The sequence below is a fragment of the Streptomyces sp. NPDC031365 genome (assembly GCF_055569765.1).
The window spans coordinates 102242-158014 of the sequence record NZ_JBVIIM010000016.1 but is presented as its reverse complement, the minus strand read 5'-3'; the positions used below and the strand labels follow the sequence as shown (position 1 = coordinate 158014).

General features: G+C 70.3%; 54 protein-coding genes, 2 pseudogenes and 1 riboswitch (2 of these 57 only partly in view). Of the genes and pseudogenes, 34 read left to right on the top strand and 22 right to left on the bottom strand.

Going from position 1 to position 55773, the window contains the following annotated elements; genetic code table 11:
• Positions 1 to 1093 carry the start of a sensor histidine kinase gene (locus ACZ5C2_RS23550; RefSeq protein WP_468794233.1) on the bottom strand. 2399 nt of this gene lie to the left of the window's left edge, so the window shows 1093 of its 3492 coding nt (coding positions 1-1093); the start codon lies at positions 1091 to 1093; its stop codon lies off the left edge, out of view.
• 395 nt (positions 1094 to 1488) lie between these two features.
• Between ACZ5C2_RS23550 and ACZ5C2_RS23545 the strand changes: the two genes are divergently transcribed.
• Complete coding sequence (locus ACZ5C2_RS23545) at positions 1489 to 2283, top strand: hypothetical protein (protein ID WP_468794230.1); 795 nt, start codon at positions 1489 to 1491, stop codon at positions 2281 to 2283.
• 16 nt (positions 2284 to 2299) lie between these two features.
• Here ACZ5C2_RS23545 and ACZ5C2_RS23540 read toward each other — a convergent pair whose 3' ends face one another.
• Positions 2300 to 2794 (bottom strand): MarR family winged helix-turn-helix transcriptional regulator, encoded by a 495-nt coding sequence (locus ACZ5C2_RS23540; RefSeq protein WP_468794227.1) that lies wholly within the window; start codon positions 2792 to 2794, stop codon positions 2300 to 2302.
• 263 nt (positions 2795 to 3057) lie between these two features.
• On the opposite strand from ACZ5C2_RS23540, the gene ACZ5C2_RS23535 reads away from it, so the two are divergent.
• Positions 3058 to 3891, top strand: coding sequence for a lysozyme (locus tag ACZ5C2_RS23535; RefSeq protein ID WP_468794224.1), 834 nt, complete (start codon positions 3058 to 3060; stop codon positions 3889 to 3891).
• Between the two features lie 105 nt (positions 3892 to 3996).
• Here the strand turns inward: ACZ5C2_RS23535 and lon are convergent, their stop codons facing one another.
• Positions 3997 to 6411, bottom strand: coding sequence for an endopeptidase La (gene lon / locus ACZ5C2_RS23530; protein WP_468794221.1), 2415 nt, complete (start codon positions 6409 to 6411; stop codon positions 3997 to 3999).
• 152 nt (positions 6412 to 6563) lie between these two features.
• Between lon and ACZ5C2_RS23525 the strand changes: the two genes are divergently transcribed.
• The 7 genes from ACZ5C2_RS23525 (at position 6564) to ACZ5C2_RS23495 (ending at position 16161) form a co-directional block, all read left to right on the top strand.
• Positions 6564 to 7253 (top strand): spermidine synthase family protein, encoded by a 690-nt coding sequence (locus tag ACZ5C2_RS23525; protein WP_468794218.1) that lies wholly within the window; start codon positions 6564 to 6566, stop codon positions 7251 to 7253.
• Positions 7254 to 7378: 125 nt separating this feature from the next.
• Positions 7379 to 8119: a response regulator transcription factor gene (locus ACZ5C2_RS23520; protein ID WP_468794215.1), complete on the top strand. Its 741-nt coding sequence runs from the start codon at positions 7379 to 7381 to the stop codon at positions 8117 to 8119.
• Positions 8116 to 9228, top strand: a complete 1113-nt coding sequence (locus ACZ5C2_RS23515; protein ID WP_468794212.1) for a sensor histidine kinase — start codon at positions 8116 to 8118, stop codon at positions 9226 to 9228. The genes ACZ5C2_RS23520 and ACZ5C2_RS23515 overlap by 4 nt, the downstream gene beginning before the upstream one ends.
• Before the next feature lie 291 nt (positions 9229 to 9519).
• Positions 9520 to 13302: a multifunctional oxoglutarate decarboxylase/oxoglutarate dehydrogenase thiamine pyrophosphate-binding subunit/dihydrolipoyllysine-residue succinyltransferase subunit gene (locus tag ACZ5C2_RS23510; RefSeq protein ID WP_468794209.1), complete on the top strand. Its 3783-nt coding sequence runs from the start codon at positions 9520 to 9522 to the stop codon at positions 13300 to 13302.
• Positions 13303 to 13382: 80 nt separating this feature from the next.
• On the top strand, positions 13383 to 13565 hold the full coding sequence (locus ACZ5C2_RS23505) for a DUF6104 family protein (protein ID WP_005312030.1): 183 nt from the start codon (positions 13383 to 13385) through the stop codon (positions 13563 to 13565).
• A gap of 684 nt (positions 13566 to 14249) precedes the next feature.
• Positions 14250 to 15122, top strand: a complete 873-nt coding sequence (locus tag ACZ5C2_RS23500) for a DUF4097 family beta strand repeat-containing protein (protein ID WP_468794206.1) — start codon at positions 14250 to 14252, stop codon at positions 15120 to 15122.
• A 1-nt stretch (position 15123) separates the two neighbouring features.
• Entirely contained in the window at positions 15124 to 16161 is a 1038-nt protein-coding gene (locus tag ACZ5C2_RS23495; protein WP_468794203.1) for a PadR family transcriptional regulator, read from the top strand.
• A gap of 7 nt (positions 16162 to 16168) precedes the next feature.
• Here the strand turns inward: ACZ5C2_RS23495 and ACZ5C2_RS23490 are convergent, their stop codons facing one another.
• From ACZ5C2_RS23490 to ACZ5C2_RS23475, 4 genes are all read right to left on the bottom strand, one after another.
• Positions 16169 to 16735: a Clp protease N-terminal domain-containing protein gene (locus ACZ5C2_RS23490; protein WP_468794200.1), complete on the bottom strand. Its 567-nt coding sequence runs from the start codon at positions 16733 to 16735 to the stop codon at positions 16169 to 16171.
• Entirely contained in the window at positions 16735 to 16944 is a 210-nt protein-coding gene (locus ACZ5C2_RS23485) for a helix-turn-helix domain-containing protein (RefSeq protein ID WP_381220889.1), read from the bottom strand. Before ACZ5C2_RS23485 ends, ACZ5C2_RS23490 begins: the two co-directional genes overlap by 1 nt.
• 101 nt (positions 16945 to 17045) lie before the next feature.
• Positions 17046 to 18011 carry a zinc-binding dehydrogenase gene (locus ACZ5C2_RS23480; protein WP_468794197.1) on the bottom strand — a complete coding sequence of 322 codons (966 nt, stop codon included), beginning with the start codon at positions 18009 to 18011 and terminating at the stop codon, positions 17046 to 17048.
• Between the two features lie 197 nt (positions 18012 to 18208).
• Positions 18209 to 19447: an NAD(P)-dependent malic enzyme gene (locus ACZ5C2_RS23475; RefSeq protein ID WP_468794194.1), complete on the bottom strand. Its 1239-nt coding sequence runs from the start codon at positions 19445 to 19447 to the stop codon at positions 18209 to 18211.
• Positions 19448 to 20028: 581 nt separating this feature from the next.
• On the opposite strand from ACZ5C2_RS23475, the gene ACZ5C2_RS23470 reads away from it, so the two are divergent.
• From ACZ5C2_RS23470 to ACZ5C2_RS23460, 3 genes are read left to right on the top strand one after another with little or no spacing between them, the layout of a single operon-like run.
• Positions 20029 to 20988 (top strand): ABC transporter substrate-binding protein, encoded by a 960-nt coding sequence (locus ACZ5C2_RS23470; RefSeq protein ID WP_468794191.1) that lies wholly within the window; start codon positions 20029 to 20031, stop codon positions 20986 to 20988.
• Between the two features lie 28 nt (positions 20989 to 21016).
• Entirely contained in the window at positions 21017 to 21946 is a 930-nt protein-coding gene (locus tag ACZ5C2_RS23465; RefSeq protein ID WP_468794188.1) for an amino acid ABC transporter permease, read from the top strand.
• Entirely contained in the window at positions 21943 to 22743 is an 801-nt protein-coding gene (locus tag ACZ5C2_RS23460; protein WP_468794185.1) for an amino acid ABC transporter ATP-binding protein, read from the top strand. The genes ACZ5C2_RS23465 and ACZ5C2_RS23460 overlap by 4 nt, the downstream gene beginning before the upstream one ends.
• Before the next feature lie 104 nt (positions 22744 to 22847).
• On the opposite strand, the gene ACZ5C2_RS23455 is transcribed toward ACZ5C2_RS23460, so the two are convergent.
• Positions 22848 to 23618, bottom strand: a complete 771-nt coding sequence (locus ACZ5C2_RS23455; RefSeq protein ID WP_468794182.1) for a class I SAM-dependent methyltransferase — start codon at positions 23616 to 23618, stop codon at positions 22848 to 22850.
• Between the two features lie 99 nt (positions 23619 to 23717).
• Between ACZ5C2_RS23455 and ACZ5C2_RS23450 the strand changes: the two genes are divergently transcribed.
• Positions 23718 to 24368, top strand: coding sequence for a CGNR zinc finger domain-containing protein (locus ACZ5C2_RS23450; RefSeq protein WP_468794179.1), 651 nt, complete (start codon positions 23718 to 23720; stop codon positions 24366 to 24368).
• Here the strand turns inward: ACZ5C2_RS23450 and sodX are convergent.
• The gene (sodX, locus tag ACZ5C2_RS23445) at positions 24251 to 24685 is read right to left on the bottom strand and encodes a nickel-type superoxide dismutase maturation protease (RefSeq protein WP_468794176.1); all 435 of its coding nucleotides are present in this window, start codon (positions 24683 to 24685) and stop codon (positions 24251 to 24253) included. The genes ACZ5C2_RS23450 and sodX overlap by 118 nt on opposite strands.
• 146 nt (positions 24686 to 24831) lie before the next feature.
• On the opposite strand from sodX, the gene sodN reads away from it, so the two are divergent.
• From sodN to ACZ5C2_RS23420, 5 genes are all read left to right on the top strand, one after another.
• Complete coding sequence (gene sodN, locus ACZ5C2_RS23440; protein WP_030928916.1) at positions 24832 to 25227, top strand: superoxide dismutase, Ni; 396 nt, start codon at positions 24832 to 24834, stop codon at positions 25225 to 25227.
• A gap of 131 nt (positions 25228 to 25358) precedes the next feature.
• Positions 25359 to 26450 carry a protein kinase family protein gene (locus ACZ5C2_RS23435; RefSeq protein WP_468794173.1) on the top strand — a complete coding sequence of 364 codons (1092 nt, stop codon included), beginning with the start codon at positions 25359 to 25361 and terminating at the stop codon, positions 26448 to 26450.
• A gap of 63 nt (positions 26451 to 26513) precedes the next feature.
• A complete protein-coding gene (locus ACZ5C2_RS23430) occupies positions 26514 to 26936 on the top strand; it encodes a helix-turn-helix domain-containing protein (protein WP_468794170.1) in 423 nt (140 codons plus the stop codon).
• A gap of 9 nt (positions 26937 to 26945) precedes the next feature.
• Positions 26946 to 27371: a VOC family protein gene (locus ACZ5C2_RS23425; RefSeq protein ID WP_468794167.1), complete on the top strand. Its 426-nt coding sequence runs from the start codon at positions 26946 to 26948 to the stop codon at positions 27369 to 27371.
• A complete protein-coding gene (locus ACZ5C2_RS23420; RefSeq protein ID WP_468794164.1) occupies positions 27368 to 28102 on the top strand; it encodes a VOC family protein in 735 nt (244 codons plus the stop codon). The genes ACZ5C2_RS23425 and ACZ5C2_RS23420 overlap by 4 nt, the downstream gene beginning before the upstream one ends.
• 116 nt (positions 28103 to 28218) lie before the next feature.
• On the opposite strand, the pseudogene ACZ5C2_RS23415 reads toward ACZ5C2_RS23420, so the two are convergent.
• Positions 28219 to 28535: pseudogene (locus ACZ5C2_RS23415) on the bottom strand (hypothetical protein); the annotation flags it as partial.
• On the opposite strand from ACZ5C2_RS23415, the gene ACZ5C2_RS23410 reads away from it, so the two are divergent.
• The gene (locus tag ACZ5C2_RS23410; protein WP_468794321.1) at positions 28516 to 28842 is read left to right on the top strand and encodes a hypothetical protein; all 327 of its coding nucleotides are present in this window, start codon (positions 28516 to 28518) and stop codon (positions 28840 to 28842) included. The pseudogene ACZ5C2_RS23415 and the gene ACZ5C2_RS23410 overlap by 20 nt on opposite strands.
• Before the next feature lie 42 nt (positions 28843 to 28884).
• On the opposite strand, the pseudogene ACZ5C2_RS23405 reads toward ACZ5C2_RS23410, so the two are convergent.
• Positions 28885 to 29358 (bottom strand): annotated as a pseudogene (locus ACZ5C2_RS23405) (diadenosine tetraphosphate hydrolase); the annotation flags it as partial.
• 425 nt (positions 29359 to 29783) lie between these two features.
• On the opposite strand from ACZ5C2_RS23405, the gene ACZ5C2_RS23400 reads away from it, so the two are divergent.
• Positions 29784 to 30170 (top strand): DUF2867 domain-containing protein, encoded by a 387-nt coding sequence (locus ACZ5C2_RS23400; protein ID WP_468794161.1) that lies wholly within the window; start codon positions 29784 to 29786, stop codon positions 30168 to 30170.
• On the opposite strand, the gene ACZ5C2_RS23395 is transcribed toward ACZ5C2_RS23400, so the two are convergent.
• The 7 genes from ACZ5C2_RS23395 to ACZ5C2_RS23365 form a co-directional block, all read right to left on the bottom strand.
• Complete coding sequence (locus ACZ5C2_RS23395) at positions 30152 to 30736, bottom strand: dihydrofolate reductase family protein (protein ID WP_468794158.1); 585 nt, start codon at positions 30734 to 30736, stop codon at positions 30152 to 30154. The two genes, ACZ5C2_RS23400 and ACZ5C2_RS23395, sit on opposite strands and share 19 nt — an antisense overlap.
• Positions 30737 to 30898: 162 nt before the next feature.
• Entirely contained in the window at positions 30899 to 31339 is a 441-nt protein-coding gene (locus tag ACZ5C2_RS23390) for a hypothetical protein (protein ID WP_468794155.1), read from the bottom strand.
• A 3-nt stretch (positions 31340 to 31342) separates the two neighbouring features.
• Positions 31343 to 33046, bottom strand: a complete 1704-nt coding sequence (gene ctaD, locus ACZ5C2_RS23385; RefSeq protein ID WP_468794152.1) for an aa3-type cytochrome oxidase subunit I — start codon at positions 33044 to 33046, stop codon at positions 31343 to 31345.
• Between the two features lie 130 nt (positions 33047 to 33176).
• Positions 33177 to 33716, bottom strand: coding sequence for a hypothetical protein (locus ACZ5C2_RS23380; protein ID WP_468794149.1), 540 nt, complete (start codon positions 33714 to 33716; stop codon positions 33177 to 33179).
• 176 nt (positions 33717 to 33892) lie between these two features.
• On the bottom strand, positions 33893 to 34543 hold the full coding sequence (locus tag ACZ5C2_RS23375; protein WP_468794146.1) for a GNAT family N-acetyltransferase: 651 nt from the start codon (positions 34541 to 34543) through the stop codon (positions 33893 to 33895).
• Between the two features lie 192 nt (positions 34544 to 34735).
• The gene (locus tag ACZ5C2_RS23370; protein WP_468794143.1) at positions 34736 to 35797 is read right to left on the bottom strand and encodes a family 2 encapsulin nanocompartment cargo protein polyprenyl transferase; all 1062 of its coding nucleotides are present in this window, start codon (positions 35795 to 35797) and stop codon (positions 34736 to 34738) included.
• 181 nt (positions 35798 to 35978) lie between these two features.
• Positions 35979 to 37385: a family 2B encapsulin nanocompartment shell protein gene (locus ACZ5C2_RS23365; protein WP_468794140.1), complete on the bottom strand. Its 1407-nt coding sequence runs from the start codon at positions 37383 to 37385 to the stop codon at positions 35979 to 35981.
• Positions 37386 to 37677: 292 nt separating this feature from the next.
• On the opposite strand from ACZ5C2_RS23365, the gene ACZ5C2_RS23360 reads away from it, so the two are divergent.
• Both ACZ5C2_RS23360 and ACZ5C2_RS23355 read left to right on the top strand, forming a co-directional pair.
• On the top strand, positions 37678 to 38268 hold the full coding sequence (locus tag ACZ5C2_RS23360) for an N-acetylmuramoyl-L-alanine amidase (protein WP_468794137.1): 591 nt from the start codon (positions 37678 to 37680) through the stop codon (positions 38266 to 38268).
• Positions 38269 to 38297: 29 nt separating this feature from the next.
• Positions 38298 to 39224 (top strand): 1-aminocyclopropane-1-carboxylate deaminase/D-cysteine desulfhydrase, encoded by a 927-nt coding sequence (locus tag ACZ5C2_RS23355; protein WP_468794135.1) that lies wholly within the window; start codon positions 38298 to 38300, stop codon positions 39222 to 39224.
• A gap of 48 nt (positions 39225 to 39272) precedes the next feature.
• Here ACZ5C2_RS23355 and ACZ5C2_RS23350 read toward each other — a convergent pair whose 3' ends face one another.
• On the bottom strand, positions 39273 to 40865 hold the full coding sequence (locus ACZ5C2_RS23350) for a Na+/H+ antiporter (protein ID WP_468794132.1): 1593 nt from the start codon (positions 40863 to 40865) through the stop codon (positions 39273 to 39275).
• A gap of 59 nt (positions 40866 to 40924) precedes the next feature.
• Here ACZ5C2_RS23350 and ACZ5C2_RS23345 point away from each other — a divergent pair, with 59 nt between their 5' ends.
• From ACZ5C2_RS23345 to ACZ5C2_RS23335, 3 genes are all read left to right on the top strand, one after another.
• Positions 40925 to 41185 carry a UBP-type zinc finger domain-containing protein gene (locus ACZ5C2_RS23345; RefSeq protein ID WP_468794129.1) on the top strand — a complete coding sequence of 87 codons (261 nt, stop codon included), beginning with the start codon at positions 40925 to 40927 and terminating at the stop codon, positions 41183 to 41185.
• A gap of 256 nt (positions 41186 to 41441) precedes the next feature.
• Complete coding sequence (locus ACZ5C2_RS23340; protein ID WP_004925829.1) at positions 41442 to 41855, top strand: ATP-binding protein; 414 nt, start codon at positions 41442 to 41444, stop codon at positions 41853 to 41855.
• 17 nt (positions 41856 to 41872) lie between these two features.
• Positions 41873 to 43021 carry an RNA polymerase sigma factor SigF gene (locus ACZ5C2_RS23335; RefSeq protein ID WP_468794127.1) on the top strand — a complete coding sequence of 383 codons (1149 nt, stop codon included), beginning with the start codon at positions 41873 to 41875 and terminating at the stop codon, positions 43019 to 43021.
• A 21-nt stretch (positions 43022 to 43042) separates the two neighbouring features.
• On the opposite strand, the gene ACZ5C2_RS23330 is transcribed toward ACZ5C2_RS23335, so the two are convergent.
• Entirely contained in the window at positions 43043 to 43486 is a 444-nt protein-coding gene (locus ACZ5C2_RS23330) for a hypothetical protein (protein WP_468794124.1), read from the bottom strand.
• 161 nt (positions 43487 to 43647) lie between these two features.
• On the opposite strand from ACZ5C2_RS23330, the gene ACZ5C2_RS23325 reads away from it, so the two are divergent.
• Complete coding sequence (locus tag ACZ5C2_RS23325) at positions 43648 to 44616, top strand: diacylglycerol/lipid kinase family protein (protein ID WP_468794121.1); 969 nt, start codon at positions 43648 to 43650, stop codon at positions 44614 to 44616.
• Positions 44617 to 44933: 317 nt separating this feature from the next.
• Complete coding sequence (locus ACZ5C2_RS23320; protein WP_030219886.1) at positions 44934 to 45191, top strand: WhiB family transcriptional regulator; 258 nt, start codon at positions 44934 to 44936, stop codon at positions 45189 to 45191.
• 229 nt (positions 45192 to 45420) lie between these two features.
• Here the strand turns inward: ACZ5C2_RS23320 and ACZ5C2_RS23315 are convergent, their stop codons facing one another.
• Positions 45421 to 46896, bottom strand: a complete 1476-nt coding sequence (locus tag ACZ5C2_RS23315; RefSeq protein ID WP_468794118.1) for a histidine kinase N-terminal domain-containing protein — start codon at positions 46894 to 46896, stop codon at positions 45421 to 45423.
• Between the two features lie 513 nt (positions 46897 to 47409).
• Between ACZ5C2_RS23315 and nagB the strand changes: the two genes are divergently transcribed.
• The 7 genes from nagB (at position 47410) to ACZ5C2_RS23280 (ending at position 55532) form a co-directional block, all read left to right on the top strand.
• Positions 47410 to 48195: a glucosamine-6-phosphate deaminase gene (gene nagB / locus ACZ5C2_RS23310; RefSeq protein ID WP_468794315.1), complete on the top strand. Its 786-nt coding sequence runs from the start codon at positions 47410 to 47412 to the stop codon at positions 48193 to 48195.
• A 156-nt stretch (positions 48196 to 48351) separates the two neighbouring features.
• Entirely contained in the window at positions 48352 to 49116 is a 765-nt protein-coding gene (locus ACZ5C2_RS23305; protein WP_468794115.1) for a GntR family transcriptional regulator, read from the top strand.
• Between the two features lie 305 nt (positions 49117 to 49421).
• Positions 49422 to 49643 (top strand): DUF3311 domain-containing protein, encoded by a 222-nt coding sequence (locus tag ACZ5C2_RS23300; protein ID WP_468794313.1) that lies wholly within the window; start codon positions 49422 to 49424, stop codon positions 49641 to 49643.
• A complete protein-coding gene (gene mctP / locus ACZ5C2_RS23295) occupies positions 49640 to 51268 on the top strand; it encodes a monocarboxylate uptake permease MctP (RefSeq protein WP_468794112.1) in 1629 nt (542 codons plus the stop codon). Before ACZ5C2_RS23300 ends, mctP begins: the two co-directional genes overlap by 4 nt.
• Positions 51269 to 51345: 77 nt before the next feature.
• Entirely contained in the window at positions 51346 to 51852 is a 507-nt protein-coding gene (locus ACZ5C2_RS23290) for a GNAT family N-acetyltransferase (RefSeq protein WP_468794109.1), read from the top strand.
• 52 nt (positions 51853 to 51904) lie between these two features.
• Positions 51905 to 52039, top strand: a riboswitch (cobalamin riboswitch).
• A gap of 125 nt (positions 52040 to 52164) precedes the next feature.
• Positions 52165 to 54525 (top strand): ribonucleoside-diphosphate reductase subunit alpha, encoded by a 2361-nt coding sequence (locus ACZ5C2_RS23285; RefSeq protein ID WP_468794106.1) that lies wholly within the window; start codon positions 52165 to 52167, stop codon positions 54523 to 54525.
• Positions 54525 to 55532 carry a ribonucleotide-diphosphate reductase subunit beta gene (locus ACZ5C2_RS23280; RefSeq protein WP_468794103.1) on the top strand — a complete coding sequence of 336 codons (1008 nt, stop codon included), beginning with the start codon at positions 54525 to 54527 and terminating at the stop codon, positions 55530 to 55532. The genes ACZ5C2_RS23285 and ACZ5C2_RS23280 overlap by 1 nt, the downstream gene beginning before the upstream one ends.
• A 24-nt stretch (positions 55533 to 55556) precedes the next feature.
• Here the strand turns inward: ACZ5C2_RS23280 and ACZ5C2_RS23275 are convergent, their stop codons facing one another.
• Positions 55557 to 55773, bottom strand: partial view of a hypothetical protein gene (locus tag ACZ5C2_RS23275; protein WP_468794101.1) — the 3' portion only. Its footprint extends 35 nt past the window's final position; only the last 217 of its 252 coding nucleotides appear in the window; the start codon falls outside the window, past its right edge; the stop codon is at positions 55557 to 55559.

The following is a 55773-nucleotide window of genomic DNA, read 5'->3' as shown; positions in this document are numbered from 1 at the left end:
GCAGCATCAGGGCGCCGAGGACGGCGATCCGGATCTCCAGCTCGGTGACGTCGTCGTCGCGCAGCTGGGCGAGGTCCTTGGTGCGCTTGTCGTAGAGCGCGGACTCCACTCCGCGCATCGTCTCGATCCGCGCGGTGAGCGCGGCTGCGAGCTTCTTGGTGCTGGTGTCGAGTTCGGAGTCGGCGAGGGCCGGCTCGTCGGTGAGACGCGCGAGGTACTTCTCGGCGGTGTCGACCTCGGGACCGTTGACCGTGGAGTCGTAGGAGGCGCGGGCGGTCGCCGGCGCGCCGTCGCGGAAGTCGGCGAGGGCGGCGTCGGAGCGCAGCCGGGCCTGGAGCGCGGCGGCGCTCAGCGCGGCACGCCGCTCGGTGTCGGCGTCCGAGGAGGTGGTGGACGTGGTCGGCAGGCCGGTGATCGGGTCGATCACGGTCTGCGTGGTGCGTGGCACGTTCAGCGCGGCGAGCAGCAGACCGCGGGTGGCGGCGGCCTGCTGGACGGCGGCGTCCAGCTCGGCGAGCGCATGGGTTCCGGAACCGGCCCGGGGCGGCGTCCGCTCCGCGAGCTGTTCGGCGAGCCGGTGCAGCTGGGTGATCGCGGTGGAGTACGCCTGATGCGCTTCGAGAGCACTGCTCTTCCCGGAGAGCGCCGCTCTCCGCACGGCGGCGACGGCGTCGAGCTCGTCGCGCAGCACCTGAGAGGTGTCGGTGTCGGCGCGCAGTTCCTCGACCTGCCGGTCGACCCGGGCGCTGTGTTCCTCGGAGGGCGCCTCGGACTTGGGGCGGCCGGCCGCGATGTAGGGGACGACCTCGTCGCGCTCGTCGGCGAGCGAGTGGGCGAGGGCGAGGGAGTCCTGGGTCTGCTCGGCGAGCGTCACCAGGTCCTGCGAGTCGCTGAGCTGCCCGGAGGCGGCGATCACGGAGGGTGCCCCGGCACCGGCTATCGCGGCGGCCACCACGGCCACGGCGACGATGAGCCGGTTGCGTACACGGGTGGGGCGTCCCCTGCCGACGGTGGGCGGCTGCTCCGCGTCCCCCGTGGGGGCCGTCTGCTTGCCTTTGCGACGAGGCCGCGTCTTCTGCACCGGTGCTCGCATTCCTGACTCGTGTACCCGTGGGCCCGGGTGACGCTCCGTCAACGGGTGTGGGCGTTCACCCCGAGCTCCTGACCGCGCTCGGGCAGCGAGGCGCCCCCATCGCTCCCCGACCCTCCCAGTGCCCGTGGACAGTGGATGCGCATCACCTGACCCGCCACTCGAAGGAGTGAACCCCGGAGGTGAGTTGAGGAGCAAGTTCCGCCGGACCGCACAGCCGCCGTGCGCGGCACGCCGGTTGGACGTCTGCGGCGGGCGGTGGCAGGATTCGCCGCCACGCCTTCCCGGAGCGCTTCAATACGGCCCAAACCAGGCGGCTGACCTGCGCGACTGCGGGGATCCGGCAACCATTGCCCGCCTTCTGCGACCCTTGTGGAGAGCTCGTGCAGACTGACCGGATGCGTACTGAGCTGGTGTCGGAGCCGGGTGGTCCGGGCCGCCCCAATGAGGACTTCGCGAGCGTCGCGCTCCCGGCCTCCGGGCAGGGCGGCTCGCTCGTGGTGCTGGACGGGGTCACGCCGCCGGGCGACGGGGGCGGCTGTCTGCATTCCGTGCCCTGGTTCACCGCCCGGCTGGGCGGCGCGCTGACCGAACTGACCGTTTCCCTCCCGGATGTCCCGCTCACCGAGCTGCTGTCCCGCGCCCTCGCGCGTACCGCCGGGACCCACGCGGCAACCTGTGACCTTTCTCACCCACGGACGCCTCAGGCAACGGTCGTGGTGGCCCGCTGGTCGCCGGTCTCGGTGGACTACCTGGTGCTGTCCGACTCGGCCCTGCTCGCCGAGTCCCCCGACGGCAGGGTCACCGCGTTCCTGGACGACCGGCTGGACCGGCTGCCCCGCTCGGCCCTGGCCTCCCATGCCCAGGTGGACGCCACGCTGCGCAACAAGGAGGGCGGCTTCTTCACGGCGGCGGCGGATCCCTCGGTGGCCTTCCGCGCGGTCACCGGTTCGCTGCCTCGCGGCGATGTGCGCGCCCTGGCCGCACTGACGGACGGCGCGGCACGCTGGGTGGAGCGGTTCCACGAGGGTGACTGGGCGGACTGCCTCACCCTGATCCGCAAGGAGGGCCCGCGGTCCCTGGTGGACCGTGTACGGACTCTGGAGCGGGCGGACGCGGGCCGGGTGCCACCGCGCCGGGGCAAGACGCACGACGACGCGACGGTGGTCTACGCGGAGCTGTCACCCCGGTAGTGGCACCCCGCGGCACTCACTTCTCCATCCCGCGGTTCAGCTGGTTCAGCAGCCGGGCGAGTTCCGTGACCTCCGCCGGGTCCCAGTCGGCGAGCCGGCCGGCGTACCGCGCGCGGCGGGCCTCGCGGACCCTGCTCACCCGCCGCTTCCCCTCCTCGGTGAGGGCGACCAGCCAGGCGCGGCCGTCGGCGGGGTCCGGTTCGCGGCCGACGAGCCCGAGCTCCTCCAGTGCGCGCAACTGGCGGGACATCGTCGCCTTGCCGACGCCGATGTAGCCGGCGAGCTCGGTGGCCCGCTGCCGGCCGCACTCATCCAGACGGACCAGCAGCCCGTACGCGGACGGCTCCAGGTCGGGATGGACCGCGCGGGCCATCTCCCCCTGACTGGACCGGGCGCGCCGCAGCAGTACCGTCAACTCGCGTTCCAGCGCGAGGAATCCGGGCTGCTCCACACGGGGCCAGGGCCCCGGCGAGGCGGCGCGACCTCCGCCGCCGTTTCCGTCTTCGTGCACGTCTGCCCCTGCCTCGGTTTCCCGTTCTGAAAATGTCCCGCCAAGTGGCGACGTCGCCGCAGCTCCACCAGTATTTCGCAGGCGTAGACCAACGGCGGCCGAGGGCACCTCCCGCGTCTTTCAGGCAGTGGGGGGAGGCCGTTCCACTCGCCGGCGTGGTCCGCGTGCGCCATGCCCCTACCAGGCGATTACGTGACATGCCCACTACGTGCGTGGTGGGTCACATTCCGGGTTCGCCCCCACCGACCTTTCGGAGATGCGTCATGCCTGTGCACAGATCCGGTCCCCTCCGCCCCCTCCGCATACCCGCGCTCGCGACCGCCGGGGCGGTCCTGCTCGCGGTCCTGGTCCTTCCCCGCGCGGCCGTCGCGGAGGAATCCGCTCCCACCGTTCCGCCGCGCGGCTCCGCCCACATGGGCATGGGCGTCGTCGCCCACGACGGCCGGGGCGGCGTCCCCACCACGCGCTCCACCCAGACGGAGGGTGTGGACGTCTCCAGCCACCAGGGCACCGTCGCCTGGCCGACCCTGTGGAACAGCGGGGTCCGGTGGGCCTACGCCAAGGCCACGGAGGGCACGTACTACACCAACCCGTACCACGCCCAGCAGTACAACGGCTCCTACGACGTCGGCATGATCCGCGGCGCCTACCACTTCGCCACCCCCGACACGGCGAGCGGTGCCGCCCAGGCCGACTACTTCGTGAACCGCGGCGGCGCCTGGTCCGCCGACGGACGGACCCTGCCGGGTGTGCTGGACATCGAGTGGAACCCGTACGGCGACGCCTGCTACGCCAAGTCGCAGACCGCGATGGTGAACTGGATCCGGGACTTCCTGGAGCGGTACCGGGCCCGCACCGGCCGTCACGCGGTCATCTACACGGCCACCAGTTGGTGGAAGCAGTGCACGGGCGACTACGCCGGCTTCGCCTCCACCACACCGCTGTGGATCGCCCGGTACGCCTCCACCGTGGGTGAACTGCCCGCGGGCTGGGGCACCTACACGATGTGGCAGTACACCTCGACCGGGCCGACCGTCGGCGACCACGACCGCTTCAACGGCACCCCGGACCGGGTGCGCGCCTTCGCGGCCGGCTGATCCGTCCCGACCGCGGTGAACGCCCGCACGCGGGGTGGAGGCCCGGTCAGGTGAAAGCCCGGGTCCCCCTCACGGGACCCGGGTTCACCCGTCCGGCCACCCCCGTCACGCGGCGACCGGGACCTCCGGCACCGCGCCGTTCGCGGCCGGCGACAGCGCCAGCTCCAGCACCTGGCGGACATCGGTGACGGCGTGGACGTCGAGCTTGTCCAGCACCTCCGCGGGGACGTCGTCCAGGTCGGGCTCGTTGCGCTTGGGGATGATCACCGTGGTGACACCCGCGCGATGCGCGGCGAGCAGCTTCTGCTTCACCCCGCCGATCGGCAGCACCCGTCCGGTCAGCGAGACCTCCCCGGTCATCGCCACGTCCGTCCGGACCAGCCGGCCGGAGAGCAGCGAGGCCAGCGCGGTCGTCATGGTGACGCCCGCGCTCGGGCCGTCCTTGGGCACCGCGCCCGCCGGGAAGTGGATGTGCGCGCCCCGGTCCTTCAGGTCGCCCACCGGGAGCTCCAGTTCGGCGCCGTGACTGCGCAGGAAGCTGAGTGCGATCTGCGCGGACTCCTTCATCACGTCACCCAGCTGTCCGGTCAGGGTGAGGCCCGACGCACCGGTCTCCGGATCGGCCAGGGACGCCTCCACATAGAGGACGTCCCCGCCGGCCCCGGTCACCGCGAGCCCGGTGGCGACACCGGGGACGGCGGTACGGCGCTCGGCCGGGTCCTGGGCGGACTCGGGCACGTGGTGCGGCCGGCCGATCAGGTCCCGCAGGTCCGTCTCCGTCACCGTGAAGGGCAGCTCGCGCTCGCCCAGTTCGTGCCGGGCCGCGATCTTGCGCAGCAGCCGCGCGATGGACCGCTCCAGGGTGCGCACGCCCGCCTCGCGCGTGTACTCGCCGGCCAGCTTGCGCAGCGCGCCCTCGTCGATCGTCACCTCGTCCTCTTCCAGACCCGCGCGTTCCAGCTGGCGCGGGAGCAGGTGGTCGCGGGCGATGACGACCTTCTCGTCCTCGGTGTAGCCGTCGAGGCGGACCAGCTCCATGCGGTCGAGCAGGGCCTCCGGGATGGCTTCGAGGACGTTGGCCGTCGCGAGGAACACGACGTCGGACAGGTCGAGCTCGACCTCCAGGTAGTGGTCCCGGAAGGTGTGGTTCTGCGCCGGGTCGAGGACTTCGAGGAGGGCGGCGGCCGGGTCGCCGCGGAAGTCGGAGCCCACCTTGTCGATCTCGTCCAGCAGGACGACCGGGTTCATCGAACCCGCCTCCTTGATCGCCCGCACGATCCGGCCGGGCAGTGCGCCGACGTAGGTCCGGCGGTGGCCGCGGATCTCGGCCTCGTCGCGGACGCCGCCGAGGGCGACGCGGACGAACGCGCGGCCCATCGCGTGGGCGACGGACTCACCGAGGCTGGTCTTGCCGACACCCGGCGGACCGACCAGGGCGAGCACCGCTCCTCCGCGCCGCCCGCCGACGATTCCCAGACCCCGGTCACCGCGCCGCTTGCGCACGGCCAGGTACTCGGTGATCCGTTCCTTCACGTCCTCCAGGCCCGCGTGCTCGGCGTCCAGGACGGACTGGGCACCCCGGATGTCGTAGGCGTCCTCGGTGCGCTCGTTCCACGGCATCTCCAGAACCGTGTCGAGCCAGGTGCGGATCCAGGAGCCCTCGGGCGACTGGTCGGAGGAGCGCTCCAGCTTGTCGACCTCCTTGAGCGCGGCCTCGCGGACCTTCTCCGGCAGGCCGGCCGCCTCGACGCGGGCGCGGTAGTCGTCGGACTCCTCGCCCTCCTGTTCGCCGTTCAGCTCGCGCAGCTCCTTGCGGACGGCCTCCAGCTGGCGGCGGAGCAGGAACTCGCGCTGCTGCTTGTCGACGCCCTCCTGGACGTCCTTGGCGATGGTCTCGGCCACGTCCTGCTCGGCGAGGTGGTCGCGCAGCTGCTGGGTGGCGAGCCTCAGCCGGGCCACCGGGTCGGCGGTCTCCAGCAGGACGACCTTCTGCTCGGTGGTCAGGAACGGCGAGTAGCCGGAGTTGTCGGCGAGCGCGGAGACGTCGTCGATGGCCTGGACGCGGTCCACGACCTGCCAGGCGCCGCGCTTGCGCAGCCAGGCGGTGGCGAGCGCCTTGTACTCCTTGACAAGTGCGTCGACCTGCCCCGGCAGCGGCTCGGGAACGGTCTCGTCGATCCGCGTGCCCTCCACCCACAGCGCCGCGCCCGGCCCGGTGGTCCCGGCGCCGATGCGCACGCGGCCACGTCCGCGGATCAGGGCGCCCGGGTCACCGTCGGCCAGCCTGCCGACCTGCTCGACCGTGCCCAGCACGCCGGTACCGGCGTAGGTCCCGTCGACGCGTGGCACCAGGAGCACCCTGGGCTTTCCCGGCGTCGTCCGGGCGGCGGCCTGGGCGGCCTCCACCGCCGCGCGCACCTCGGAATCGCTCAGGTCCAGCGGAACCACCATCCCGGGCAGCACGACCTCGTCGTCGAGCGGCAGCACAGGCAGGGCGAGCGGTGTGGACTCAGTAGCCATGATCTCCCCTTCGGCAGTCAAGTTGAGCTATGCCGACTCAATGCACGGGGATCGCCGTATGTTCCCAGCGGTGCGTTCGCTCTGAGCGATCACCGTTCCCGGGGTGCGGACGGCCGTGACCGCCGCGAAAGGGGAGCTGCCAGGATGAACGCATGTCCACCCCGTACGACATTCCCGAACCTCCCGAAATCCTGGACCGCCGCGAGGGCCCGTACGGCGAGGTCGCGCTGCGCAGGCACGGTGACCTGCTGCAGATCATCGCCAACGGCTGCTTCCTGATGGACACCTCCGACGGCCGTTCGGAGCGGCGGCTCGTCGACGCCGCGCTGGACGCCCTCGACGCGCGCGCCGCGGACCCGCGCGTCCTCATCGGCGGTCTCGGGGTGGGCTTCTCGCTCGCACACGCCACCGGGCAGTCCCGCTGGGGCCGGATCACCGTGGTGGAGCGGGAACCGGCCATCATCGAATGGCACCGCGTCGGGCCCCTGTCCGGCCTCTCCGCACGAGCCCTGGCCGACCTTCGCGCGGACATCGTCGAGGCGGATCTCGTCGAGTACGTCCATGAGACATCCGACACGTTCGACGCGCTGTGTCTCGATATCGACAACGGGCCCGAGTGGACGGTCACCGAGGACAACGACGGTCTCTATTCACCGGCCGGACTCGCGGCCTGCGCGAGGGTGTTGCATCCGCGGGGGGTGCTCGCCGTCTGGTCGGCCAAACCGTCCGCGGAATTCGAGGGAACCTTGCGGAATGCCGGGTTCCGACAGGTGCGTACCGAAGAGATCCCCGTTGCCCGGGGCGTTCCGGACGTCGTGCACATCGGCATCCGCCCTGGATAGCAAAGCCGCGGTGGATCCCCGTACGCTGCTGCTCTGACACGGATCATTCAAGCGTCAATCGCAGTGATGCGCAGACGACGGATCACCCCACGGATTCCGGAAAAAGCACACCTCAGGGGCGGGCGATGGAGCAGACACAGACCTCCCACAACAGCACGGCGACGACCACACCCGGCGCACAGCGCCGGATCCTGGTGGTCGAGGACGACGCGACGATCGTGGACGCCATCGCGACCCGCCTGCGTGCCGAGGGATTCCTGGTGCAAACGGCGGGCGACGGACCGTCCGCGGTGGACACGGCAGAGGCATGGCAGCCCGACCTGCTCATCCTGGACATCATGCTGCCGGGCTTCGACGGACTGGAGGTCTGCCGGCGCGTGCAGGCCCAGCGGCCGGTGCCGGTCATGATGCTCACCGCGCGGGACGACGAGACCGACATGCTGGTCGGGCTGGGCGTCGGCGCCGACGACTACATGACCAAGCCGTTCTCCATGCGGGAACTCGCGGCGCGCGTGCATGTGCTGCTGCGCCGCATGGAGCGCGCGGCCCTCGCCGCCACGACACCGCGCAGCGGCATCCTGCGCCTCGGCGAACTGGAGATCGACCACGCGCAGCGCCGGGTGCGTGTGCGCAGCGAGGACGTCCATCTGACGCCCACCGAGTTCGACCTCCTGGTGTGCCTGGCGAACACGCCCCGCGCGGTGCTCTCGCGTGAGCAACTGCTGGCCGAGGTCTGGGACTGGGCGGACGCCTCCGGCACCCGCACCGTCGACAGCCACATCAAGGCGCTGCGCCGGAAGATCGGCGCCGAGCGGATCCGCACCGTGCACGGCGTGGGCTACGCCCTGGAGACGCCCAACCCATGAGCGATGGGCCGGCCGGACGCAGAGGCCCCGGGGACTCGCAGCCCTGGGGCGGTGTACGCCCGTTCTCGATCAAGACGAAGCTGGGTGCGCTGGTCGTCGTCTCCGTCCTGATCACCACGGGGCTGTCGGTGATCGCCGTGCACACCAAGACGGAGCTGCGCTTCATCACGGTCTTCTCGATGATCGCCACCCTCCTCATCACGCAGTTCGTGGCCCACTCGCTCACCGCGCCGCTGGACGACATGAACGCCGTGGCCCGGTCGATCTCTCACGGCGACTACACCCGCCGGGTGCGGGAGAACCGCCGGGACGAGCTGGGCGACCTGGCCCAGACGATCAACGTCATGGCGGACGAGCTGGAGGCCCAGGACCGCCAGCGCAAAGAGCTGGTGGCCAACGTCTCGCACGAGCTGCGCACCCCCATCGCGGGCCTCCGCGCGGTGCTGGAGAACATCGTCGACGGCGTCACGCGGGCGGATCCCGAGACGATGCGCACGGCCCTGAAGCAGACCGAGCGGCTCGGACGCCTCGTGGAGACGCTCCTGGACCTGTCCCGCCTGGACAACGGGGTCGTCCCGCTGAGGAAGCGCCGCTTCGAGGTGTGGCCGTATCTGTCCGGCGTACTCAAGGAGGCCAACATGGTCGCCTCCGCCCGCGCGGGCATGGCCTCCGGATCCGGCGGCCACACCCGTACGGACGTCCATCTGCACCTCGACGTGTCGCCGCCGGAACTGACCGCGCACGCGGACCCGGAACGCATCCACCAGGTCGTCTCCAACCTGATCGACAACGCGGTCAAGCACAGTCCGCCGCACGGCCGCGTGACGGTCCGGGCGCGCCGCGGCGACGGGGCGGGTTCCCTGGAGCTGGAGGTGCTGGACGAGGGACCGGGTATTCCGCGGACCGAGTGGCGCCGGGTCTTCGAGCGGTTCAACCGCGGCAACGTCAACCGGCCGCACGGCCCGGGCAGCGACGGCGGAACCGGGCTCGGTCTGGCGATCGCCCGCTGGGCCGTCGATCTGCACGGCGGCCGGATCGGAGTGGCCGAATCCGAGCGGGGCTGCCGGATTCTCATCACTCTTCCGGGGCCGTCTTCCGTACCAAGGTGACGTAAAGTTCGAAGCGGAGCCGCAAGATCCATCCACGTTCGCGCTGACGGACAGGTGTGATCGCGCACAGACCCGCGTGAGCTGCGCGTCGGGTCCCCGCCGAGCGATCCCTGAAGCCGCCGGAAGAACCGGAACCATGCTTGTTTCCCGCCATTTCCCGCGCCGAAACACGTGCGGGGATGTGACTTACACGACGATGAACGGGCCCGGCCTGACCTTCTCGCTCTTGGGGGCGTAGCCTTGATTCCCGCTGTCCATCATCTTGCGAAGCGGAAGAGGGCGGTTGACGCCGTGTCGCCACAGTCCCCCAGTAACTCGAGCATCTCGACCGACACCGACCAAGCGGGCAAGAACCCCGCTGCGGCCTTCGGTGCCAACGAATGGCTCGTCGACGAGATCTACCAGCAGTACCTCCAGGACCCGAACTCGGTGGACCGAGCCTGGTGGGACTTCTTCGCCGACTACAAGCCGGGCGCGCCTGCGACCTCGGCTCCGGCGGGTAACGCGGCCGCAGGGGCCGCGGGAACCACCACCACCCCGGCCCAGCCCGCCGCGCCCGCTCCTGCGGCCGCCCGGCCCGCTGCCGCCGCACCGGCACCCGCCGCCAAGGCGCCGGCGCAGGCCGCCGCTCCGGCGAAGGCCGCCGCCCCCGCCGCGAAGTCGGCACCGGCCAAGCCCAAGGCGGAGCCCGCGGGCGAGGCGAAGACCGGGGCCGAGCAGGTGACCCTGCGCGGTCCGTCCGCCGCCGTGGCGAAGAACATGGACGCCTCGCTGGAGCTGCCCACGGCCACGTCCGTGCGCGCGCTCCCGGTGAAGCTGCTGTTCGACAACCGCATCGTCATCAACAACCACCTCAAGCGGGCCCGGGGCGGGAAGATCTCCTTCACGCACCTCATCGGCTACGCGATGGTCCAGGCCATCAAGGCCATGCCGGCGATGAACAACTCGTTCGCGCGGGTGGACGGCAAGCCGACCCTGGTGAAGCCGGAGCACGTCAACCTCGGCCTGGCCATCGACCTGGTGAAGCCCAACGGCGACCGCCAGCTGGTCGTCGCGGCCATCAAGAAGGCCGAGACGCTGAACTTCTTCGAGTTCTGGCAGGCCTACGAGGACATCGTCCGTCGCGCCCGCGACAACAAGCTGACGATGGACGACTTCACCGGTGTCACGGTCTCCCTGACCAACCCCGGCGGCCTCGGCACGGTGCACTCCGTGCCGCGCCTGATGCCCGGCCAGTCGGTGATCCTGGGCGTCGGCTCGATGGACTACCCGGCGGAGTTCCAGGGCACCAGCCAGGACACCCTGAACAAGCTCGGCATCTCCAAGGTCATGACGCTCACGTCGACCTACGACCACCGGGTGATCCAGGGCGCCGCCTCCGGCGAGTTCCTGCGCCAGGTCGCCAACCTCCTGCTCGGCGAGAACGGCTTCTACGACGAGATCTTCGAGGCGCTGCGCATCCCCTACGAGCCGGTCCGCTGGCTCAAGGACATCGACGCCTCCCACGACGACGACGTCACCAAGGCCGCCCGGGTCTTCGAGCTGATCCACTCCTACCGGGTCCGCGGCCACGTCATGGCCGACACCGACCCGCTGGAGTACCGCCAGCGCAAGCACCCCGACCTGGACATCGTCGAGCACGGCCTCACCCTGTGGGACCTGGAGCGCGAGTTCGCCGTCGGCGGCTTCTCCGGGAAGTCCCTGATGAAGCTGCGCGACATCCTCGGCGTGCTGCGCGACTCGTACTGCCGCACCACGGGCGTCGAGTTCATGCACATCCAGGACCCCAAGCAGCGCAAGTGGATCCAGGACCGCATCGAGCGCTCGCACACCAAGCCGGAACGCGAGGAGCAGCTGCGCATCCTGCGCCGGCTGAACGCGGCGGAGGCGTTCGAGACGTTCCTGCAGACGAAGTACGTCGGCCAGAAGCGCTTCTCCCTGGAGGGCGGCGAGTCCGTCATCCCGCTGCTCGACGCGGTGCTGGACTCGGCCGCCGAGTCCCGCCTGGACGAGGTCGTCATCGGCATGGCCCACCGCGGCCGGCTGAACGTGCTGGCCAACATCGTCGGCAAGTCGTACGCGCAGATCTTCCGCGAGTTCGAGGGCAACCTCGACCCGAAGTCGATGCACGGCTCCGGCGACGTGAAGTACCACCTGGGCGCCGAAGGCACCTTCACCGGTCTGGACGGCGAGCAGATCAAGGTCTCCCTGGTGGCCAACCCCTCGCACCTGGAGGCGGTGGACCCGGTCCTGGAGGGCGTCGCCCGCGCCAAGCAGGACATCATCGGCAAGGGCGGCACGGACTTCACGGTCCTGCCGGTGGCGATCCACGGCGACGCGGCCTTCGCGGGCCAGGGCGTGGTGGCCGAGACCCTGAACATGTCGCAGCTGCGCGGCTACCGCACCGGTGGCACGGTCCACGTCGTCATCAACAACCAGGTCGGCTTCACGGCCGCGCCCGAGTCGTCGCGCTCCTCGATGTACGCCACCGACGTGGCCCGCATGATCGAGGCCCCGATCTTCCACGTGAACGGCGACGACCCGGAGGCCGTCGTGCGCGTCGCGCGCCTGGCCTTCGAGTTCCGCCAGGCGTTCAACAAGGACGTGGTGATCGACCTCATCTGCTACCGCCGCCGCGGTCACAACGAGTCGGACAACCCGGCCTTCACCCAGCCGCTGATGTACGACCTGATCGACAAGAAGCGCTCGGTCCGCAAGCTGTACACCGAGTCCCTCATCGGCCGCGGGGACATCACCCTCGAAGAGGCCGAGCAGGCGCTGCAGGACTACCAGGGACAGCTGGAGAAGGTCTTCACGGAAGTCCGTGAGGCCACCTCGCAGCCGTCCACGGTCGAGCACGCGGACCCGCAGGCCGAGTTCCCGGTCGCCGTGAACACCGCGGTGACCACGGAGACCGTCAAGCGGATCGCCGAGTCCCAGGTGAACATCCCCGACCACATCACCGTCCACCCGCGACTGCTGCCGCAGATGCAGCGCCGGGCGGCGATGGTCGAGGACGGCACCATCGACTGGGGCATGGGCGAGACCCTCGCCCTCGGCTCGCTGCTCCTGGAGGGCGTCCCGGTGCGCCTGGCGGGCCAGGACTCCCAGCGCGGCACCTTCGGCCAGCGCCACGCGGTCATCATCGACCGCAGCACGGGCGAGGAGTACACGCCGCTGCAGTACCTCTCCGAGGACCAGTCGCGGCTGAACGTCTACAACTCCCTCCTGTCCGAGTACGCGGCGATGGGCTTCGAGTACGGCTACTCGCTGGCCCGCCCCGACGCGCTCGTGCTGTGGGAGGCGCAGTTCGGTGACTTCGTCAACGGCGCTCAGACGGTCGTGGACGAGTTCATCTCCTCGGCCGAGCAGAAGTGGGCCCAGACCTCCGGTGTGGTCCTGCTCCTCCCGCACGGCTACGAGGGCCAGGGCCCGGACCACTCCTCGGCCCGGCCGGAGCGGTTCCTGCAGCTCTGCGCGCAGAACAACATGACGGTCGCGATGCCGACGTCGCCGTCGAACTACTTCCACCTCCTGCGGTGGCAGGCGCACAACCCGCACCACAAGCCGCTGGTCGTCTTCACCCCGAAGTCGATGCTCCGCCTGAAGGCCGCGGCGGCGAAGGCGGAGGAGTTCACCTCGGGCCAGTTCCGCCCGGTCATCGGCGACGCCTCGGTCGACCCGGCCGCGGTCAAGAAGGTCGTCTTCACCGCCGGCAAGGTCTACTACGACCTCGATGCCGAGCGGCAGAAGCGCGGCGCGACGGACACGGCGGTCATCCGCATCGAGCGTCTGTACCCGCTGCCGGGCGCCGAGCTCCAGGCGGAGATCAAGAAGTACCCGAACGCCGAGAAGTACCTGTGGGCCCAGGAGGAGCCGGCGAACCAGGGTGCCTGGCCGTTCATCGCACTCAACCTGATCGACCACCTCGACCTGGCGGTCGGCGCCGACCTCCCGCACGACGAGCGTCTGCGCCGCATCTCGCGGCCGCACGGCTCGTCGCCGGCGGTCGGCTCCGCCAAGCGCCACCAGGCCGAGCAGGAGCAGTTGGTGCGCGAGGTCTTCGAGGCGTAACCGGCAGCCGTGCGCGCGGGCCGCATCCCTCTCACGGGGGGTGCGGCCCGCCCGTTTTTCCGGCACATATCCTTGTCCTCATGTACTTCACGGACCGTGGCATCGAGGAACTGGAGAAGCGGCGCGGCGAGGAGGAGGTCACCTTCGAGTGGCTGGCCGAGCAGCTGAGGACGTTCGTGGACCTCAACCCCGACTTCGAGGTCCCGGTGGAACGCCTGGCCACCTGGCTGGCCCGCCTGGACGACGAGGACGACGAGGAGTAGAACCCCGGCGGGGTGCCGCCCGCTCCCCCTCCCTTGAGAGACGACGGCACCCCGGTACGCCCCGGGTGACCGCAGGGCCCCGCCCACGGCCCACCACCGCAGGCCGCTCCCGGCCGCCTCTCCCACCGAGGCGGTAACGCCGGTCCGGCCCCCTCCCGCACACCGGCTCGGGACCCTCCCGCCTCCTCTTCCGAGCGCCGCACGGGTCCCTCCGCCTCTTCCCGCAGGCCGCTCCGGCGTCTTCCGAGGCGCCGCCTCCAGCCCACCCCGCCGGTCCCGCGGGCCGCTCCGCCTCCCCACCGAATCCGGCCGCTCCCCACCATCGCCGCCACCGCGGGCTGCCCCGCTTCCCGCCGCGCCCTGAGTGCGCCACTCCCGCCACTCCCGCCGCTCCCGCCACTCCCGCCACTCCCGCCGGCAGTCGTGCCGCTGGGGCGGCACGGGTGGGCGCGACGGCACCCCGCAAACGCCGGGCTGCGCACCCCACCCCCCGCTCAGCGACAACACGGGGCACCCGGCCCAGCACCGCCCTCCACCACCCCCACCGCTCACACCCACGACCGTTCACGAACGCTCACCAGAACGAGCGTCTTGACTTTCCGCAACCGCGATATATCGTGAATCACGTAAGACGCGATATGGCGCGTCCCTGTGCCATCGGGTCACTCCCAGGAGGTCGCCACCATGCCCGAGTCGTCCGTAGCGGAGCCCACACAGCTCACCTTCGACGCCCCCGTGACCGAACTCCACGTACGCATCGTCAACGGAACGGTGAACGTGGTGGGCACCGAAGAAGGTTCCGCCCGCCTGGAGGTCTCCGAGATCGACGGCCCACCCCTGGTGGTGACCCAGAAGGACGGCACCCTCACGGTGGCCTACGACGACCTGCCCTGGAAGGGCTTCCTCAAGTGGCTCGACCGCAAGGGCTGGCGCCGCAGCGCGGTGGTCTCCCTCGCCGTCCCCGCCGGGACCCGCGTCGAGGTGGGGGTGGTCGGCGCCACCGCCGTCGTCTCCGGCATCCGCGGCCCCGCCGTGGTGAAGGGCGTGGCGGGCGACACCACCCTCGTCGCCCTCTCCGGCCCGGTCCGCGCGGACACCGTGTCGGGGAACGTTGAGGCCCAGTCCGTCACCGGCGACCTCCGCTTCGCCTCCGTCTCCGGCGACCTCACCGTCGTCGAGGGCTCCGGCTCCTCCGTGCGGGCCGACACGGTCAGCGGCTCCATGATCGTGGACCTCGATCCCGACGGACCCACCGACGTGAAACTGACCAGCGTCTCGGGCGAGATCGCCGTCCGGCTGCCCGACCCGGCGGACGCCGAGGTCGAGGCCAACACCGCCAGCGGCGCGATCTCCAACGCCTTCGACGACCTCCGGGTGCAGGGCCAGTGGGGCGCCCACAAGCTCACCGGCCGTCTGGGCGCGGGCAGCGGCACACTGCGCGCCACCACCGTCTCCGGCTCCATCGCCCTGCTGCGCCGCCCGCCCGGGGAGGACGAGCCGGACCTGGGGGACGGCGCGGGGGACAATGCCGGTACGACCGACAAGAAGGTGCTCTGACATGCCCCCCGTCTTCGCCCACGGACGTCTCCGCCTGTATCTGCTGAAGCTGCTGGACGAGGCCCCGCGCCACGGCTACGAGGTGATCCGCCTCCTCGAAGAGCGCTTCCAGGGGCTGTACGCGCCTTCGGCAGGCACGGTCTACCCGCGCCTGGCCAAGCTGGAGGCCGAAGGCCTGGTCACCCACACCACCGAGGGCGGCCGCAAGGTGTACGCCATCACGGACGCCGGCCGCGCCGAACTGGCCGACCGCAGTGGCGAGCTGGCCGATCTGGAGCTGGAGATCCGGGAGTCGGTCGCCGAACTGGCCGCCGAGATCCGGGCCGACGTCAGCGGCGCCGCGGGCGATCTGCGCCGCGAGATGCGAGCCGCGGCCGGCAGGGCCCGCCAGTCCCGCACCAACGGCTCGTCCACCGACGAGGAGGGCTTCCTCGGCGACTTCTCGGTCTTCGGCGACAAGGACGCCTGGCGCGCCGCCAAGGAGGAGATGCGCCGCGCCAAGCAGGAGTGGAAGGAACAGGCCCGGCGCGCCAAGGACGAGAGCCGGCGCTCCCGCGAGGAGGCCCAGCGTGCCCGCCGCCAGGCCAAGGAGGCCCAGGACAAGGCGCAGGAGGAGGTGCAGCGCATCATGCGGCAGGTCCAGGAACAGGTGCAGGACCACTTCACCCGGGGCGACTGGCCGACGGGACTGCGCGAGGGCCTGGGGGAACTGGCCAAGGAGATGAGCGAGTTCGGCAAGGACTTCGCCTTCGGCCGCACCGGCACGGGATCCCCCGGCAAGGCCTCCGAACCGTCGTACTCCCGGACACCCGAGGACTTCCCCGCCGGCTACACCCCGGCATGGGCGCACGAGGACGCCGCGGACTCCACCGGCGACCCGGCCCGCGATCTGGACCGGCTCCTGGACCGTTTCCGGGACGACATCCGGGACGCGGCCCGCGACCACGGGGTCACCGCGGACCAGCTCCGGGACGCCCGCCGCGATCTGTCCACGGCGGCGGCCCGGATCGGGAAGACACTGCGCACCCCGAAGGCGTGAGCCGCCGTCAGCCCGCCTTGGCCTCGCCGCCGTTTCCGTACAGCACCCGGGTCACCGACGCGTAGGTCACCCCGTGGTCGGCGAGGACCTCGGCGGGGACGCCGGGGCGGGCGGTGAGAGCGAGGAGGATGTGCTGGTCGCCGATGTACCGGTCCCGCTGGGCGGTGGCCGCGCGCAGGGCGCCGGTCAGGATGTCCCTGGCCCCCTGCTCGAAGGGGCGGTGCCCCGACCATCGGCCACCGGCTTTCCGGTCGCCGGACAGTGCCCCGGCTCCGTGCACCTCCTCCACCCGGGCCACGATCTCCGGCACGTCGATTCCCAGCCCGGCGAGGGCGTCGGTCTCGGCCTGGGTCAGCCCGCCCCGCCGCCGCGCCCGTTCCAGCGCCGCCATGACGGACTCCCGCCGCCCGTCGAGCCCGAGGGCCGCCAGCGCGAAGGAGGCCCGGCTTCCCTCCCGGTCCAGCAGGGCCAGCAGGAGATGCTCGGCGCCGACGCTTCGCGCGCCCACCTGCTCCGCGTGCGCGACCGCCCCCTTCACCACGCCCCGGGCGTCCTTCGTGAACCGCTCGAACATCAATGCCTCCCGTACTTCTTGTGCACGGCCTGCCTGCTCACCCCGAGTTCGGTGGCGATCTCCTGCCATGACCAGCCCTGATGGCGCGCGTTGCGCACCTGCACGGTCTCCAGCTGCTCCAGCAGCCTGCGCAGCGCGGCGACGGCCCGCAGGCCGATCCGCGGGTCGCGGTCACCCGCCCGCTCGGCGAGGTCGGTTGCCTCAGTCATGATGTCAACGTACGTTGACACGACGCGGTCGTCAACCCCAGTTGACAAGCCGACGGCCGGCCCGGAAACCCGGACCGGCCGTCGGCACGAACCCCCGTCTCTCAGGGACCGGTGAGCACGATCTTCCCGAACTGCCCCCCCGACTCCATCCGCTCGAAGCCCTCCCTCGCCCGGTCCATCGGCAGCACCTCGTCGATGACAGGACGTACACCCGTGGCGGCACAGAAGGAGAGCAGGTCCTCCAGTTCGTCCTTGGTCCCCATCGTCGATCCGACGATCTTCAGCTCCAGGAAGAAGACCCGCGTCAGCTCGGCGTGCGAGGGCCGGTCCCCACTGGTGGCCCCGGAGATCACCAGCGTGCCACCGGGGCGCAGCGACTTCACCGAGTGCGACCAGGTGGCGGCCCCGACGGTCTCGATGACGGCGTCGACGCGCTGCGGCAGTCGCGCACCGGCCTCCACCGCCTCCACGGCCCCCAGCTCCAGCGCCCGCTTGCGCTTGGCCTCGTCCCGGCTGGTGGCGAAGACCCGCAGTCCGGCGGCCTTGCCGAGCACGATGGCGGCGGTGGCGACACCGCCGCCGGCCCCCTGCACCAGTACGGAGTCGCCGGGCCGGACCCCGGCGTTGGTGAACAGCATCCGGTACGCCGTCAGCCAGGCGGTCGGCAGACAGGCGGCCTCCTCGAAGGAGAGCTCCTTCGGCTTGGGCAGGATGTTCCAGGTGGGCACGGCGACCTGTTCGGCGAAGGTGCCCTGGTAGCGCTCGGTCAGGATGGACCGGGGCTCCGTGGGCCCCACTCCGTGACCGCTCTGTCCGATCACCGAGTGCAGGACGACCTCGTTGCCGTCCGCGTCGACACCGGCGGCGTCGCAACCGAGGATCATCGGCAGTTTGTCCTCCGCGAGGCCGACGCCGCGCAGGGACCAGAGGTCATGGTGGTTGAGGGAGGCGGCCTTGACCGTGACGGTGCTCCAGCCGGGCCGGGTCTCGGGAGCGGGACGCTCCCCCGACTCCAGACCGTTGAGCGGCTGGTCGCGGTCGATTCGGGCGGCGTAGACAGCGAACATGACCTTGACGATAGGTTCCCCGCCCCTCCGGGGGAACCAGGGCCCGCTGTGACACACGCCCTCTTGCCACACGCCCTCGGCGACACGGCGGCAGTGTGCCGCTCGCCCGGCCCCGGGCCTCCGGCACGGGAGCCGGCCCCCGGGAACGAGCGTTGGCCCCGTCCACACCCGGACGGGGCCAACGAAAGGCGTGCGCCTCAGCGGCGGGCGACACCCTCCGCCCGGGCGGCAGCGGCCACGGCCGCCGTCACCGCGGGGGCGACCCGCTCGTCGAACGGGGACGGGATGACGTAGTCCGCGGCAAGATCGTCACCGACCACCGAGGCCAGTGCCTCGGCCGCCGCCAGCTTCATCCCCTCGGTGATCCGCGAGGCCCGCACCTGCAGCGCGCCCGCGAAGATGCCGGGGAACGCCAGCACGTTGTTGATCTGGTTGGGGAAGTCCGACCGCCCGGTGGCCACGACCGCCGCGTACTTCCGCGCGACCTCCGGGTGCACCTCCGGCTCCGGGTTGGCCATGGCGAAAACGAACGCGCCCTCGGCCATCGACGCCACCGCCGGCTCCGGCACCGTGCCGCCGGAGACACCGATGAACACATCGGCCCCGGCCAGCGCCGACTCCAGCGATCCGGAGAGATTGGCCTTGTTCGTGAACGACGCCAGCTCCGCCTTGATCGGCGTGAGGTCCTCGCGGTCGCGTGACACGACGCCGTTGCGGTCGGCCACGGCGACATCACCGATCCCGGCCTCGACCAGCATCTTGGCGATCGCCACACCCGCGGCGCCCGCGCCCGAGATCACGGCCCGCAGCTCGCCCAGCGTGCGTCCGCTCAGCCGCGCCGCGTTCCGCAGCGCCGCCAGCGACACGACCGCCGTGCCGTGCTGGTCGTCGTGGAAGACCGGGATGTCCAGCCGCTCCTGCAGCCGCTTCTCGATCTCGAAGCACCGGGGGGCCGAGATGTCCTCCAGGTTCACCCCGCCGAAGGACGGGGCGAGCCGGACCACGGTCTCGACGATCTCGTCGACATCGGTGCAGTTCAGTGCGAGCGGGACCGCGTCCACGCCGCCGAACTGCTTGAACAGGATGGCCTTGCCCTCCATCACCGGGAGGGAGGCCTCGGGGCCGATGTCCCCGAGCCCGAGCACGGCCGTACCATCCGTCACGACGGCGACGACCTGCGATTTCCACGTGTAGTCGTGGACGAGGTCCGGCTGCTCGGCGATCGCGCTGCACACCTTCGCGACCCCGGGCGTGTAAGCCAGGGACAGATCGTCCTTGCCCCGGATCGGCACGGTGGCCTGCACAGCCATCTTGCCGCCGCGGTGCAGCGCGAACGCCGGGTCGAAGGAATCCAGGAGCTCTGCCCTGCTCTCCGGTTCCTTGAGACCGTTCCGGCTTTCGCTGTCGCTGCGAGGATTGACAATCTCCGCTGCCACTTGGTTTTACCCCTTAAGTATTTACGGTTTGAGGGTTGCCACTCCTGGTGAGGGGTGGGCGGGACCGCGCAAGGCCCGGAGGGTTGATGCGTACGGGCCGAACACGACGGGCGCGCCGCACACGCGCCCTTGAGCCCCGGATGAGGGGTGTAAAGAACCTTCTTACCGGACGGACGCCGCCGGAGACGAGTCCATAACGTGAAGGTCACATGCCGACACCCCGAATCATCGCCCGATATCAGGACAAGACCTGGACGAACCTGCAGCAAGCCCACAACTGCACCCAAGATCATGACGGTCGCTTCCATAACACCGGAGTAGCCGGAGATCCTCCCGCCGGAATGGCGAATTCCCACAGACCGTCCGGCCGCGATGTACCGGACTGGTGCGGTTCGAGCGTCACCCGTTATCCGATTTTGACATCGGGAGGTCCCTGAACGGCACGGTCCGAATGGCAAGATGCGGTAATCACACGAGGTCGCGACACTCGAAGGCGTGTGCTCTCGTCGACCCGTGGCGATGCCGTCAAGGCAGTCGCCGGCCCCGTCGGCAACTCCACCCATCCGCCGGAGGAACCCACCATGACCGCACGCACCACCCGTCGTACCACCGCCGCGCACTCCCGTCTTGCGGCGGTCGGCGCGATCGCGGTCGCAGGCGCACTGCTTCTCACCGGCTGCGGTGACCAGACGGACAAGGGCAGTGACAGCAGCACCGCCGACTCGTCCAACGCGCCGCTCGCCGACAAGCTCCCGGCCGACATCCGCAAGGCGGGCGTCATCAAGGTGGGCTCCGACATCGCGTACCCGCCGGTCGAGTTCATGAAGGACGGCAAGGCCGTCGGCATCGATCCCGACATCGCGGAAGCCCTCAGCAAGCAGCTCGGGGTGAAGTTCGACTTCCAGAACGGCAAGTTCGACCAGCTCATCGTCGGTCTGCAGTCCAAGCGCTTCAACGTGATCATGTCCGCGATGAACGACACCAAGGACCGCCAGAACGGCATCGACTCCGATACCGGCAAGAAGGCCGGTGACGGCATCGACTTCGTCGACTACTTCACCGCCGGTACGTCGATCCTGGTCCAGAAGGGCAACCCCGAGGGCATCAAGTCCCTGGACGACCTGTGCGGCCAGGTCGTGGCGCTGCAGCGCGGCACCACCTCCGAGGGCATCGCCAACGCGCAGAACGAGAAGTGCACCAAGGACGGCAAGCCCGCCATCAAGCTCGAGACCTACGACACCGACCCCGAAGCGCTGCTCCGGCTGAAGCAGGGCGCGTCCGTCGCCGACCTCAACGACTTCCCGGTCGCGGCGTACAACGCCAAGACGTCGGGCGGCGGCAAGGACTTCGAGGTTGTCGGCGACCAGATCGAGGCCGGCCCGTACGGCATCGGCGTCAGCAAGGAGAGCACCCAGCTGCGGGACGCCCTCCAGGCGGCCATGACCGCCATCATCGAGAACGGCGAGTACACGAAGATCCTCGAGAAGTGGAACGTCACGGACGGCGCGGTGACCGAGGCGAAGATCAACGGCGGTTCCTGAACCTCGGCGACACTGAAGGGCAGTCACTGTGACCGACACGGTTGACAAGGCTCCGGCGCCATCGGTGCCGCCGGAGCAGATCAAGGCGATCCCGGTACGCCACTACGGCCGCTGGGTGGCCGGTGCGGTGGTCCTCGCCATCCTGGTGCTGATCGGGATCGCCTTCTCCAACGCGAACATCAACTACGACATCATCCCCGACTACCTCACGGACGAGACAATCCTGTCCGGCGCCTGGCACACGCTGTACATCTCCGTGCTCGCCATGGTGCTCGGTCTCGTCCTGGGCGTGATCCTCGCGGTCATGCGGATGTCGTCCAACCCGGTCACCAGCACGGTCGCCTACTTCTACGTCTGGTTCTTCCGCGGCACGCCGGTTCTGGTCCAGCTGCTCATCTGGTACAACATCGCGCTGGTGTTCCCCACCCTCAACCTGGGGTTCTACAAGGACGAGATGAACCAGGTGATGACGCCGTTCCTGGCGGCACTGCTGGGGCTCGGCCTGAACGAGGCCGCGTACATGTCCGAGATCGTCCGCGCGGGCATCCAGTCAGTCGACGAGGGACAGACGGAGGCGTCCCACGCGCTGGGCATGACGCGGGCCAGGACACTGCGGCGGGTGGTCCTCCCGCAGGCGATGCGGGTGATCGTGCCGCCGACGGGCAACGAGTACATCAACATGCTCAAGACCTCGTCGCTCGCCTACGCGGTGCAGTTCAACGAACTCATCAAACGGTCGACCGACATCTCCAGCACCTCGCTGGCGGTGGTCGAGATGTACTTCGTGGCGTCGATCTGGTATCTGGCCCTCACCAGTGTCTTCAGCGTCGGCCAGTACTACCTGGAGCGCCGTTACGCCCGGGGCTCGACGCGCAGTCTGCCGCCGACGCCACTGCAGCGACTGAGGAAGAACCTCCGCCTCTTCAACTCCTTCAGCCGCCCGGGGGTGAGCCGATGAGCAAGCTCAGCAAGGACATCGTGAGCGGCCAGAGCGGTCAGCCGATGGTGAAGGCGGAGGGCGTCCACAAGTCCTTCGGCCTCTCGCACATCCTCAAGGGCATCAACCTGGAGGTGAACGCGCGGGAGGTGTTCTGCCTGATCGGCCCGTCCGGCTCAGGCAAGTCCACGTTCCTGCGGTGCATCAACCACCTGGAGAAGATCAGCGCCGGCCGGCTGTCCGTCGACGGTGAGCTGGTCGGATACCGGCAGAAGGGCGACAAGCTCTACGAGCTCAAAGAGGCAGAGGTCGCGGCCCAGCGGCGGGACATCGGCATGGTGTTCCAGCGCTTCAACCTCTTCCCGCACATGACGGCGCTGGAGAACGTCATGGAAGCTCCGGTGCAGGTCAAGCGCGAGAGCAAGGCCACCGCCCGGGAGCGTGCGGAGCGGCTGCTGGACCGGGTCGGTCTGGGTGACCGCAGGGGCCACTACCCCGCACAGCTCTCCGGCGGTCAGCAGCAGCGCGTCGCCATCGCCCGTGCGCTGGCCATGCAGCCGAAGCTGATGCTCTTCGACGAGCCGACGTCGGCCCTCGACCCGGAGCTCGTCGGCGAGGTCCTCGACGTCATGCGTGACCTCGCCGAGGACGGGATGACAATGATCGTCGTCACCCACGAGATGGGCTTCGCCCGCGAGGTGGGCGACAGCCTGGTCTTCATGGACGACGGCGTGGTGGTCGAATCCGGCACTCCTCGCGAGGTCCTGTCCAACCCGCAGCACGACCGCACCAAGTCGTTCCTGTCCAAGGTGCTCTGAACGCGGTCCCGCGCACGGCGGAGGGGGGGGGGGGGGGCGGGGCGGGCCCCCCCCCCCCCCCCCCCGCACCCCCCCCCCCCCCCCCCCCCCCCCTCGCCCCTGTGCTACCTCAGCGCCAGCAACAGCGTGTCCGACGGCGAGCACCACACCGGCCGCACCTCGCCGAACCCCTTCTCACGCAGCACGCGCGCGTGCCACTCCGCCGCCGGCGCGTCACCCTCCGCGTGTTCGCCGTAGATCTCGAAGCGGCGGGCCGTCGGCTCCGCGAGGACCGGGTCCCGCGCGGCGAGCCGCCACCACTCGGCCCAGTCCAGGGCGCCCCCTGACCTGGCCTGATCCATACGGGCGTGCCGCTGGGCCCGCTCCGCCGCGTTGATCCGCGGCGTGGTCTCGTCGGTCATGCGGTCCGCGTTCATGAAGACACCGCCGTCGCGGACCAGCCCCGAGATGTGCCCGTAGAGGTCGGCGAGGGGTTCCCGGTGCAGCCAGTGCAGGGCCGTCGCGGTCAGGACGGCGTCGTAGGAGTCGTACGGCAGTGCGTCCGCCCAGCCGGGATCCTTGAGGTCGGCGGTGACGAACGTGACCCGTTCGTCCCCCGCGAAGGTCCCCTCGGCGATGGCGAGCAGCGCCGGGTCCAGATCGACACCGGTGCTGGTGGCGTCGGGGAAGCGGGCGAGCAGCCGGGCGGTGATGGTGCCGGTGCCGCAGGCCAGGTCCAGCACGCGCGGGGCCGTGCCGACGAGTGCCTCGACCATGTCGAGCATGACCCGGAACCGCTCCTCGCGGTCGGGCATGTACCACTCCTGCTGCCGGTCCCAGCTCTCCTGCCAGGCATGCCAGTCGGCGGCGGCCGTAGCGGTGTGCGCGTCCGTCATCGAGCCCTCCCTCGCGTACGTCACGTAATACCCTTGGAGCGCGACCGTCCGTTACCCGACCGCACGCATGACCATAGAGCCCCAGCGTAAGGACTACAAGTGGAACTGGCCTATTACTCGGACTACGCCGTACGCCTCGTCAACACCGAGGAACCGGGCCGGAGTAGGGACACGCTGACCTCGGTCGAGGCCGTCCGCGACCTGTTCGGCGGGAACCAGTCGGCCGCCCGGCGCACGACGGACGCCGATGTGACGCGGTTCCGCTCGGTCCGGGCCAGGCTCCGCTCGGTGTTCGAGGCGGCCGACGGCGGCGACGAGACCCTCGCCGTCGACCTGCTGAACTCGCTGCTGCTGGAGTTCCCGGTCAGCCCGCAGATCTCCGGCCACGACTTCCGCGACGACGACGGCCGCCCGCTGTGGCACATGCACCTGGCCGACCATCCGTCCAACGCGACCGCGGGCTACGCCGCCATCGCCGCGATGGGCCTGGCCTTCCACCTCACCGAGTACGGCGTGGACCGGCTCGGCCTGTGCGAGGCGCCGCCCTGCCGCAACGCCTATCTGGACACCTCGACCAACCGCTCCCGCCGCTACTGCTCCGACCGCTGCGCCACCCGCGCCAACGTGGCCGCCTACCGCGCCCGCAAACGCCTGGAGGCCGACCGGGCGGAGAACACCGGCCGCGCCGACGACAGCGCCCAGCCCACCACGGCCAGCGCCGAACGCCGGTCCGACCTGCGCGGCCGGTAGCGGAACCGGACCCGGCCCAGGACCAGCTCGTCGGGGACGACACCGTAGTCGGTGCTGTCACCACCGGCGTAGGTGTTGTCCCCGAGCACCCACCAACCGCCGTCCCGCCGCTCGGCGGCCCGCTTCACGACGAGCAGGTCCTGCTGGAACGGATGCCGCAGCACGATCACATCACCGGGTTTGACCCGGGCGCCATAGTGCACGAGCAGCCGGTCCCCGTGGTGCAGCGTGGGCACCATGGACGGCCCGGTCACCTCGGCCACCCCGAAGGGCAGCGGCGCCCTCACCCGCTCGGTGTCCTGCGACAGCTCCGGCATCTCCCGGCACCTCCCCGGTTCGTCCTCCACCAGTCTCAGTCTCACCCCGGACTTTTGTCCTAAGCCCGCGGGGGCACCCGCGAAAAGCCGTCCGCCACGGAGTAATGTCCAGTGTGAGAAGACGATCACGAGGAAGGAAACGCTCCATGCTTTCCCGCCTGTTTGCCCCCAAGGTCAAGGTCAGCGCCCACTGCGACCTGCCCTGCGGCGTGTACGACCCTGCCCAGGCCCGCATCGAGGCGGAGTCGGTGAAGGCCGTCCAGGAGAAGATGGCCGGCAACGACGACCCGCACTTCCAGGCCCGCGCCACGGTCATCAAGGAGCAGCGCGCCGAGCTGGCCAAGCACCACGTCTCCGTGCTGTGGAGCGACTACTTCAAGCCCCCGCACTTCGAGAAGTACCCGGAGCTGCACCAGCTGGTCAACGACGCGCTGAAGGCCCTGTCGGCCGCCAAGGGCTCCACGGACCCGGCCACCGGCCAGAAGGCCCTGGACTACATCGCCCAGATCGACAAGATCTTCTGGGAGACCAAGAAGGCCTGATCTTTCATGCCTTGCGACCTGCGATTCCCTGCGAGTCGCAGCGTCTTTCACCCCGTACCCGGCCCGCAGACCGCCACGTATGGCGTCCCTGACGGGCCGGGTGTGGTCCGTTGCGCCGGGCGGAGGACGCGGTGAAGGGCCCTGCCCTGGCGCACGGTGCACGTCTGAGCGCTCATGGTGCCGTCTCGGCAGCCCTGTCCCGGTGCGGTGACCGCGCCCTGCGGGCGCTCGTGGACGACGCCGTGCCGGCCGGGTCCGGCATCGGCGGGACGTCGGCGCTGATGGAGGTCGCCGGAACCCGGGTCTTCGTGAAGCGGGTACCCCTCACCGACCTGGAGCTGCGACCGGAGCACGTCCGGTCCACGGCGAATCTGTTCGGGCTCCCCCTCTTCTGCCACTACGGCATCGGCGCCATCGGCGGGCCGGGCTTCGGCGCCTGGCGGGAGCTCGCCATGCACGTCATGACGACGAACTGGGTGCTGGCGGCGGAACACGAGGGGTTTCCCCTGATGTACCACTGGCGGGTACTGCCGCACGCGGCGCCCCTGCCCGAGGAACTGGCCGACGTGGAACGGGCCGTGGCCTACTGGGGCGGCGCATCGCAGGTGCGCCGCCGGATCCTGGCCCTCCAGCAGTCGTCGGCCAGCATCGCGCTGTTCCTGGAGTACATCCCGCAGACCCTGCACCAGTGGTTGGGCGGTCAGGTCGAAGCGGGGGGCGAGACCGCGGACCGGGCCTACGCCATGGTGGAGAGAGGGCTGGCGGCCGGCACCTCGTTCATGAACGGCCGCGGGCTGCTGCATTTCGACGCGCACTTCGAGAACATCCTGACCGACGGCAGGCGCCTGTACTTCGCCGACTACGGCCTCGCCCTCTCCTCCGGGTTCGAACTGTCGCGGGACGAAGCCGACTTCTTCGGCCGGCATCGGACGTACGACCGCTGTTACACCGCCACGTACCTGGTGAACTGGCTCGTCACCGCTCTGTACGGGTACCGGAGAGAGGACCGGGAGGGGCGCCGCGCGCTGGTGCGCGCCTTCGCGGAGGGCAGGCGCCCCTCGGGCGTTTCCCCGCAGGCCGCGGAGATCCTCGCCCGGCACGCGCCGGCCGCCGCGGTGATGTCGGACTTCAACCACGCGTTCCGCAGCCGGAGCAGACACACCCCGTACCCGCTGGAGGAGATCCGCCGGCTCGGTGGGAGGCACGGCTCACCCCTGTGCTGACGGTCCGTGCGGGACCTCGTGCACGGCTGCCCGGGGTCATGTGGGGCGTGGGATGCTGGGCGGATGGAGCTGGAGGATCTGGTGCGGCTGCGGCGGGCCCGGGACCGGATGGACCGGGAGTACGCCGAACCGCTCGACGTGACGGAGCTGGCGCGGACCGCGCTGATGTCGCCCGGCCACTTCCAGCGCAGTTTCCGCGCGGCGTACGGGCAGACTCCGTACGCCTATCTCATGACCCGCCGTGTCGAGCGCGCCAAGGCGCTGCTGCGGCGGGGCGATCTGTCGGTGACGGAGGTGTGTCTCGCGGTCGGCTGCACCTCGCTCGGTTCGTTCAGCTCGCGCTTCACGGAGCTGGTCGGGGAGACGCCGAGCGCGTACCGGGCCCGGTCGCACGACGAGAGCGCGGTGATTCCGCCGTGCGCGGCGCGGATGTACACGCGCCCGGTACGGGGCAGGGCACGGGCCAATCCCGGCGAAACCTTCTAGCGTGGGCGTATGGACACAGGAACGGACGCCAAACTCGCCCAGTGCTTCATCGCCGTCGACGATCATGACAAGGCGCTGGCCTTCTACCGCGACGTACTGGGCCTCGAGGTCCGCAACGACGTGGGTTTCGAGGGGATGCGGTGGGTGACGGTCGCCTCGCCGGAGCAGGACGTGGAGATCGTGCTGGAACCACCCGCCGCGAACCCGGACGCCTCCCCCGGTGACAAGCAGGCCATGGCGGAACTGCTGGCCAAGGGCATGCTGCGCGGGGTCAACTTCACCACCACCGACTGCGACGCCCTCTTCGAGCGTGTCCGGGCCGCCGGTGTGGACGTGATCCAGGAGCCGGTGGATCAGCCGTACGGGGTGCGTGACTGCGCGTTCCGGGACCCGGCGGGGAACATGCTGCGCTTCATGGAACGCCCCGGGCGATGAGCGTCCGCTGGACGTACGCCTTCATCGACCGGCCCGCCGCCCTCGCCGAGCGGGCCGGTGACTTCTGGACGGCCGTCACGGGGACCCGGCTGTCCGGACCCAGCGGGGACGCCGGGGAGTTCGCGGTCCTGACGGCGAAGGGCACTGACGCCTGCGTGGGGTTGCAGCGGATCGTCTCGGGCGAGGGCGGTGTGCACCTGGACTTCTCCGTGGACGACATTCCCGGGTTCGCTGCGGCGGCACTGCGGCTGGGTGCGGGGGTGGTCGCCGAGCACGAGGGGTGGTCCGTACTGCGGTCGCCCGCAGGGCAGTTGTTCTGCGCGGTGCCCTGGCACGGGGAGTCGTCCCGGCCGCCCGTCGTGCACGGCAGCCGGCTGGACCAGGTGTGCCTCGATGTCCCGCCGTCCGGTTATGACACCGAAGTGGCCTTCTGGAGCGGACTGTTGGCCGACTGGGACTCGACGCCCGGCTCTTTGCCGCAATTCCGTGTCGTCAGGCCGCCGGCCGGGCTCCCCGTGCGCATCCTGCTCCAGCGGCTCGAGGAGGAACGGCCCCTCTCCGCGCACCCTGATCTTGCCTGCGCCGACATCGAGGCGGCGAAGACGCGGCACGAAGGCCTCGGGGCCGTGTTCGTGGCCGCCTTCGGCCACTGGACGGTGATGCGGGACCCGACGGGCGGCGTCTACTGTCTGACCGGCCGTGATCCGGAGACGGGTGCCGTGCGGCCTTAGGGCCGTGGCCGCACAGGTTCACCGGGCTGCCGGTTGAGACGGGTGGCCCGGTGCGTTCTCACCGCGGTAAGGGCGCGACAGTCAGCCTGGCCTCGGCTGAAGCCGATCCGCTCCCATGACCGCGGTGTGCTGTCCGAGCGCCAAGTGGTGAGGCGAGGGTGCCCCGGCAGTTCGGCACGGCCGGTGGCCCACAACAGGGTGGGCCAGGGATCCGCACCGCCCGGAGCCTCTGGAAACAGACGGGCGAGCACTCGCGAGCAGAGAGCGGAGGGCGGGGTCCGCGCAAGCCCGAAGCCTTCCGCCACATCGTGCATGTGCACCAGCTTTCCTGCACCCCCAACGCCGCGAAGCCTTCGGGGTCCGACACCCCCGCGGCGTGGTGGGCGCGGACCCGGGGCGGCGTCGTACGCGCCATGGCGACCAGCAGCGCACCGCTCCGCTTCGAGCGGCCCACCTCGGTGCCGGCCTGGTCGCTGGATGTCGACTCCGCGCCGGCCGGTGTGCACCGCCGGGTGTGGGAGGCGGTGGCCTCGGACAGCCCGCCGAACACCCTCAGCCCGTTCCACGAGCCCGGTCGATGGAGCCCGCACATCATCCTCGGCCGGACCCGGCGGTCAGGTGCCTTCGCCGGCCGGCGCGTCCCCGGACTGCTGCCGCCGCCGCTGTCGGTCCGGCTCACCACCCCGCGCAGCTACGACACCGAGACCGGCACCCTGGAGGTGCTGGAGCCCCGCCCCTGAGAGGCGAGGAGGCCAACCGCCTGGCGCCCCCGCCAGAGGTGTCACCGAGCGCAGTTGGTCCAGTTCGCCGCTGATCGCATCCCGCAGCGCGTCATGCCGCGGACCGAGCCTGAACTGCTCGTCACTCCACCGTTCACGCGGATAGAGCCACACCGGCTTGCCCACCACATCGGCTGGCTCCCACTCGAACCGCGGCCAGACATGCGCATGCAAGAACGGGTCCCTGTTCCCCAGGATCTCCAGGTTGACCCGGCGGAAAGCCGGGTCCAGCCGCCGGCAGGCACGCTCGACCGCTTCACCGAGCTGGTCCATGTCGGACAGGAACGACAGCCGCTTCGCCCTCGGCAGGGCCGACAGCCGCTGCACATCCGGCTCGTCCACGAGCAGAACCGAGTAACCCGGCAGGAACTGAACGTCTCCGATCACCGCGAACCCCGACGTCAGCCGTCGCAGCACGGTCGGGTTCTCGCCCTTCAGCGCAGCCCCGATCCGGTCCGTCCGCCAGTCACCAGTCATGGCCAAAACGTACATCGGCGATCACGGACCGCTCTTCGATCCCCATCCTCCCCACACACTTCAAAGGCCGGGCAAGTGGGACGAGGAGACGCCTTCAACCGACGAAGGCGCTGCCCTGCCTCCAGCAGACGCTGATTCCCTCATCGACGCCACCGAAGACCAGGGTCCACCTGTGGATCTGGGGTGTCCGCCTTCGCCGCGCCCTGCCCTTGAACGTCGTCTTGTTCCGGCCGCCCACTTCTGAGAGCGTTCATGACTGCTCGTTACCTGCGATGCTGCTCCCGCTCCGAAGATCCTTCCCGTCCGGCGTCTGCTCGTTCCCCGAAGCCAGACCTCTCGGATCACCCCGGCCCTGCTGCGATCGATCGCCCGGGAGGGGCGAGAGAACGCGGCGAGCCGAGCCGGACTCGGGCGTCGGCGGCCGGGTGGCGACGCTGCGCGACCGGCTGCCGGACGACCTGCGCCAGGGGCCGCGAGGGCCCGACCTCAGCACAGTGCCCTTCACATCGGTCTTCCAGACACACGACGAGTGGGCCGCCGAGTACGCCAACAAGACCATGCGCGGGGTGATGCACATCGGCTGGGTCCCCGACGGGAACGGCGGCTACCGCGGCCAGATGGCCGTCCTGGTGAAGCCCAACGGCCGCCTCGGCGCGCTGTACATGCTCGGCATCGAACCCTTCCGGTACCTGGGGGTCTACCCGTCCCAGCCGAGCAGCGCGCCGAGCTTCCAGCGCACGGTGAAGAGAAAGCGGCCCACGGGGTTGCCCCTCAGGGTGGGCCCGGCGGCCGTTCAGCGCTTCCTGCTGTAGGTCCGTACCAGCACACCGTTGCCGAACGTGCGGACCGACTCCAGTGCGAACTCCGTGATCGAGAAGCCGGAGTCGAACATCGGCATACCGGAACCCTGCACGATCGGGTACGTCTTGATGACCAGCTCGTCGATCTCGTCGGCCAGGGCCCCGGCGAGCTTGGCCCCGCCGCAGAGATAGATGTCGTACGCGCTGTCCTCCGCCTTCAGGGCACGCACCCGGCCGACCAGGTCGTCCGCGATGATCTCGACGTTCGGGTCGGGCGACTCCCCCAGCGTGCGGGAGGCGACGTACTCGCGCAGGTGGGCGTAAGGGCTGGTGATCCCGTCCTTCAGAGCCAGGTCGTAGCTGGCCCGGCCCTGGATGATCGTGTCGAACCGCTTGTTGGGCAGGTCGTCCAGGCCGAGCGACCGTCGGCCCGGGGTGGGCAGGGTCTCCGGGTACTCCGTCCTGAGGAACGCGAAGAGTTCCTCATCGACCAGGGCGATCATGGCCGACGCGTCGCCCTCCGGGTCTCCGATGAAGCCGTCGATGGAGCAGGCGATGAAGTACGTGAGCTTTCGCAACGTGGTCTCTTCCCGTGGGCAGCACTCGTCGTGAACAACTTCAGTTGTAGTACTTCAGCCGTAGTGGTTGCAAGGGATTATCGGTACGGGGCAGAAGTGAAGGACAAGGTTCCGTATGGTGCCGGCTGCCGGGCTCCGTGCGGGCCGGTCGCCACCGGACCGCTATCCCGGGTGCAGCCCGCGGCCGGCGACCGCGAGGAACAGGCCCACGACCATGATCGGGACGACGGCTGCGGTGACCGCCACTCCTCGAGGGCGGCGCGTCCCCGAGGACAGCGGTTCATATGACAGTTGGGCCCACTGCCGGGCCGTCTCGCGCCGCTCACCGGCGCGTCGCACGGCAGCATCGACCCCGAGCGCGGCGGCGGCCGTACCGCCCACCGCCGCCACGGCGCAGGGCACCCACCACGCCGTGGCCACGATCAGCACCAGGGCCACCGCACCGAGCGTGCCCCAGCCGATCACGCAGGCGATCGCCGCCGTACGGCGGGAGAGCGGCCGGTCGGCCGCCCCCGCCCGCAGATCGGCCAGGGCCGGCAGGTACCAGACGCTGCCGGCGGCCGTCACCGCCGCGCATCCCAGGGCGAGAACGGGCTGCGGCACGGTTCACCGCTCCGTTTCGAGCGCGGCGATCTCCGGGTGGTGCAGATCGAACGCCGGGGACTCACTGCGGATCCGTGGCAGGGCGAGGAAGTTGTGCCGCGGGGGCGGGCAGGAGGTCGCCCACTCCAGGGAGCGGCCGTAGCCCCACGGGTCGTCGACGCCGACCGGCTTGCCGTACTTGGCCGTCTTCCAGACGTTGTAGAAGAACGGCAGGATCGACAGGCCCAGCAGGAACGACCCGATCGAGGACAGGGTGTTGAGGACGGTGAAGCCGTCGGCCGCGAGGTAGTCGGCGTAACGGCGCGGCATGCCCTCGACACCCAGCCAGTGCTGGATGAGGAACGTCAGGTGGAAACCGGCCGTGAGGGTCCAGAAGGTGATCTTGCCGAGGCGCTCGTCGAGCATCTTGCCGGTGAACTTCGGCCACCAGAAGTGGAAGCCGGCGAACATCGCGTACACGACCGTGCCGAAGACGGTGTAGTGGAAGTGCGCGACGACGAAGTACGTGTCCGAGACGTGGAAATCCAGCGGGGGCGAGGCCAGAAGGACGCCGGTCAGTCCGCCGAAGAGGAACGTGATCAGGAAGCCCACCGTCCACAGCATCGGCGTCTCGAAACTCAGCGAGCCCTTCCACATCGTGCCGATCCAGTTGAAGAACTTCACGCCCGTCGGCACGGCGATCAGCATCGTCATGAAGGAGAAGAACGGCAGCAGCACACCGCCGGTGACGTACATGTGGTGCGCCCATACGGTCACCGAGAGGCCGGCGATGGCGATGGTCGCGCCGATCAGGCCCATGTAACCGAACATCGGCTTGCGGGCGAAGACCGGGATCACCTCGGAGACGATGCCGAAGAACGGCAGCGCCAGGATGTACACCTCGGGATGGCCGAAGAACCAGAACAGGTGCTGCCACAGCAGCGCCCCGCCGTTGGCCGAGTCGAAGATGTGGCTGCCGAACGTGCGGTCGCACTCCAGAGCGAAAAGCGCCGCCGCCAGCACCGGGAACACGATCAGCACGAGCAGCGCCGTCAGCAGCACGTTCCAGGTGAAGATCGGCATGCGGAACATCGTCATACCGGGTGCCCGCATGCAGATGATCGTGGTGATGAAGTTGACCGCACCCAGGATCGACCCGAAGCCGGAGAGGGCCACGCCCATGATCCACAGGTCGGCGCCGATGCCCGGTGAGTAGACCTCGTTGGACAGCGGGGCGTACAGGAACCAGCCGAAGTCGGCGGCACCTCCCGGGGTGAGGAAGCCGGCTGCGGCGATCGTGGAGCCGAACAGGAACAGCCAGAAGGCCAGCATGTTCAGCCGGGGGAAGGCCACGTCGGGCGCGCCGATCTGCAGCGGCATGATCCAGTTCGCGAAGCCGGTGAACAGCGGCATCGCGAACATCAGCAGCATGATCGAGCCATGCATGGTGAACGCCTGGTTGAACTGCTCGTTCGACATGATCTGCATGCCGGGCCGGGCCAGCTCCGCGCGCATCATCAGCGCCATGACCCCGCCGACGATGAAGAACACGAACGCGCTGACCAGGTACAGCGTGCCGATCTTCTTGTGGTCGGTGGTCGTCAGCCAGTCCACCCACGCGGCCCGGCGCCTCACGGGTGCCCCCGCGGCGATCTCCCTGTGTGCCGCGGTCGCCGTGTGCGGCACCGGACGCGTCGGGTCGTCCTCCGCGGTCCTCACGTGCTCCATGCGTATCTCATCCACCGGATGTGTTCCTCCCCAGCTGTTTCGCGCGCCCATGATCGGCGGCGGTGAGGGAGGTGCGCATGGGGCGAAAGGTCCCTGCAAGGGTCCCTGTGCGGGGACCAATGGTCCCTGGTCAGCCCTGTGAGCCGGTGGTGGGCACCGCTCCCCGGGCGGCGCCCGCGGGCCACACGATCTCCACGGGGACGCCTCGCGCGCGGGCATAGGTGACCAGGTGGGCAGTGGCGTCGCGGCCGTTGGATGCGGAGCCGTCCCAGACGGCCAGCAGGAGGCCACCGGCGGCGACGAGACGCTCGTCCGCGCCGATACAGGAGTCGCGGTCCATCGGGTCATAGGTCAGCAGGCGCACCTGGTCGGCGAGGGTGAGCAGTTCACCGGTCGCCATCCGGTCGCGCTGGGGCGGCATGGCCGGCACCCCGGCCCGCGTGGGAAGCACCACGGCCAGCGGGCACCCCGATGCCCGGGCGGCGCGGCCGGATGCCAGGGGAGTTCCCGCGCCCGTACGCACCATGGCCATACCGCGGGCCGGGTGCCGTGCCAGTCGGGACCGCAACTCCGATTCCACCAGCAGAAGCGTGTCCGGGGTCAGGTCGGCGTGTCCCACCACCGCGATGTCCCCGCCCGCCGCGCGGTCGTCGCCCGCCGCCACTTTCATCGCGCTCCCGCCGCCTCGTCGTCCGACGCCCGCCGGATCGCTCGGGACGGTCGGCAGGCGCTGCCCGCAAACCAGTGAAGCCCTCGCGGGCGTCGGCGGCCAGGGCCGAACGTCCCTTCCGGGACCGCGGGGACCACGCATCCGCCCGCGGCACCGGACGGGGTGACACAGGCAATTCAGCCCTCCAGGCCGGCCCGCGCGCCGGTGGCCGGGACGCGGGGTTCGCGCCACATCGGCCACATGTACGGGCCGTCGGGGAGGGCCAGCGGCGCACCTGCCTCGAAGCCGAGGCGTTCGTACAGCAGTCGGCTGCGCCCGCTGCTCGCCTCCAGGTACGCCGCCCGTCCCTCCCGGTCGCAGCGGTCGAGGACGGAGCCGATCAGGGCGGTGCCCAGTCCTTCACCCTGGCGGCCGGGGACGACGCCGATCATCCACAGGTACTCATGGGCCCGGCCGGAGGGGTGGATGTCCGCCGTGAGCCGGCCGATCAACTCCACGCGCTCGTTGTGGGGGTCGACGGCCCGCCGCATCTGCGCGAAGCCGTCGTCGTCCGGCCGCTCCGAGGCGTGAGCGCCACCGGGGCCGGGGTCGTCCGCGGGCACGGACATCCACAGGGCGCAGGCCGAGCCGTCCTCGGTGATGTCGACACGCCCGTCGGCGAGGACGATGTCGGTGAAGGCCGCCATGAGCCTGTGGTGCGTCGTACGGCGGTACTCCTGGCCGGGGAAGACCCAGCCGCTGACCGGGTCGTCCTGGAACGCCTCGTCCAGGAGCCGGACTATCAGCTCCCGGTCCACGTCCCCAGCCGTCCGGATCGCCACGCCCATGTCCGCCCCTTCGTCCCAACCGTGCTTGCCCGTACGGACGTTGAGCCTAACGGGGGACGGTGGCCGAGAGGGCGGGCCCCGCACATCGTGGGGAAGTGCGGGACCCGCCGGGCCGGTGCCACGGTGCCGCGCGACGTCAGCAGTCGCACGGCATCGAGGGGTTCCGGCGACACGGGGACGGCCGGCGAGCCGTCAGGTACTGCGCCGCGTCACGAACTCGGCCAGGGCCAGCAGCCCGCCCGCGGCCTCCGGGTCGGGCACCGCGCGGGCCACTTCCTGCATCGCCCGGCCCATCCGGTCGGCCGCCTGGGTCTGCGCCCAGTCCCGGCCGCCCGCACGTTCCACGGCCAGGGTGATGTGTTCCAGATCCTCCTTCTGGTGCGGAGTCGCGTACACCACGGCGAGTTCCGCGGCCGCCGGGGTGCCGGAGGTGAGCGCGGCCACCACCGGCAGGGACTTCTTGCGGGCGGCCAGGTCCGCACCGGCCGGCTTGCCGGTACGGCGGGGATCACCCCATATGCCGATCACGTCGTCGATCAGCTGGAACGCCAGCCCCGCTTCCCGGCCGAACGCGTCCAGGGCCGCCACCTCCGCGTCCCCGGCGTCCGCGTACAGCGCCCCGATCGCGCAGGCGCAGCCGAGCAGCGCGCCGGTCTTGGCCTCGGCCATGGCGAGCGTCTCGGCGAGGGTGACCTCTCCGGAGGCGCGCCGCTCCATGTCCGTGTCCGCGTGTTGTCCGGCGCACAGCTCCACCACGCAGTCCGCGAGCCGGACCGACGCGGCACGGGCCGCCGGGTGGGGGTCCTCGGCGAGCAGCCGCAGGGCGAGCGCCTGGAGGGCGTCCCCCACGAGGATCGCGTCGGCGTCCCCGAACACCGTCCAGGCGGTGGGCCGGTGCCGGCGTGTGGTGTCCCGGTCCATCACATCGTCGTGCAGCAGCGTGAAGTTGTGGACCAGTTCCACGGCCGCCGCCGCCCGTACGACCGCCGCCCGGGCCGTGGGGCCGCCCACGGCGGAGGCCGCGGCGAGCACCATCGCCGGGCGGATCGCCTTGCCCGAACCTCCCCGGGCCGGGGTGCCGTCCGCGTGTTCCCAGCCGAAGTGGTAGAGCGCGATCCGGCGCAGCGACGCGGGCAGCGACCCGAGGGTGGTTCGCAGCACCGGGTCGACCGCGGCCCGCGCCCGCTCCAGCAGCATCGTCGCCTCGTGCCCGTCCGCGGTGCGCTGTTCCGGCATCGTGGGGTTCTCGGTCATGCGCTCCGTCGTTCGCCCCGGCTGCGGCTCCGTGATGGACTCCGTCATCGACTTCCCCCTGGGACCGGCTCGGTGGAGGAGCAAAGGGATGGCACGTCCGCATGCGTCGAGCACGTACCTCCGAGGTGTACCCGCCCGGGCGGGCGGGGACACGGCATCCGGCGCGGGAGCTCACCGAGGATCACCGCCAGCGGCCGATCTCGACGTTCTCCAGGACGCCGAGCGCGTCCGGTACCAGGACTGCGGCCGAGTAGTAGGCCGTGACCAGGTACTTGATGATGGCCTGTTCGTTGATGCCCATGAACCGCACGGACAGGCTCGGCTCGATCTCGTCGGGGACGCCTGCGGCCCGCAGACCGATGACGCCCTGGTCCTCCTCCCCGGTGCGCAGGGCGATGACGGAGGTGGTGCGGGCCTCGGTCACCGGGATCTTGTTGCACGGGTAGATGGGCACCCCCCGCCAGGTGGGGATGCGGTTGCCGCCCATGTCGATGGTCTCCGGGACGAGCCCCCGATGGTTGAGCTCACGGCCGATCGCGGCGATCGCACGCGGATGGGCGAGCAGCAGCCTGGTCCCGCGCCGCCTGCTGAGCAGCTCGTCCAGGTCGTCGGGGCCCGGCACCCCGTCGTGCGGCTGGATCCGCTGGTCGTACTCGCAGTTGTGCAGCAGCCCGAAATCGCGGTTGTTGACGAGTTCGTGCTCCTGGCGTTCCCTGAGCGCCTCGACGGTCAGCCGGAGCTGCTGTTCCGTCTGGTTCATGGGCTGGTTGTAGAGGTCGGCCACGCGGGAGTGGATGCGCAGCACGGTCTGGGCGACGCTGAGTTCGTACTCGCGCGGCCTGGCCTCGTAGTCGACGAAGGTGTGCGGGATGTCCGGCTCCCCGCTGTGCCCGGCCGCGAGGTCGATCTCCTTCTCGCCGTACGTGTTGGTGCGCTGCCCGGGGAGCGTGACCCGCCGGCGGAGGTGCTCACGCAGGGTGTCCGACCGCTCGGCGACCTGCTCGACCGCCTCACGCGGCAGCACCAGCACGGTGCAGGCGGTGAGGGTGCGGGCCGAGTACTCCCAGATGGCACCCTCACCCAGCAGGGCCTGCTCGCCGAAGTACGCGCCGTCGGCGAGGACCCCGAGCGACTCGTCCTGGCCGTAGGGTCCGGTGCCGACCCGCTCCACCCTGCCGTGTGCCAGCAGGTACACCTCGTCCGCCGGGCTGCCGAAGGAGGCGATCACCTGGCCGGCTCCGACCTCCCGCTGCCGGCAGCGGGAGGCCAGCTCGGTCAGCACCTCCTCGTCCTCGTACGACCTCAGCACCGGCAGTTCGCCCAGCTCCGCCGGGATGATCTCGACGCGGTCGCCGGTCTTCACGAACGTCATCCGGCCATCACCGACGGCATACGTCAGTCGGCGGTTGACCCGGTACGTACCGCCCTGCACATCGACCCAGGGCAGCATGCGCAGCAGCCAGCGTGAGCTGATCTCCTGCATCTGCGGCACGGACTTGGTCGTGGTGGCCAGGTTCCGCGCTGCGGCCGTACCGAGGCTCTGCTGCTGCCTGGCCTGTTCCGTGCGGACGTCTTCGCCTACCGACATAGAGAATTGCCCTCCCCCATAGTGATCAACGCCCGGTCGTGCCGGACGTCGCTCTGCGTGATCAAGCCTCCCTCACGCAACGTGTCCGCGCCATTACCCGATCGAGCGGGGTTGGATCTTGGGAGGGCTGGGCACACATGGGCGCCTGCTCCACGGCGCGGTAGCGGAACGAGATGTCCGGATCGGCTCGCACAGGACCCGAACGAGTAGTTGAACTCGCTCCTTTTAGGTATAGGCCCTGTACCAGGCGGCCGCGGACGGCGACCGCCGTCCGGCACGAAGGAGGGCGGTCATGGCCCCACCCATGTCCGCAAGCGCGTTCCTGCGCGCTCTCAAGGCGGAAGGGCTCACGGTCGTCGAGGTCGGCGACTGGCGCGACCACAACCGCAACCACAAGGGCCCATGGGGCCCGGTGCACGGCGTGATGATCCACCACACGGTCACCAAAGGCAGCGCCAGGACCGTGGAGCTGTGCCGCAAGGGCTACTCGGGCCTGCCGGGGCCGCTGTGTCACGGCGTCATCACCAAGGACGGCCGGGTCCACCTCGTCGGCTACGGCCGGGCCAACCACGCGGGGCTCGGCGACGACGACGTACTGCGCGCGGTGATCGCCGAGAAGCGGCTGCCGGCCGACAACGAGGCGAACACCGACGGCAACCGCCACTTCTACGGCTTCGAGTGCGAGAACCTGGGTGACGGCGAGGACCCCTGGCCGGCGGCGCAGCTCGAGTCGATCGAGAAGGCCGCGGCCGCGGTGTGCCGCCACCACGGCTGGAACGAGCGGTCGGTCATCGGGCACCGGGAGTGGCAGCCGGGAAAGGTGGACCCGCGCGGATTCACGATGACGTCGATGAGGAAGCGGATCGGCGACCGGCTGAAGTGAGGCACGGCGCCCTGGGCGACAATGGCACGGTGACCAGCTCCGACGCCCCCGCCTCCGGCGTCCTCCCGGGCCTGCGTCCGCGGCTGCCCTCGCCACTGCGGGAGGTCGTGGACGGACGGTTCGAGCGGCGCGGGGTCCGGTTGCTGCTGAAGCGGGACGATCTGATCCATCCTGAGCTGGTCGGCAACAAGTGGCGCAAACTCGCGCCGAACCTCGACAAGGCGGCCGGGCGGAGCGTGCTCACCTTCGGCGGCGCGTACTCCAACCATCTGCGGGCCACCGCCGCAGCAGGCCGGCTCCTCGGCCTGCCCACGGTCGGCGTGGTGCGCGGCCAGGAACTCGCCGGCCGGCCGCTCAACCCGTCGCTGGCCCGGTGCGCGGCCGACGGTATGCGGCTGCACTTCGTCGACCGCTCGGCGTACCGCCGCAAGACCGAGCCGCGGACCCTCGCGGCCGTGCTGCGCGCGGCGGACGCCGAGGACGCGTACGTCGTGCCCGAGGGCGGCAGCAACTCCACCGCCGTGCGCGGCTGCCGGGCGCTCGGTGAGGAACTGGCCGGCCACGCGGACGTGGTCGCGGTGGCCTGCGGTACCGGCGGCACCCTCGCGGGCCTGGCCGCCGGGGCCGGCGGAACGCGCGTGCTGGGCGTACCCGTACTCAAGGGCGGCTTCCTGACCGACGGAATACGGAACCTGCAGGAGGGAGCGTTCGGCGGCCCGCGCGGCGACTGGAGCCTGGACGACCGTTTCCACTTCGGTGGCTACGCGCGGACCACGCCGGAACTCGAGACGTTCGCCGAGGACTTCGAACACCGCCACGGCGTTCCGGTGGAGCGTGTCTATGTCGCCAAGTTGCTTTACGCCCTTGTCGCCCTGGCGGAGGAGAACGCGTTCCCGCGCGGGAGCAGGGTCGCCGCGGTGATCACGGGGCGCCCCTTTCCGGAGCAGCACGGCTAGCGGGCCGGTCCGGCGGCTTCCTCCGGCTCGGTCCGCCGGACAGCGCCGTCAGGCCGTCTCGCGGTGGGCCGCTGCCTCCTCCAGGTCCAGTCGGCGCAGCAGGGTCCGCAGCATCTCGTCGTCGATGTACCGGCCGTCGCGCAGTCCGACGAACACCGCGCGCTCCGCGCTGATCATCTCCCGTGACAGTCGTCGGTAGGTGTCGTCCACCGACTCCCCGGTGACGGGGTTGACCTGTCCGAGCCGCTCCCAGACTGCGTTACGGCGGCGTTCCAGGACGCTGCGCAGCCGGTCGGCGAGCGGTTCCGGCAGGGCGTTGCGCTCGTCGGAGAGGAGTTCCTCGAGGCGCTGCTCGGCGCTCCTGGAGGCCTGCGCCTGGGCGTTGGCCTCCGCGAGAGTCTCGGCCTGCGTGTCCCGCCCGGGAAGCTTCAGCACGCGGATCAGCGGGGGCAGGGTCAGACCCTGGACGACCAGGGTGCCGATGACGGTGGTGAAGGTCAGGAAGAGCAGCAGGTTGCGGTGCGGGAAGTCCTCGTTCTCGGCGGTGATCGGGATCGAGAAGGCGATGGCCAGGGAGACCACGCCTCTCATTCCGGCCCATGCGACGACGAACGGGCCCTTCCAGCCGGGTCTGCCCTCACGTTCCCGGATCCTCGCCGACAGCATCTGCGGCAGCCAGGTGGCCGGGTAGACCCAGAGGAACCGTACGGCGACGACCACGACGAAGACGACCAGCGCGTACCAGGCGGAGTCGAGGCCCTCGTGCTCATCGAGCCCTCTGAGGACGACGGGCAGTTGCAGTCCGATGAGGGCGAACACCGCGGACTCCAGGATGAACGCGACCATCTTCCACACCGCCTCTTCCTGGAGCCGGGTGGCGAAATCGACCTCCGCCGCGCGGTGCCCCAGGTAGAGGGCGACGACCACGACGGCGATGACGCCGGAGGCGTGCACCTGCTCGGCGGCGGCGTACGCGATGAACGGGATGAGCAGGGAAAGCGTGTTCTGCAGCAGCGCTTCCTTCACATGGGTGCGCAGCCAGTGCAGCGGGACCATCAGCACCAGGCCGAACGCCACCCCGCCGACCGCCGCGAGCAGGAACTCCCCGATTCCCCCGGCCCAGGTCGCGCCCTCACCCACCGCCGCCGCCAGGGCCACCCGGAACGCGGTGATCGCGGTGGCGTCGTTCAGCAGGGACTCGCCCTGGAGGATCGTGGTGATGCGCGAGGGCAGGCCGACCCGGCGTGCCACCGCCGAGGCCGCGACCGCGTCCGGCGGTGCCACCACGGCGCCGAACACCAGGGCCGCGGTCAGGGGCAGGGCGGGCACGAGCAGATACAGGACCCAGCCGACGGCGAGGGTCGCGAACAGCACGTATCCCACCGACAGCAGCGCCACCGGCCGTACCTGCGCCCGCAGATCGAGGTAGGAGCTCTCGGTGGCCGCCGTGTACAGCAGCGGGGGCAGGATGAGCGGCAGCACGATGTGCGGGTCGAGCGTGTACTGGGGCACCCCGGGGAGGTAGCTGACCGCCAGGCCGGCCGTGACCAGCAGCAGCGGCGCCGGCAGCGGGGTGCGCCGGGCTGCCGCGGCGATCGCGGCACTACCCGCCACCAGTAACAGCAGAGGCATCACATCCATGTCCCGCCCACCCTCGTTTCCGGCGCGGTCGCTCGCGCACGCGTCGTAATGTGGCAATCATGAAACAGTGCACGCACGCCGACGCGCTGCCGAACCCGGAACCCGCCCCGCTCGGCGAGACCTGCCCGGAGTGCCTGCGGGACGGCACCGACCCGGTGCAACTGCGTCTCTGCCTCACCTGCGGTCACGTCGGGTGCTGCGACTCCTCGCCGAACCGGCATGCCACGGAACACCACGTCAGAACCGGACACCCGGTGATGCGGACACACGAACCCGGTGAGGACTGGCGCTGGTGCTTCGTCGACCACGTACTGCTGTGACCGGATGTGACCACGGCGACGGACGGTTCGACCGTCTGACGTCTGGGTACGTCAATCCGGCGCGCGCTCTTTCCATTTGGGAGCCGCAGACCCCTAGCCACGGAGCGTATCCGTAGTTTTACTATGAGTGACAGCAATGGGTCGGGGTCCCGGGGACGGGACCGCTGAGGGCGCGATAGCGTCACCGCTGAACCACGTAGCGCGTTACCCGGGGGCGAACCAGCCCTGAAACGCTTGTACCACCTTGGAGGTGAGGGTGTCCCAGATCGCAGGCGAGCCCGCGACCCAGGACTTCGTGGAAGTCCGGCTGCCGGCCGCGGGGGCCTACCTGTCGGTGCTGCGTACGGCCACGGCCGGCCTCGCGGCCCGTTTGGACTTCACCCTCGACGAGATCGAGGACCTGCGCATCGCGGTCGACGAGGCCTGCGCGATCCTGCTCCAGCAGGCCGTGCCGGGGTCGGTGCTCAGCTGCGTCTTCCGGCTCGTCGACGACTCGCTCGAGGTGACCGTCTCGGCGCCGACCACGGACGGTCACGCCCCTTCGCGGGACACCTTCGCCTGGACCGTTCTGTCCGCGCTCGCGGGCAAGGTGTCGTCGGCCGTGGACGAGGACAAGACCGTTTCGATCAGCCTCTACAAACAGCGCGGCGCGGGACCCGGGCCGGCGTGAGGAGCGAGGACGGGCCGGTGCGGGACGAAGAACGCGGCACACGGGAGCTGCCGGCCGAGCGCGTGCCGGACGGCATCGACGGCATCCCCGAGCAGGCCCGGCCGCATCCGGAGGACGACTCCACGGCGAGCGTCTCCCCGGACGGCGGGCAGCCCGGCGGTGCCGTGCGGAGCACGCCTGCGGCCGGGCCGGCCGAGGCCGGTCCCGCGCCTGCGGGCGCCCCCGCGCGGGCGAGACCCGCGACGGGGGACGAGGCGAGCGCTCGGGGAAGGGCGACGGGCGGGACGATGAGCGAGCACGAGCGACACGCCGAGGACCAGGCGCCGCGCGCGTCCGACTCCCAGGGCGCGCGGAGCACACCGGGCGCACCGGGCGCACCGGCCACCCACGGCGCGCACGCGCACCACGACCCGCAGGACCGCAGTGGGGCGCGCGCCCTGTTCCTCGAGCTGCGCACACTGCAGGACGGCACTCCGGAGTACGCGGAGCTGCGCAACCGGCTGGTGCGCATGCACCTGCCGCTCGTCGAGCATCTCGCGCGCCGCTTCCGCAACCGCGGCGAGCCGCTGGACGACCTCACCCAGGTCGCCACCATCGGGCTGATCAAGTCCGTCGACCGTTTCGACCCGGACCGGGGGGTGGAGTTCTCGACGTACGCCACTCCGACGGTCGTCGGCGAGATCAAGCGGCACTTCCGCGACAAGGGCTGGGCGGTGCGGGTACCGCGCCGGCTCCAGGAACTGCGGCTGGCGCTCACCACGGCCACGGCGGAGCTGTCCCAGTTGCACGGCCGCTCCCCCACGGTGCACGAGCTGGCCGAGAAGCTGGCCATCTCCGAGGAGGAGGTCCTGGAGGGCCTGGAGTCCGCCAACGCGTACTCCACGCTGTCCCTGGACGTTCCCGACACCGACGACGAGTCCCCGGCGGTGGCCGACACCCTCGGCGCCGAGGACGAGGCGCTGGAGGGCGTGGAGTACCGGGAGTCGCTCAAACCGCTGCTGGAGGATCTGCCTCCGCGCGAGAAGCGGATCCTTCTGCTGCGCTTCTTCGGCAACATGACGCAGTCGCAGATCGCGCAGGAGGTCGGCATCTCCCAGATGCACGTCTCCCGGCTGCTCGCCCGCACCCTGGCTCAGCTACGGGAGAAGCTGCTCGTGGAGGAGTGACCCGGTGCGGTCTCCGGGACGCTACGTCTCGGTGTTCCCGGGCCCCCGGATACCGAGGGCCCGGGTCGTCTCGGGGTTGATCAGCAGCACGAGCGCGGTGACCGCCACGAGGGCGAGCACGATCCCGGCGGGAATGGCCACACTGTCGGACCGCAGCAGATTGTAGGCCACCGGCAGCGCGATGATCTGCGTGATGACGGCGGGGCCCCGGCTCCAGCTCCGCCGCGCGAACAGCCCTCGCGCAGCGATCAGCGGGAGCAGCGCGAGCACGATCAGCGTCACTCCGCCGGTGACGGCCTGCTGACGGTCGTCCGGTTCACCGGTGAGGGCGAGGACCGCCATCCCCACGCCGATGGCCACCAGCGCGAGCCCTTCCAGGGCGGCCAGCGCCGCGGCGTACGTCAGACGGCGCGGGCGCGGCCCGGTGCCGTCCGGGGCGATGGTGGGGGTCTGCTCACTGCTCACCCCTGCAGGGTAGCCCTCGTCGTCCGCCCCTTCCGTGGCGAGGTTCACGGCCCGGTTCACCCCTGCCATCCGGCCCCGCCCCCTGTGATCCGGCTTCCGTCTCCCCCTGTGATCCGGCCTCGGTCTGGGCCCGGTACCACTCAGTAGGTACCCTGCACGTCATGCGTGCACTTCTCGTGGTCAATCCGGCGGCTACCACCACCAGTGCGCGCACGCGCGATGTACTGATCCACGCGCTCGCCAGCGAGATGAAGCTGGAGGCGGTCACCACCGAGTACCGCGGGCACGGGCGCGACCTGGGCCGGCAGGCCGCGGAGAGCGACGACATCGACCTGGTGGTCGCCCTCGGCGGGGACGGCACGGTCAACGAGGTCGTCAACGGCCTGCTCCACGCGGGACCCGATCCGGAGCATCTGCCCGGCCTCGCCGTGGTCCCCGGCGGCTCCACCAATGTCTTCGCCCGCGCCCTGGGGCTGCCCAACCAGCCCGTGGAGGCCACCGGCGTCCTGCTGGACGCACTGCGCGAGGGCCGTGAGCGCACCGTGGGCCTGGGCCTGACCTCGGGCACGCCGGACTCGGAGGACGAGGCCGTGCCGGCCCGCTGGTTCACCTTCAACGCGGGACTGGGCTTCGACGCGGGTGTGGTCGGCCGGGTGGAGCAGCAGCGGGAGCGCGGCAGGAAGTCCACTCACGCGCTGTACATGCGTCAGGTCGTCCGTCAACTTCTCGGAGATCCGCACCGCCGGCGCGGGGTGATCACACTGGAGCATCCGGGTGACGAGCCGGTCACCGATTTGGCGCTGTCCATAGTTTCGAACACCTCGCCGTGGACGTTTCTCGGCAATCGCCCGATCTACGCGTCGCCTAAGGCCTCGTTCGATACAGGGCTCGATATCTTCGGCCTGAGCCGGATGTCCACCACCGCGGTTGCCCGGTATGGCACGCAGTTGCTCACTTCGTCCCCGCAGCGCGGCCCTCGGGGCAAGCACGTGGTCTCCCGGCACGATCTGACACGCTTCACCTTGCATTCGAAGGTCCCGCTGCCCCTTCAGATGGACGGTGACCACCTGGGGCTGCGAACCAGCGTGACGTTCACAGGCGTACGCCGTGCACTGCGTGTGATTGTGTGAGCAGAAAGGGCCAAAGTCCTTTCACTCGAACGTTTAGGCCAGCATCCACCCCATGGAAGTACGGCTGTGACCTAGTCGACACCGAAGAATCAAAAAAAACTTTTCGGAAGGGGTTGTATCCGCCGCCGAGGTTTGCGAGTCTCTTCATGGCGATCGGGACGGCCCGCAACACCGGCCTCCACAGATCACCGGAACCCCTCTACAAACCCAAGGACCACGCCAGGGAACCTGGCGTTCGGCCCTTCCCTTGTTGAGGGATTCGTGAAAGCGTTCACATTCACAAGCACTTGCAGTTATACCAAGGAGAGGTAGCAGCCATGGACTGGCGTCACAACGCCGTTTGCCGCGAGGAAGACCCCGAGCTCTTCTTCCCCATCGGCAACACCGGTCCCGCGCTGCTGCAGATCGAGGAAGCCAAGGCCGTCTGCCGTCGTTGCCCGGTGATCGAGAGCTGCCTTCAGTGGGCGCTCGAGTCCGGTCAGGACTCCGGCGTCTGGGGTGGTCTCAGCGAGGACGAGCGTCGTGCAATGAAGCGCCGCGCCGCCCGCAACCGGGCCCGTCAGGCCTCCGCCTGACACCCCCTGCTGACAGCCTGAGCTTGGCGGCGCGTGTGCTCGACCGGATCACTCTGTAGACGGCGTACACGCATCTCCCGCCCCCGAGCCGCAGCGCACAGTTCCCCGAGGACTCGAACCAACTCGAGCGGGGGAACACCGAGGAACGAGCATCAGCCCCGGACCACTTCCCTGGTCCGGGGCCTTTTGCTGTGTCCGGGCGCATCCCCGGACCGAGGACCGTGCGCCGCTACTTGTCCGACTGCACCGGGATGTCCAGGATCACCCTGGTCCCCCGCTGCGGGGCCGGCACCATGTCGAAGGCGCCGCCCAACTCGCCCTCCACCAGCGTCCGTACGATCTGCAGGCCCAGGTTGCCCGCGGTGTGCGGGTCGAAGCCCTCCGGCAGGCCCACGCCGTCGTCCTGCACGGTGACCAGCAGACGGGCCTCCTTCGAGGTGCCGCCGCGGACCGCGGACACCTCGACGGTGCCGGTGTCGCCCTCACCGAAGCCGTGTTCCAGGGCGTTCTGCAGGATCTCGGTCAGCGCCATCGACAGCGGGGTCGCGACCTCGGCGTCGAGTATTCCGAAGCGGCCCGAGCGCCGCCCGGTGACCTTGCCCGGGGAGATCTCGGCGACCATCGCGAGGACACGGTCGGCGATCTCGTCGAACTCCACACGCTCGTCCAGGTTCTGGGACAGCGTCTCGTGGACGATCGCGATGGAACCCACCCGGCGCACGGCCTCCTCCAGCGCCGCGCGGCCGCGCTCGGAACCAATGCGGCGGGCCTGGAGCCGCAGCAGCGCCGCCACCGTCTGGAGGTTGTTCTTCACCCGGTGGTGGATTTCCCGGATGGTCGCGTCCTTGGTAATCAACTCCCTTTCTCGGCGGCGCAGTTCGGTGACGTCACGGAGCAGGACCAGCGAGCCGATGCGGATGCCCTTCGGCTTGAGCGGGATCGCCCGGAACTGGATCACCCCGTCGTGCGCCTCGATCTCGAACTCGCGCGGCGCCCAGCCACTGGCGACCTTGGCCAGCGCCTCGTCCACCGGCCCCCGGGTGGGGGCCAGTTCGGCGGTGGTCCGGCCGAGGTGATGACCCACCAGGTCGGCGGCGAGACCCATGCGGTGGTAGGCGGACAGGGCGTTCGGGGAGGCGTACTGGACGATGCCGTCGGCATCCAGCCGGATCAGCCCGTCGCCGACGCGCGGCGAGGCGTCCATCTCGAGCTGCTGGTTCGCGAACGGGAAGCTGCCGGCCGCGATCATCTGCGCGAGGTCGGAGGCGCTCTGGAGGTAGGTGAGCTCCAGCCGGCTGGGGGTACGCACGGTGAGCAGGTTGGTGTTGCGCGCGATCACTCCGAGGACGCGCCCCTCACGACGCACGGGGATGGACTCGACCCGTACGGGGACCTCCTCACGCCACTCCGGGTCCCCCTCGCGCACGATCCGGCCCTCGTCCAGGGCCGCGTCCAGCATGGGCCGGCGGCCGCGCGGGACGAGGTGGCCCACCATGTCGTCCTGGTACGAGGTCGGGCCGGTGTTGGGCCGCATCTGGGCGACGGAGACATAGCGGGTGCCGTCGCGGGTGGGGACCCACAGGACCAGGTCGGCGAAGGAGAGGTCGGAGAGCAGCTGCCACTCCGAGACCAGCAGGTGCAGCCACTCGAGGTCGGTGTCGTCGAGGGCGGTGTGCTGGCGTACGAGTTCGTTCATGGAGGGCACGTCAGCGAGCGTACCCGGGAGCCTGTGCCCCCCGGGGAACACCCGCGGGCCGCGGCGCCTGAGAGGGACCCTCAGCCCTCCCGGCACCGCAGCCCGGAGCAATTCCGGCCGTGGGGTGTGCGGTCCCGGTCGGCCGAAGGATGAGGAAACGGGGCAGTCAGGGCAGAGAGCTCCGGATCCTCGGTCCGCCTTCCTGTGCGGGGAAGGCAGGCTTACTGTGTTCCGCTACGCATTGTGGACTAGACCACTGTGTCTGTAAATGCACGGAACGCCGTTCTTTGCTGCCATGCGCTCGTCCGCCCGGACACACGGGCATCCGCCATGCAGCCTAACCCGTAGGGCTTCCCCCCGGGGCCGGACGACCGTGGCAATGTGGGGGACGGCTCCGGTCGCACAGGTTCCGCCCGGGGAGGGAGCGCGCCTCTCTGCTAGATTGAGATTGGTCTAAACCACATGGTCCCGCGCGTCGGGACCCGTCCCAGTCGAGTGCTCCTGAAGATCGGCAGGCCCACCGTGGAAGTTGTCATCGTTGCGGACGCCAAGGCGGGCGGCGAGCTCATCGCCGGGGCCATGGCGGAACTCCTGCGGCGCAAGCCCGACGCCCTGCTGGGCGTCGCCACCGGCTCGACGCCGCTGCCCGTCTACCAGGCCCTGGCGGCCCGGGCGGGCGCACGCACCGTGGACACCTCCCGGGTACGGATCGCCCAGCTCGACGAGTACGTGGGACTGCCCGCCGACCACCCCGAGTCCTACCGTTCGGTGCTCCGGCGCCAGGTCCTGCAGCCGCTCGGGATCGGGATGGACGCCTTCATGGGCCCCGACGGCGCGGCCGAGGACGTCCAGGGCGCGTGCGAGGCGTACGACAGAGAGCTGGCCGAGGCCGGCGGCGTGGACCTCCAGCTCCTCGGGATCGGGACGGACGGGCACATCGGATTCAACGAGCCGTGCTCCTCGCTCGCCTCGCGCACCAGGATCAAGACCCTCACCGAGCAGACGCGGGTCGACAACGCGCGCTTCTTCGACGGCGACATCGACCAGGTCCCGCACCACGTCATCACCCAGGGCATCGGCACCATCCTGGAGGCCCGGCACCTGGTCCTGCTGGCCACCGGCGAGGGCAAGGCGGACGCGGTCGCGGCGACCGTCGAGGGCCCGGTCGCGGCGGTGTGCCCGGCGTCCGCGCTCCAACTCCACCCGCACGCCACGGTGGTCGTCGACGAGGCCGCCGCCTCCAAGCTGAAGCTCGCCGACTACTTCCGCCACACCTACGCGAACAAGCCGGACTGGCAGGGGATCTGACCGGCGATCGTGGTCTGGACCAGCCCTCGCCCCAGGGGTATACAAAGGGGATCACGGAGCGTGCGGGGCACACCCCCGCCCTGAGCCGTGCCACGATGTCAGCCGTGGCCGATGGGATGTCGGTCGTTTCGGCACCCGGAGCCGGGAAGGCAGAGCATGAGCACCGACGTCAGCAGTGCGGAGAACGAGGGTGGGACTACGGTCCGTACGGCGCGTGTGCCCAAGTACTACCGGCTGAAGAAACACCTGCTCGACATGACCGAGACGGCCCCGCCCGGTACGCCGGTCCCGCCCGAGCGCACGCTGGCGGCGGAGTTCGACACCTCGCGCACCACCGTGCGCCAGGCGCTCCAGGAACTGGTGGTCGAGGGGCGCCTGGAGCGCATCCAGGGCAAGGGCACGTTCGTCGCCAAGCCCAAGGTCTCGCAGGCGCTCCAGCTCACCTCATACACCGAGGACATGCGCGCCCAGGGTCTGGAACCCACCTCGCAGCTGCTGGACCTCGGCTACATCACCGCCGACGACCGGCTCGCCGGACTCCTCGACATCACGGCCGGCGGACGGGTGCTGCGCATCGAGCGGCTGCGCATGGCCAACGGCGAGCCGATGGCCATCGAGACCACCCACCTGAGCGCCAAGCGCTTCCCCGCGCTGCGCCGCAGCCTGACGAAGTACGCGTCCCTCTACACGGCCCTCGCCGAGGTCTACGACGTCCATCTCGCGGAAGCCGAGGAGACGATCGAGACGTCCCTGGCCACCCCGCGCGAGGCCGGCCTGCTCGGTACCGATGTCGGCCTGCCGATGCTGATGCTGTCCCGGCACTCGCGGGACCGGGACGGACAGCCGGTGGAGTGGGTGCGGTCGGTGTACCGGGGGGACCGGTACAAGTTCGTCGCCCGCCTGAAGCGCCCCCAGGACTGATCCGGCATCCCGTCCGGGACTGGTGCGGCATCACTCTTACGAGTGATCACGGGTCGGCCCCGGAACCGCCCCTGAACGGCTCGAACCGGTTGGCAAATCCGGCGAACCGGGTGGTTGACAAGGTTTTCGTTGCTGTTGCCTCTCGGTTGAGCCGCGCCTGAATACCGCTGTGCCGACGAGGGGTTACGACCGCGCCGCGCCCTGACCTAGATTTCCCTGCGCATTACCGCCGGTGATCAGTGAGGGAATGGAACCGTCTGATGACACAAACCCGAGAAACCGCAGGAGGGCCGGTGGTGACGCCCATGCGCGTCGTCATCGCCCTCTGTCTCGTCGCACCATTCGTTGCCATGCTGTGGGTCGGTTCGTACGCGAAGACCGACCCCGTCGTCATCGGCATTCCGTTCTTCTACTGGTACCAGATGCTGTGGGTGCTGATCTCCACCGTCCTGACGATGACCGCCTACAAGCTCTGGCAGCGTGACCAGCGCGCCCGCTCGGCCTCGAAGGGCGGTGCGTCACAGTGAACGACGGCGTCAACGGCGTGGCACTCGCCGTCTTCATCTTCTTCTTCCTGCTCGTCACGGCGATGGGCTTCATGGCCGCGCGCTGGCGCAAGGCCGAGAACGAGCACAGCCTCGACGAGTGGGGCCTGGGCGGGCGTTCCTTCGGCACCTGGGTCACCTGGTTCCTGCTCGGCGGCGACCTGTACACCGCGTACACCTTCGTGGCCGTACCGGCGGCGATCTACGCGGCGGGCGCGGCCGGCTTCTTCGCGGTGCCGTACACGATCCTGGTGTACCCGCTGATCTTCACCTTCCTGCCCCGTCTGTGGTCGGTGTCGCACAAGCACGGCTATGTGACGACCTCCGACTTCGTGCGCGGCCGGTTCGGCTCCAAGGGGCTGTCGCTGGCCGTCGCGGTCACCGGCATACTGGCGACGATGCCGTACATCGCGCTGCAACTGGTCGGCATCCAGGCCGTGCTGGACGTGATGGGCATTGGTGGCGGCGAGGACACCAACTGGTTCATCAAGGACCTGCCGCTGCTGATCGCCTTCGGTGTGCTCGCGGCGTACACGTACTCGTCGGGTCTGCGGGCCCCCGCGCTGATCGCGTTCGTCAAGGACGCGCTGATCTACATCGTGATCGTGGTGGCGATCATCTACATCCCGGTCAAGCTGGGCGGCTTCGACGAGATCTTCGCCTCCGCGAGGGAGGCGTACAGCGAGACCAACCCGGCCACGGGCGCGCCGCGCGGCTCACTGGTGCCGGGTGAGGCGGGCCAGTGGACGTACGCCACGCTGGCGCTGGGCTCGGCGCTCGCGCTGTTCATGTACCCGCACTCGATCACGGCGACGCTGTCCTCGCGCAGCCGTGAGGTGATCCGCCGCAACACCACGATCCTCCCCCTGTACTCGCTGATGCTGGGCCTGCTGGCGCTGCTCGGCTTCATGGCGATCGCGGCCGGGGTCAAGGTCAGCAACGGCCAGCTGGCGATCCCGCAGCTGTTCGAGAACATGTTCCCGGCCTGGTTCGCGGGCGTGGCCTTCGCGGCGATCGGCATCGGCGCGCTGGTGCCGGCGGCGATCATGTCGATCGCGGCGGCGAACCTGTTCACCCGCAACATCTACAAGGACTTCCTCAAGCCGGACGCGACGCCGAAACAGGAAACCCAGGTTTCCAAGATCGTGTCCCTGCTGGTGAAGGTGGGTGCGCTGGCCTTCGTGCTGACCATGGACAAGACCGTCGCCATCAACTTCCAGCTGCTCGGCGGCATCTGGATCCTGCAGACCTTCCCGGCACTGGTGGGCGGCCTGTTCACCCGCTGGTTCCACCGCTGGGCACTGATCGGCGGCTGGGCGGTCGGCATGATCTACGGCACGGTCGCCGCGTACGGGGTGGCCTCGCCGACGCAGAAGCACTTCGGCGGGTCCGCGAAGGAGATCCCGGGCATCGGCGAGATCGGCTACATCGGTCTCACCGCCTTCGTGCTCAACGTGGTGGTCACGGTCGTCCTGACCTTCGTCATGCGGGCCCTCAAGGCGCCCGAGGGCATCGACCAGACCAAGCCGGAGGACTACACGGCGGACGCGGGCGACGCCGGCGTCAAGGTGGAGCTCCCGCCGGCCACGGCGGGCAGCGCCCACTGACGCCACCGCCGCACCGGGCGACGGGCCGCCGGCGAATCCGGGGGCCCGTTGTCTTACCCGTACGGCACACTCGCCGCATGGACATCGTGATCCGGCCGGTGAGGCCCGGCGAGTACGCGGAGCTCGGTGAGATCACCGCGCAGGCCTATCTGCTGGACGGCCTGCTGGACTTCGGAGAGAGCGACGGCTATCTCGGTGAGCTCCGGGACGTGGCGAAGCGGGCGGCGGCCGCCGAGGTGCTGGTCGCCGAGGAGCACGGGACGGTGCTGGGCGGGGTGACCTTCGTGCCGGGTCCCGGTCCGATGGCCGACATCGCGGGGCCGGGCGAGACGGAGATGCGGATGCTTGCGGTGGCGCGCGCGGGCCGGGGCCGGGGCGCCGGGGAGGCCCTGGTGCGCGCCTGCGTCGACCGGGCGCGGGCGGCCGAAGGATGCCGGCGGATCGTGCTGTCGACGCAGCGCACCATGTACTCCGCCCACCGCATTTACGAACGGCTCGGCTTCACCCGCACCCCCGAGCGCGACTGGAACCCGCTGCCGGACCTGGACGACATCGTGCTCATCACCTACGAGTTGCCCCTCTGAGAGCAGCGCGACACAACATATGGGGCTGCCAGCAGGGCCTGACACAAGATGTATGCTCATGCTCGCTGTCGCCGCAGGGGAATCCGGTGCGAATCCGGAACTGTCCCGCAACGGTGTACCCCTCCCTGCCCACGCTGAGGTGTGCAGGGGGTCTAGTCCGAGGACCTGCCGACAGCGCGCCCGGCCGTCCGGTCCGGGTGCGTGGACGTCCGGGCCTCGCGGAATGGGCCGGTGGACGCGCGACGCCCTGTGCGCTCGTGTGCTGCCCCCAGCCCTCGTCGAGGCCCTGTGCCGAGCGAGGGAGAGCCCCACGTGACCATCGCGCCAGCCGATACGGCTCCAGCGATCGACGTGACCCGGGTGAGCGACGGTCCCGGTACCGCGCTGCTGCGGACCCTGACCGAGCTGACCGCCGACCTGCCCGACGCCGACCCCGGCCGGGTCGCCGCCGCCGCGCTGCGCGGCCGGTCCGCGGCCGCCGACGAGTCGGAGCTTCGGGACCTGGCCACCGAGGCGGCGGCCGGGCTGATCTCCGAGGACCCGGCCTACTCCCGGCTCGCCGCCCGGCTGCTGACCATCGGCATCCGCGCCGAGGCCGCCTCGCAGGACGTCACCTCGTTCACCGGGTCCGTCGCGACCGGGCACCGCGAGGGTCTGATCGCGGACCGGACCGCCGCGTTCGTCCGGCGGCACTCCGCCCGCCTGGACGCGCTCATCGACACCCGTGCCGACGACCGCTTCGGCTACTTCGGTCTGCGCACCCTGCACAGCCGCTACCTGCTGCGGCATCCGGTCACCCGCAAGGTCGTCGAGACACCCCAGCACTTCCTGCTGCGGGTCGCCGCCGGTCTCGCCGCGGACGACGGCGCCCGCTCGGTGGACGAGGTCGCCGCCCTGTACGGGCTGATGAGCCGCCTGGACTATCTGCCTTCCTCCCCCACGCTGTTCAACTCCGGCACCCGGCACCCCCAGATGTCGTCCTGCTACCTCCTGGACTCCCCCAGGGACGAGCTGGACTCGATCTACGACCGCTACCACCAGGTCGCCCGGCTCTCCAAGCACGCCGGCGGCATCGGCCTGGCCTACTCCCGCATCCGCGCCCGGGGTTCGCTGATCCGCGGCACCAACGGGCATTCCAACGGCATCGTCCCGTTCCTGAAGACGCTGGACGCCTCGGTCGCCGCCGTGAACCAGGGCGGGCGGCGCAAGGGCGCTGCGGCGGTCTACCTGGAGACCTGGCACTCGGACATCGAGGAGTTCCTGGAACTGCGTGACAACACCGGTGAGGACGCCCGCCGTACGCACAATCTGAATCTCGCGCACTGGGTGCCGGACGAGTTCATGCGCCGGGTGGACGCGGACGCGCAGTGGTCTCTGTTCTCCCCTGCGGACGTGCCGGAACTGGTCGACCTGTGGGGCGAGGAGTTCGACGCGGCGTACCGGGCCGCCGAGGCCAAGGGTCTGGCGCGCAGGACGCTCCCGGCGCGCGAGCTGTACGGCCGGATGATGCGTACCCTCGCGCAGACGGGCAACGGCTGGATGACCTTCAAGGACACCGCCAACCGCACGGCCAACCAGACCGCCGAGCCGGGCCACGTCATTCACTCCTCGAACCTGTGCACGGAGATCCTTGAGGTCACCGACGACGGGGAGACGGCGGTCTGCAACCTGGGGTCGGTCAGCCTGGGTGCCTTCGTGGCGCACGGGGACATCGACTGGGAGCGCCTCGACGAGACGGTGCGTACGGCTGTGACGTTCCTCGACCGGGTCGTCGACATCAACTTCTATCCGACCGAACAGGCGGGCCGTTCCAACGCCCGGTGGCGCCCCGTCGGTCTCGGCGCCATGGGCCTGCAGGACGTCTTCTTCGCACTGCGGCTGCCCTTCGACTCCCCGGAGGCGAAGGCGCTCTCCACGAAGCTCGCCGAGCGGATCATGCTCGCCGCGTACGAGACCTCCGCCGAACTCGCCGAGCGGGACGGCCCGCTCCCGGCCTGGGAGAAGACCCGCACCGCCCGGGGCGTGCTGCACCACGACCACTACGACACGGACCTCGCCTGGCCGGAGCGCTGGGCGGCGCTGCGGACTCGGATCGCGGCCACCGGGATGCGCAACTCGCTGCTGCTGGCGATCGCGCCCACCGCCACCATCGCGTCGATCGCGGGCGTGTACGAGTGCATTGAGCCGCAGGTGTCCAACCTGTTCAAGCGCGAGACGCTGTCCGGGGAGTTCCTGCAGGTCAACTCGTACCTGGTGGACGACCTCAAGCGACTGGGCGTGTGGGACGCGCGCACCCGTGAGGCACTGCGCGAGGCGGGCGGCTCGGTGCAGGACTTCGCGTGGATCCCCGAGGAGGTGCGCCGGCTGTACCGCACGGCGTGGGAGATCCCGCAGCGCGGCCTGATCGACATGGCTGCCGCCCGCACCCCGTTCCTGGACCAGGCGCAGTCGCTCAACCTGTTCCTTCAGACGCCGACCATCGGCAAGCTCTCCTCGATGTACGCCTATGCCTGGAAGCGGGGCCTGAAGACCACGTACTACCTGCGGTCCCGCCCGGCGACCCGGATCGCCCGCGCCGCGGCCCGAACCGCCGTCCCCGTGCAGGCGGGCCCGGCCCCCGAGGCCGTCGCCTGCTCCCTGGAAAACCCCGAGTCCTGCGAGGCCTGTCAGTGATGACCACGAAGAACCTGCTCGACCCCGGCTTCGAGCTGACGCTGCGCCCCATGCGCTACCCCGACTTCTACGAGCGCTACCGGGACGCCATCAGGAACACCTGGCACGTGGAGGAGGTGGACCTCCACTCGGACGTGGCCGACCTGGCGAAGCTCACCCCGAAGGAGCGGCACCTCATCGGGCGGCTGGTGGCCTTCTTCGCCACCGGTGACTCCATCGTGGCGAACAACCTGGTGCTGACGCTGTACAAGCACATCAACTCCCCGGAGGCGCGGCTGTACCTGTCGCGACAGTTGTTCGAGGAGGCCGTGCACGTCCAGTTCTACCTGACGCTGCTGGACACCTATCTGCCCGACCCCGACGACCGGGCTGCGGCCTTCGCGGCCGTGGAGAACATCCCGTCCATCCGGGAGAAGGCCGCGTTCTGCTTCAGGTGGATGGACTCGGTGGAGAAGATCGACCGGCTGGAGACGCGGTCGGACCGCCGCCGCTTCCTGCTGAACCTGATCTGCTTCGCCGCGTGCATCGAGGGCCTGTTCTTCTACGGGGCCTTCGCCTACGTCTACTGGTTCCGTGGCCGGGGCCTGCTGCACGGTCTGGCGACGGGCACCAACTGGGTGTTCCGCGACGAGACGATGCACATGTCCTTCGCCTTCGACGTGGTCGACACCGTGCGCAAGGAGGAGCCGGAGCTGTTCGACGAGCAACTCGGGCAGCAGATCACGGACATGCTGCGCGAGGCGGTCGAGGCGGAGCTGCAGTTCGCACGTGACCTGTGCGGGGACGGGCTGCCGGGCATGAACACCGAGTCGATGCGGCAGTACCTGGAGTGCGTCGCGGACCAGCGGCTGGTGCGACTGGGCTTCGCACCGGTGTACGGCTCGGAGAACCCGTTCTCCTTCATGGAGCTCCAGGGCGTCCAGGAGCTGACGAACTTCTTCGAGCGGCGTCCGTCCGCGTACCAGGTCGCCGTGGAGGGCACCGTCGACCTGGACGAGGACTTCTAGGAACCGGTGTGCCCCGGTGCCGCCTCACGCCGCTCGCGCGGCGCGGGCCGAGGCGGCACCCTGCGCCCGGCGGGTGGCGGCCGGCACGGCGCGGGGCCCGGCGGCGGCCGGCACGGCATCGCGTGCGGCTGCCGCGCGGGTGGCCTCGGCCCGCTCGATCTGCCGATCGGTCCGCCGGTCCTGCGCGATGCCGATCAGCGCGGGGAGGGTCATGAAGACGAACAGGCCGAGAACGGCCACC

Bases quoted from the DNA above. Each gene is read 5' to 3' on its own strand.
- ACZ5C2_RS23545 (WP_468794230.1), top strand. From the start codon at position 1,489: ATGCGTACTGAGCTGGTGTCGGAGCCGGGTGGTCCGGGCCGCCCCAAT.
- ACZ5C2_RS23535 (WP_468794224.1), top strand. From the start codon at position 3,058: ATGCCTGTGCACAGATCCGGTCCCCTCCGCCCCCTCCGCATACCCGCG.
- lon (WP_468794221.1), bottom strand. From the start codon at position 6,411: ATGGCTACTGAGTCCACACCGCTCGCCCTGCCTGTGCTGCCGCTCGAC.
- ACZ5C2_RS23525 (WP_468794218.1), top strand. From the start codon at position 6,564: ATGTCCACCCCGTACGACATTCCCGAACCTCCCGAAATCCTGGACCGC.
- ACZ5C2_RS23520 (WP_468794215.1), top strand. From the start codon at position 7,379: ATGGAGCAGACACAGACCTCCCACAACAGCACGGCGACGACCACACCC.
- ACZ5C2_RS23515 (WP_468794212.1), top strand. From the start codon at position 8,116: ATGAGCGATGGGCCGGCCGGACGCAGAGGCCCCGGGGACTCGCAGCCC.
- ACZ5C2_RS23505 (WP_005312030.1), top strand. From the start codon at position 13,383: ATGTACTTCACGGACCGTGGCATCGAGGAACTGGAGAAGCGGCGCGGC.
- ACZ5C2_RS23500 (WP_468794206.1), top strand. From the start codon at position 14,250: ATGCCCGAGTCGTCCGTAGCGGAGCCCACACAGCTCACCTTCGACGCC.
- ACZ5C2_RS23495 (WP_468794203.1), top strand. From the start codon at position 15,124: ATGCCCCCCGTCTTCGCCCACGGACGTCTCCGCCTGTATCTGCTGAAG.
- ACZ5C2_RS23490 (WP_468794200.1), bottom strand. From the start codon at position 16,735: ATGTTCGAGCGGTTCACGAAGGACGCCCGGGGCGTGGTGAAGGGGGCG.
- ACZ5C2_RS23485 (WP_381220889.1), bottom strand. From the start codon at position 16,944: ATGACTGAGGCAACCGACCTCGCCGAGCGGGCGGGTGACCGCGACCCG.
- ACZ5C2_RS23480 (WP_468794197.1), bottom strand. From the start codon at position 18,011: ATGTTCGCTGTCTACGCCGCCCGAATCGACCGCGACCAGCCGCTCAAC.
- ACZ5C2_RS23470 (WP_468794191.1), top strand. From the start codon at position 20,029: ATGACCGCACGCACCACCCGTCGTACCACCGCCGCGCACTCCCGTCTT.
- ACZ5C2_RS23460 (WP_468794185.1), top strand. From the start codon at position 21,943: ATGAGCAAGCTCAGCAAGGACATCGTGAGCGGCCAGAGCGGTCAGCCG.
- ACZ5C2_RS23455 (WP_468794182.1), bottom strand. From the start codon at position 23,618: ATGACGGACGCGCACACCGCTACGGCCGCCGCCGACTGGCATGCCTGG.
- sodX (WP_468794176.1), bottom strand. From the start codon at position 24,685: ATGCCGGAGCTGTCGCAGGACACCGAGCGGGTGAGGGCGCCGCTGCCC.
- sodN (WP_030928916.1), top strand. From the start codon at position 24,832: ATGCTTTCCCGCCTGTTTGCCCCCAAGGTCAAGGTCAGCGCCCACTGC.
- ACZ5C2_RS23430 (WP_468794170.1), top strand. From the start codon at position 26,514: ATGGAGCTGGAGGATCTGGTGCGGCTGCGGCGGGCCCGGGACCGGATG.
- ACZ5C2_RS23425 (WP_468794167.1), top strand. From the start codon at position 26,946: ATGGACACAGGAACGGACGCCAAACTCGCCCAGTGCTTCATCGCCGTC.
- ACZ5C2_RS23420 (WP_468794164.1), top strand. From the start codon at position 27,368: ATGAGCGTCCGCTGGACGTACGCCTTCATCGACCGGCCCGCCGCCCTC.
- ACZ5C2_RS23410 (WP_468794321.1), top strand. From the start codon at position 28,516: ATGGCGACCAGCAGCGCACCGCTCCGCTTCGAGCGGCCCACCTCGGTG.
- ctaD (WP_468794152.1), bottom strand. From the start codon at position 33,046: ATGGAGCACGTGAGGACCGCGGAGGACGACCCGACGCGTCCGGTGCCG.
- ACZ5C2_RS23380 (WP_468794149.1), bottom strand. From the start codon at position 33,716: ATGAAAGTGGCGGCGGGCGACGACCGCGCGGCGGGCGGGGACATCGCG.
- ACZ5C2_RS23375 (WP_468794146.1), bottom strand. From the start codon at position 34,543: ATGGGCGTGGCGATCCGGACGGCTGGGGACGTGGACCGGGAGCTGATA.
- ACZ5C2_RS23370 (WP_468794143.1), bottom strand. From the start codon at position 35,797: ATGACCGAGAACCCCACGATGCCGGAACAGCGCACCGCGGACGGGCAC.
- ACZ5C2_RS23365 (WP_468794140.1), bottom strand. From the start codon at position 37,385: ATGTCGGTAGGCGAAGACGTCCGCACGGAACAGGCCAGGCAGCAGCAG.
- ACZ5C2_RS23360 (WP_468794137.1), top strand. From the start codon at position 37,678: ATGGCCCCACCCATGTCCGCAAGCGCGTTCCTGCGCGCTCTCAAGGCG.
- ACZ5C2_RS23350 (WP_468794132.1), bottom strand. From the start codon at position 40,865: ATGGATGTGATGCCTCTGCTGTTACTGGTGGCGGGTAGTGCCGCGATC.
- ACZ5C2_RS23345 (WP_468794129.1), top strand. From the start codon at position 40,925: ATGAAACAGTGCACGCACGCCGACGCGCTGCCGAACCCGGAACCCGCC.
- ACZ5C2_RS23325 (WP_468794121.1), top strand. From the start codon at position 43,648: ATGCGTGCACTTCTCGTGGTCAATCCGGCGGCTACCACCACCAGTGCG.
- ACZ5C2_RS23320 (WP_030219886.1), top strand. From the start codon at position 44,934: ATGGACTGGCGTCACAACGCCGTTTGCCGCGAGGAAGACCCCGAGCTC.
- ACZ5C2_RS23305 (WP_468794115.1), top strand. From the start codon at position 48,352: ATGAGCACCGACGTCAGCAGTGCGGAGAACGAGGGTGGGACTACGGTC.
- ACZ5C2_RS23300 (WP_468794313.1), top strand. From the start codon at position 49,422: ATGCGCGTCGTCATCGCCCTCTGTCTCGTCGCACCATTCGTTGCCATG.
- ACZ5C2_RS23290 (WP_468794109.1), top strand. From the start codon at position 51,346: ATGGACATCGTGATCCGGCCGGTGAGGCCCGGCGAGTACGCGGAGCTC.
- ACZ5C2_RS23280 (WP_468794103.1), top strand. From the start codon at position 54,525: ATGACCACGAAGAACCTGCTCGACCCCGGCTTCGAGCTGACGCTGCGC.